This is a genomic window from Prochlorococcus marinus XMU1419, from assembly GCF_017695955.1.
In the GTDB taxonomy this organism is placed as follows: domain Bacteria; phylum Cyanobacteriota; class Cyanobacteriia; order PCC-6307; family Cyanobiaceae; genus Prochlorococcus_A; species Prochlorococcus_A marinus_AD.
Genome location: NZ_JAAORO010000002.1, coordinates 226,758 through 284,428, shown reverse-complemented (window position 1 = coordinate 284,428; position 57,671 = coordinate 226,758). Strand labels below are relative to the sequence as shown.

At 28.8% G+C, this 57,671-nt stretch carries 64 protein-coding genes and 1 tRNA gene (2 of these 65 cut by a window edge); 23 read left to right on the top strand and 42 right to left on the bottom strand.

Features of this window, described 5'->3' with window-relative positions; translation table 11 throughout:
• A protein-coding gene (locus HA151_RS05150; protein WP_209106422.1) for a magnesium chelatase subunit H crosses the window boundary here: on the bottom strand, positions 1-3,095 show its 5' portion. The gene continues 916 nt to the left of window position 1, outside the view; 3,095 of the gene's 4,011 nt are visible here — the first part of the coding sequence; its start codon is at positions 3,093-3,095; the stop codon falls past the left edge of the window.
• 102 nt (positions 3,096-3,197) lie between these two features.
• Between HA151_RS05150 and dapB the strand changes: the two genes are divergently transcribed.
• Genes dapB through HA151_RS05120 form a run of 6 tightly spaced genes read left to right on the top strand, consistent with a single transcriptional unit; the run spans position 3,198 to position 7,219 of the window.
• The gene (gene dapB, locus HA151_RS05145) at positions 3,198-4,046 is read left to right on the top strand and encodes a 4-hydroxy-tetrahydrodipicolinate reductase (protein ID WP_209106421.1); all 849 of its coding nucleotides are present in this window, start codon (positions 3,198-3,200) and stop codon (positions 4,044-4,046) included.
• 1 nt (position 4,047) lies between these two features.
• Positions 4,048-4,689 (top strand): hypothetical protein, encoded by a 642-nt coding sequence (locus HA151_RS05140; RefSeq protein WP_209106420.1) that lies wholly within the window; start codon positions 4,048-4,050, stop codon positions 4,687-4,689.
• A gap of 19 nt (positions 4,690-4,708) precedes the next feature.
• A complete protein-coding gene (locus HA151_RS05135) occupies positions 4,709-5,863 on the top strand; it encodes an FAD-dependent monooxygenase (protein ID WP_209106419.1) in 1,155 nt (384 codons plus the stop codon).
• Between the two features lie 5 nt (positions 5,864-5,868).
• Positions 5,869-6,066: a DUF2949 domain-containing protein gene (locus HA151_RS05130; RefSeq protein ID WP_209106418.1), complete on the top strand. Its 198-nt coding sequence runs from the start codon at positions 5,869-5,871 to the stop codon at positions 6,064-6,066.
• Between the two features lie 21 nt (positions 6,067-6,087).
• Positions 6,088-6,630: a DUF3038 domain-containing protein gene (locus HA151_RS05125; RefSeq protein WP_348535621.1), complete on the top strand. Its 543-nt coding sequence runs from the start codon at positions 6,088-6,090 to the stop codon at positions 6,628-6,630.
• Between the two features lie 4 nt (positions 6,631-6,634).
• The gene (locus tag HA151_RS05120; RefSeq protein ID WP_209106417.1) at positions 6,635-7,219 is read left to right on the top strand and encodes a DUF4335 domain-containing protein; all 585 of its coding nucleotides are present in this window, start codon (positions 6,635-6,637) and stop codon (positions 7,217-7,219) included.
• Positions 7,220-7,678: 459 nt separating this feature from the next.
• Here HA151_RS05120 and HA151_RS05115 read toward each other — a convergent pair whose 3' ends face one another.
• Both HA151_RS05115 and mfd read right to left on the bottom strand, forming a co-directional pair.
• The gene (locus HA151_RS05115; RefSeq protein ID WP_209106416.1) at positions 7,679-7,840 is read right to left on the bottom strand and encodes a hypothetical protein; all 162 of its coding nucleotides are present in this window, start codon (positions 7,838-7,840) and stop codon (positions 7,679-7,681) included.
• Positions 7,841-7,912: 72 nt separating this feature from the next.
• Positions 7,913-11,425, bottom strand: coding sequence for a transcription-repair coupling factor (mfd, locus tag HA151_RS05110; protein WP_209106415.1), 3,513 nt, complete (start codon positions 11,423-11,425; stop codon positions 7,913-7,915).
• Positions 11,426-11,499: 74 nt separating this feature from the next.
• Here mfd and HA151_RS05105 point away from each other — a divergent pair, with 74 nt between their 5' ends.
• A complete protein-coding gene (locus tag HA151_RS05105) occupies positions 11,500-12,210 on the top strand; it encodes a TerC family protein (protein ID WP_209106414.1) in 711 nt (236 codons plus the stop codon).
• On the opposite strand, the gene fmt is transcribed toward HA151_RS05105, so the two are convergent.
• The 10 genes from fmt to HA151_RS05055 form a co-directional block, all read right to left on the bottom strand.
• Positions 12,207-13,193 (bottom strand): methionyl-tRNA formyltransferase, encoded by a 987-nt coding sequence (gene fmt / locus HA151_RS05100; RefSeq protein WP_209106413.1) that lies wholly within the window; start codon positions 13,191-13,193, stop codon positions 12,207-12,209. The genes HA151_RS05105 and fmt overlap by 4 nt on opposite strands.
• Complete coding sequence (locus tag HA151_RS05095) at positions 13,190-14,542, bottom strand: TldD/PmbA family protein (RefSeq protein WP_209106412.1); 1,353 nt, start codon at positions 14,540-14,542, stop codon at positions 13,190-13,192. Before HA151_RS05095 ends, fmt begins: the two co-directional genes overlap by 4 nt.
• A gap of 3 nt (positions 14,543-14,545) precedes the next feature.
• Entirely contained in the window at positions 14,546-15,967 is a 1,422-nt protein-coding gene (locus tag HA151_RS05090) for a TldD/PmbA family protein (protein ID WP_209106411.1), read from the bottom strand.
• Between the two features lie 31 nt (positions 15,968-15,998).
• On the bottom strand, positions 15,999-17,171 hold the full coding sequence (gene acsF / locus HA151_RS05085; protein WP_209106410.1) for a magnesium-protoporphyrin IX monomethyl ester (oxidative) cyclase: 1,173 nt from the start codon (positions 17,169-17,171) through the stop codon (positions 15,999-16,001).
• Positions 17,172-17,251: 80 nt separating this feature from the next.
• Complete coding sequence (locus HA151_RS05080; protein WP_209106409.1) at positions 17,252-17,818, bottom strand: DUF2996 domain-containing protein; 567 nt, start codon at positions 17,816-17,818, stop codon at positions 17,252-17,254.
• Positions 17,819-17,878: 60 nt separating this feature from the next.
• Complete coding sequence (locus HA151_RS09395) at positions 17,879-18,322, bottom strand: hypothetical protein (RefSeq protein ID WP_209106408.1); 444 nt, start codon at positions 18,320-18,322, stop codon at positions 17,879-17,881.
• Between the two features lie 66 nt (positions 18,323-18,388).
• Positions 18,389-20,611, bottom strand: a complete 2,223-nt coding sequence (locus HA151_RS05070) for an RNB domain-containing ribonuclease (RefSeq protein ID WP_209106407.1) — start codon at positions 20,609-20,611, stop codon at positions 18,389-18,391.
• Positions 20,612-20,683: 72 nt separating this feature from the next.
• Positions 20,684-20,995 (bottom strand): TMEM165/GDT1 family protein, encoded by a 312-nt coding sequence (locus HA151_RS05065; protein ID WP_209106406.1) that lies wholly within the window; start codon positions 20,993-20,995, stop codon positions 20,684-20,686.
• Entirely contained in the window at positions 20,996-21,322 is a 327-nt protein-coding gene (locus HA151_RS05060) for a TMEM165/GDT1 family protein (protein WP_209106405.1), read from the bottom strand.
• Complete coding sequence (locus tag HA151_RS05055; protein WP_209106404.1) at positions 21,319-21,666, bottom strand: YkgJ family cysteine cluster protein; 348 nt, start codon at positions 21,664-21,666, stop codon at positions 21,319-21,321. Before HA151_RS05055 ends, HA151_RS05060 begins: the two co-directional genes overlap by 4 nt.
• Positions 21,667-21,748: 82 nt before the next feature.
• Between HA151_RS05055 and psb30 the strand changes: the two genes are divergently transcribed.
• Genes psb30 through HA151_RS05040 form a run of 3 tightly spaced genes read left to right on the top strand, consistent with a single transcriptional unit; the run spans position 21,749 to position 22,916 of the window.
• Positions 21,749-21,826 (top strand): photosystem II reaction center protein Ycf12/Psb30, encoded by a 78-nt coding sequence (gene psb30 / locus HA151_RS09390; RefSeq protein WP_144010216.1) that lies wholly within the window; start codon positions 21,749-21,751, stop codon positions 21,824-21,826.
• Positions 21,827-21,841: 15 nt separating this feature from the next.
• Positions 21,842-22,603: an HAD-IA family hydrolase gene (locus HA151_RS05045; RefSeq protein ID WP_209106403.1), complete on the top strand. Its 762-nt coding sequence runs from the start codon at positions 21,842-21,844 to the stop codon at positions 22,601-22,603.
• Complete coding sequence (locus tag HA151_RS05040; protein ID WP_209106402.1) at positions 22,590-22,916, top strand: DUF565 domain-containing protein; 327 nt, start codon at positions 22,590-22,592, stop codon at positions 22,914-22,916. The genes HA151_RS05045 and HA151_RS05040 overlap by 14 nt, the downstream gene beginning before the upstream one ends.
• Positions 22,917-22,919: 3 nt before the next feature.
• On the opposite strand, the gene rpmF is transcribed toward HA151_RS05040, so the two are convergent.
• On the bottom strand, positions 22,920-23,090 hold the full coding sequence (gene rpmF / locus HA151_RS05035) for a 50S ribosomal protein L32 (RefSeq protein ID WP_209106401.1): 171 nt from the start codon (positions 23,088-23,090) through the stop codon (positions 22,920-22,922).
• A gap of 131 nt (positions 23,091-23,221) precedes the next feature.
• Between rpmF and ftsH the strand changes: the two genes are divergently transcribed.
• Positions 23,222-24,976 carry an ATP-dependent zinc metalloprotease FtsH gene (gene ftsH, locus HA151_RS05030; RefSeq protein WP_209106400.1) on the top strand — a complete coding sequence of 585 codons (1,755 nt, stop codon included), beginning with the start codon at positions 23,222-23,224 and terminating at the stop codon, positions 24,974-24,976.
• 800 nt (positions 24,977-25,776) lie between these two features.
• On the opposite strand, the gene HA151_RS05025 is transcribed toward ftsH, so the two are convergent.
• Complete coding sequence (locus HA151_RS05025) at positions 25,777-26,361, bottom strand: peroxiredoxin (RefSeq protein WP_209106399.1); 585 nt, start codon at positions 26,359-26,361, stop codon at positions 25,777-25,779.
• 303 nt (positions 26,362-26,664) lie between these two features.
• Here HA151_RS05025 and HA151_RS05020 point away from each other — a divergent pair, with 303 nt between their 5' ends.
• Entirely contained in the window at positions 26,665-26,823 is a 159-nt protein-coding gene (locus tag HA151_RS05020) for a hypothetical protein (protein ID WP_179850503.1), read from the top strand.
• Between the two features lie 4 nt (positions 26,824-26,827).
• Here HA151_RS05020 and HA151_RS05015 read toward each other — a convergent pair whose 3' ends face one another.
• Complete coding sequence (locus HA151_RS05015; protein WP_032521393.1) at positions 26,828-27,049, bottom strand: hypothetical protein; 222 nt, start codon at positions 27,047-27,049, stop codon at positions 26,828-26,830.
• A gap of 59 nt (positions 27,050-27,108) precedes the next feature.
• Positions 27,109-27,279 carry a hypothetical protein gene (locus HA151_RS05010; RefSeq protein WP_179850856.1) on the bottom strand — a complete coding sequence of 57 codons (171 nt, stop codon included), beginning with the start codon at positions 27,277-27,279 and terminating at the stop codon, positions 27,109-27,111.
• A 185-nt stretch (positions 27,280-27,464) separates the two neighbouring features.
• Here HA151_RS05010 and HA151_RS05005 point away from each other — a divergent pair, with 185 nt between their 5' ends.
• On the top strand, positions 27,465-27,641 hold the full coding sequence (locus HA151_RS05005; RefSeq protein WP_209106398.1) for a hypothetical protein: 177 nt from the start codon (positions 27,465-27,467) through the stop codon (positions 27,639-27,641).
• A 110-nt stretch (positions 27,642-27,751) separates the two neighbouring features.
• Here HA151_RS05005 and HA151_RS05000 read toward each other — a convergent pair whose 3' ends face one another.
• Both HA151_RS05000 and HA151_RS04995 read right to left on the bottom strand, forming a co-directional pair.
• Entirely contained in the window at positions 27,752-27,925 is a 174-nt protein-coding gene (locus tag HA151_RS05000) for a hypothetical protein (RefSeq protein ID WP_209106397.1), read from the bottom strand.
• Between the two features lie 337 nt (positions 27,926-28,262).
• The gene (locus HA151_RS04995) at positions 28,263-28,415 is read right to left on the bottom strand and encodes a hypothetical protein (RefSeq protein WP_209106396.1); all 153 of its coding nucleotides are present in this window, start codon (positions 28,413-28,415) and stop codon (positions 28,263-28,265) included.
• A 75-nt stretch (positions 28,416-28,490) separates the two neighbouring features.
• On the opposite strand from HA151_RS04995, the gene HA151_RS04990 reads away from it, so the two are divergent.
• The 3 genes from HA151_RS04990 (at position 28,491) to HA151_RS04980 (ending at position 29,660) form a co-directional block, all read left to right on the top strand.
• Positions 28,491-28,859: a hypothetical protein gene (locus HA151_RS04990; protein WP_209106395.1), complete on the top strand. Its 369-nt coding sequence runs from the start codon at positions 28,491-28,493 to the stop codon at positions 28,857-28,859.
• 262 nt (positions 28,860-29,121) lie between these two features.
• Entirely contained in the window at positions 29,122-29,274 is a 153-nt protein-coding gene (locus tag HA151_RS04985; RefSeq protein ID WP_209106394.1) for a hypothetical protein, read from the top strand.
• Entirely contained in the window at positions 29,271-29,660 is a 390-nt protein-coding gene (locus HA151_RS04980) for a hypothetical protein (protein ID WP_209106393.1), read from the top strand. Before HA151_RS04985 ends, HA151_RS04980 begins: the two co-directional genes overlap by 4 nt.
• Positions 29,661-29,683: 23 nt before the next feature.
• On the opposite strand, the gene HA151_RS04975 is transcribed toward HA151_RS04980, so the two are convergent.
• The 6 genes from HA151_RS04975 to HA151_RS04945 all read right to left on the bottom strand — a co-directional run bounded on the left by HA151_RS04975 (position 29,684) and on the right by HA151_RS04945 (position 32,264).
• Positions 29,684-29,833 carry a hypothetical protein gene (locus HA151_RS04975; protein WP_209106392.1) on the bottom strand — a complete coding sequence of 50 codons (150 nt, stop codon included), beginning with the start codon at positions 29,831-29,833 and terminating at the stop codon, positions 29,684-29,686.
• Between the two features lie 603 nt (positions 29,834-30,436).
• Positions 30,437-30,724 (bottom strand): ATP-dependent Clp protease adapter ClpS, encoded by a 288-nt coding sequence (gene clpS / locus HA151_RS04965; protein WP_209106391.1) that lies wholly within the window; start codon positions 30,722-30,724, stop codon positions 30,437-30,439.
• A 69-nt stretch (positions 30,725-30,793) separates the two neighbouring features.
• A tRNA-Met gene (locus HA151_RS04960) sits at positions 30,794-30,867 on the bottom strand.
• 29 nt (positions 30,868-30,896) lie between these two features.
• The gene (locus HA151_RS04955) at positions 30,897-31,379 is read right to left on the bottom strand and encodes a tRNA (cytidine(34)-2'-O)-methyltransferase (RefSeq protein WP_209106390.1); all 483 of its coding nucleotides are present in this window, start codon (positions 31,377-31,379) and stop codon (positions 30,897-30,899) included.
• A gap of 2 nt (positions 31,380-31,381) precedes the next feature.
• The gene (locus HA151_RS04950; protein ID WP_209106389.1) at positions 31,382-31,942 is read right to left on the bottom strand and encodes a bifunctional adenosylcobinamide kinase/adenosylcobinamide-phosphate guanylyltransferase; all 561 of its coding nucleotides are present in this window, start codon (positions 31,940-31,942) and stop codon (positions 31,382-31,384) included.
• Positions 31,943-31,952: 10 nt separating this feature from the next.
• Positions 31,953-32,264 (bottom strand): fusion glycoprotein F0, encoded by a 312-nt coding sequence (locus HA151_RS04945; protein ID WP_209106388.1) that lies wholly within the window; start codon positions 32,262-32,264, stop codon positions 31,953-31,955.
• Positions 32,265-32,373: 109 nt separating this feature from the next.
• Between HA151_RS04945 and HA151_RS04940 the strand changes: the two genes are divergently transcribed.
• Positions 32,374-33,000 carry a cofactor assembly of complex C subunit B gene (locus tag HA151_RS04940; protein ID WP_209106387.1) on the top strand — a complete coding sequence of 209 codons (627 nt, stop codon included), beginning with the start codon at positions 32,374-32,376 and terminating at the stop codon, positions 32,998-33,000.
• On the opposite strand, the gene lptC is transcribed toward HA151_RS04940, so the two are convergent.
• The 5 genes from lptC to rpmG form a co-directional block, all read right to left on the bottom strand.
• The gene (lptC, locus tag HA151_RS04935) at positions 32,997-33,623 is read right to left on the bottom strand and encodes an LPS export ABC transporter periplasmic protein LptC (RefSeq protein WP_209106386.1); all 627 of its coding nucleotides are present in this window, start codon (positions 33,621-33,623) and stop codon (positions 32,997-32,999) included. The two genes, HA151_RS04940 and lptC, sit on opposite strands and share 4 nt — an antisense overlap.
• Positions 33,616-35,151, bottom strand: a complete 1,536-nt coding sequence (gene metG / locus HA151_RS04930; RefSeq protein WP_209106385.1) for a methionine--tRNA ligase — start codon at positions 35,149-35,151, stop codon at positions 33,616-33,618. Before metG ends, lptC begins: the two co-directional genes overlap by 8 nt.
• A gap of 69 nt (positions 35,152-35,220) precedes the next feature.
• Positions 35,221-36,405, bottom strand: coding sequence for a ribonuclease catalytic domain-containing protein (locus tag HA151_RS04925; protein WP_209106384.1), 1,185 nt, complete (start codon positions 36,403-36,405; stop codon positions 35,221-35,223).
• Positions 36,406-36,450: 45 nt separating this feature from the next.
• Entirely contained in the window at positions 36,451-36,672 is a 222-nt protein-coding gene (gene rpsR / locus HA151_RS04920; RefSeq protein ID WP_025923188.1) for a 30S ribosomal protein S18, read from the bottom strand.
• A gap of 16 nt (positions 36,673-36,688) precedes the next feature.
• Positions 36,689-36,883, bottom strand: coding sequence for a 50S ribosomal protein L33 (gene rpmG / locus HA151_RS04915; protein WP_002805540.1), 195 nt, complete (start codon positions 36,881-36,883; stop codon positions 36,689-36,691).
• A 101-nt stretch (positions 36,884-36,984) separates the two neighbouring features.
• Here rpmG and pheT point away from each other — a divergent pair, with 101 nt between their 5' ends.
• Together pheT and HA151_RS04905 are read left to right on the top strand one after the other, a co-directional pair.
• Positions 36,985-39,429 carry a phenylalanine--tRNA ligase subunit beta gene (gene pheT, locus HA151_RS04910; protein ID WP_209106383.1) on the top strand — a complete coding sequence of 815 codons (2,445 nt, stop codon included), beginning with the start codon at positions 36,985-36,987 and terminating at the stop codon, positions 39,427-39,429.
• 105 nt (positions 39,430-39,534) lie between these two features.
• Positions 39,535-39,783, top strand: a complete 249-nt coding sequence (locus tag HA151_RS04905; protein ID WP_209106382.1) for a hypothetical protein — start codon at positions 39,535-39,537, stop codon at positions 39,781-39,783.
• Between the two features lie 419 nt (positions 39,784-40,202).
• On the opposite strand, the gene HA151_RS04900 is transcribed toward HA151_RS04905, so the two are convergent.
• Positions 40,203-41,213, bottom strand: coding sequence for a molecular chaperone DnaJ (locus HA151_RS04900; protein ID WP_209106381.1), 1,011 nt, complete (start codon positions 41,211-41,213; stop codon positions 40,203-40,205).
• Between the two features lie 146 nt (positions 41,214-41,359).
• On the opposite strand from HA151_RS04900, the gene HA151_RS04895 reads away from it, so the two are divergent.
• Positions 41,360-41,539, top strand: a complete 180-nt coding sequence (locus HA151_RS04895) for a hypothetical protein (protein WP_209106380.1) — start codon at positions 41,360-41,362, stop codon at positions 41,537-41,539.
• Positions 41,540-41,542: 3 nt separating this feature from the next.
• On the opposite strand, the gene HA151_RS04890 is transcribed toward HA151_RS04895, so the two are convergent.
• Both HA151_RS04890 and HA151_RS04885 read right to left on the bottom strand, forming a co-directional pair.
• Positions 41,543-42,373: a DUF4922 domain-containing protein gene (locus HA151_RS04890; RefSeq protein ID WP_209106379.1), complete on the bottom strand. Its 831-nt coding sequence runs from the start codon at positions 42,371-42,373 to the stop codon at positions 41,543-41,545.
• A gap of 48 nt (positions 42,374-42,421) precedes the next feature.
• The gene (locus HA151_RS04885; RefSeq protein WP_011862954.1) at positions 42,422-42,805 is read right to left on the bottom strand and encodes a DUF2237 family protein; all 384 of its coding nucleotides are present in this window, start codon (positions 42,803-42,805) and stop codon (positions 42,422-42,424) included.
• A gap of 99 nt (positions 42,806-42,904) precedes the next feature.
• Between HA151_RS04885 and HA151_RS04880 the strand changes: the two genes are divergently transcribed.
• On the top strand, positions 42,905-43,123 hold the full coding sequence (locus HA151_RS04880) for a hypothetical protein (RefSeq protein WP_025888346.1): 219 nt from the start codon (positions 42,905-42,907) through the stop codon (positions 43,121-43,123).
• 9 nt (positions 43,124-43,132) lie between these two features.
• Here the strand turns inward: HA151_RS04880 and metH are convergent, their stop codons facing one another.
• Together metH and HA151_RS04870 are read right to left on the bottom strand one after the other, a co-directional pair.
• Positions 43,133-46,699: a methionine synthase gene (gene metH / locus HA151_RS04875; protein WP_209106378.1), complete on the bottom strand. Its 3,567-nt coding sequence runs from the start codon at positions 46,697-46,699 to the stop codon at positions 43,133-43,135.
• Between the two features lie 18 nt (positions 46,700-46,717).
• A complete protein-coding gene (locus tag HA151_RS04870; RefSeq protein ID WP_209106377.1) occupies positions 46,718-47,632 on the bottom strand; it encodes a branched-chain amino acid transaminase in 915 nt (304 codons plus the stop codon).
• Between the two features lie 72 nt (positions 47,633-47,704).
• Here HA151_RS04870 and cobN point away from each other — a divergent pair, with 72 nt between their 5' ends.
• Positions 47,705-51,442 carry a cobaltochelatase subunit CobN gene (gene cobN, locus HA151_RS04865; protein WP_209106376.1) on the top strand — a complete coding sequence of 1,246 codons (3,738 nt, stop codon included), beginning with the start codon at positions 47,705-47,707 and terminating at the stop codon, positions 51,440-51,442.
• A 1-nt stretch (position 51,443) separates the two neighbouring features.
• On the opposite strand, the gene HA151_RS04860 is transcribed toward cobN, so the two are convergent.
• The 4 genes from HA151_RS04860 to HA151_RS04845 form a co-directional block, all read right to left on the bottom strand.
• Positions 51,444-52,091, bottom strand: coding sequence for a PHP domain-containing protein (locus HA151_RS04860; protein WP_011862949.1), 648 nt, complete (start codon positions 52,089-52,091; stop codon positions 51,444-51,446).
• Positions 52,084-52,650, bottom strand: a complete 567-nt coding sequence (hemJ, locus tag HA151_RS04855) for a protoporphyrinogen oxidase HemJ (protein WP_209106375.1) — start codon at positions 52,648-52,650, stop codon at positions 52,084-52,086. The genes HA151_RS04860 and hemJ overlap by 8 nt, the downstream gene beginning before the upstream one ends.
• An 88-nt stretch (positions 52,651-52,738) precedes the next feature.
• Positions 52,739-54,697, bottom strand: coding sequence for an excinuclease ABC subunit UvrC (uvrC, locus tag HA151_RS04850; RefSeq protein WP_209106374.1), 1,959 nt, complete (start codon positions 54,695-54,697; stop codon positions 52,739-52,741).
• Positions 54,698-54,706: 9 nt separating this feature from the next.
• Positions 54,707-55,195 (bottom strand): flavin reductase family protein, encoded by a 489-nt coding sequence (locus tag HA151_RS04845; protein ID WP_209106373.1) that lies wholly within the window; start codon positions 55,193-55,195, stop codon positions 54,707-54,709.
• A gap of 59 nt (positions 55,196-55,254) precedes the next feature.
• On the opposite strand from HA151_RS04845, the gene coaD reads away from it, so the two are divergent.
• Positions 55,255-55,728 carry a pantetheine-phosphate adenylyltransferase gene (gene coaD, locus HA151_RS04840; protein WP_209106372.1) on the top strand — a complete coding sequence of 158 codons (474 nt, stop codon included), beginning with the start codon at positions 55,255-55,257 and terminating at the stop codon, positions 55,726-55,728.
• Positions 55,729-55,735: 7 nt separating this feature from the next.
• Here the strand turns inward: coaD and HA151_RS04835 are convergent, their stop codons facing one another.
• The 3 genes in view from HA151_RS04835 to HA151_RS04825 are tightly spaced (at most 7 nt apart) and all read right to left on the bottom strand, a layout consistent with a single transcriptional unit that may run on beyond the window.
• Positions 55,736-56,953 (bottom strand): D-alanyl-D-alanine carboxypeptidase, encoded by a 1,218-nt coding sequence (locus tag HA151_RS04835; protein ID WP_209106371.1) that lies wholly within the window; start codon positions 56,951-56,953, stop codon positions 55,736-55,738.
• Between the two features lie 7 nt (positions 56,954-56,960).
• A complete protein-coding gene (locus HA151_RS04830; protein WP_209106370.1) occupies positions 56,961-57,587 on the bottom strand; it encodes a DUF1995 family protein in 627 nt (208 codons plus the stop codon).
• Positions 57,587-57,671: the 3' portion of a cysteine desulfurase family protein gene (locus tag HA151_RS04825; protein WP_011862943.1), read on the bottom strand. The gene runs 1,088 nt beyond the window's last position; 85 of the gene's 1,173 nt are visible here — the last part of the coding sequence; its start codon lies off the right edge, out of view; it ends in the stop codon at positions 57,587-57,589. Before HA151_RS04825 ends, HA151_RS04830 begins: the two co-directional genes overlap by 1 nt.

Genomic DNA, 57,671 nt, shown 5'->3' with positions numbered 1-57,671 from the left:
CCTAATTCTTCTAAAGGAATTAATTCTAGTTTGTTGATTCTGCCAACAGAATCAGGTTTTGGTTTTACCCCAACAAACCATAAAATTTGAGCCAGTGATTCTCCATAAGTTTTGATGTTATCAGTACCCCATAAAACACAAGCTATTGTTTCAGGCCAAGTCCCTTGCTCTTCCTTTTGTCTTGCAATTAATTTGTCAACCACAGACTTTGCTGCAGCTACTGCAGCTGTAGTTGGGATTGATTGAGGATCAAGTGCATGGATATTTTTACCACTGGGCAAAACGCCTGGATTTCTTATAGGATCTCCACCTGGTCCAGGTAAAACATAATTCCCATCTAGTGCTTTAATAAGGCTATCCATTTCTTTGTCTGCGCAAACCTGTTCAAGACAGAAAAGTAAGTAATCAAATAATTTATTTAAATCCTTCTGATTAACTTCATTAAACCCATTTGATCTGCAGACTCTTAGCCAAGGGGTAGGCAAATTCAGGCCAAAAATTTTAAGTAAGTCAAAAAGTTTGGAAAGAAGTGATTTTTCTAGATAAACTCTGCCATCAACAATTTTTAAAGAGTTGACCATCGCAAAAATAGACTCTCTCGCTGTCTTTATGATTTTTTCATTTAACTCTACAAATTTAAGTTCACCTTTATTATTACCATCATAAATTTGTTCAATAGTTAGACCCATGGATTCTGCAAGTAATCCAGGAAGAGATCTTAAGTCCTCTTGTTCTCTCTCTAAAGATGCAATATTTACAAGTGTTGCAACAGCTTCTTCTGCTGTTGGAGCTTCTCCAATAGTATGAAGACCGCAAGGTAATAATCTACTTTCAATTTCCATCAACTGTTTATAAACATTGCCAACAAATAAATCTCTTTCGTCTAATGAAAGTTCTTCTACGTCTTTTGAAGGAAGCTCTACATCCTTGTCAAGGTTGCATTGTTTAGAGGTCTCAACTATTGCATTAACAATTTGAATACCCCTACTATTTTCTCTTAATTGTTGATAAGAACCAACGAGTTCACTTAGTTCTTTAAGCCCTTTGTAGAGTCCTGCATTTTCTGCAGGAGGAGTTAAATAGCTTATGGTTGAAGCGTATCCTCTTCTCTTAGCAATTGTTGCTTCAGATGGATTATTCGCAGCGTAATAATACAAATTAGGCAATGATCCAATAAGGGAATCAGGGTAGCATGTTTCACTCATGCCCATCTGTTTCCCAGGCATAAATTCCAGTGAGCCGTGAGTACCAAAATGAAGAACCGCATCAGCACCCCAGATTTTTTCTACATAAGTGTAGTAAGCAGCAAAACCATGATGAGGACTAGCACTTCTTGAATAGAGTAATCTCATCGGATCACCTTCATAGCCAAATGTAGGTTGAACCCCTATAAAAACATTTCCAAAATGTTTTCCGTATATAAGAAGATTCTGTCCGTCACTATTAAGGTTCCCAGGAGGTTTACCCCAATTCTCTTCAAGTCTTTGTGAATATGGTGTGAATTCTTCGTATTCTTTTACTGACATTTTATGAGCAATATTTAACTCCGGAGAGCCATCCATTGCTTCTGGGTTGTTAATTACTTTTTCCATTAATTCTTTTGAATTATTTGGAAGTTCGTCTATTTGATAACCTTTTGACTTCATTTCGAGTAGCACTCTGTAAATTGAGCCAAAAACGTTTAAGTATGCTGCTGTTCCAACATTTCCTTTGTCTGGAGGAAAACTAAATACTGTAATAGCTAATTTTTTGTCTTTTCTTTGTTTTACTCTTAAAGTGGACCATTTTATTGCTCTTTCAGCAATTACATCTACTCTATCTTGTAGTGTATGAGCCTTACCTGTGGCATCATCACGACCTGAGAGAATGATAGGTTCAATTGCACCATCAAGTTCTGGAATTGCAATCTGAAGTGCTACTTGAACGGGGTGTAACCCTAAATCACTATCTTCCCATTCTTGTGTGGTTTGAAATACCAAAGGAAGTGCAACCATATAAGGTCTGTTTAGCCTTTTTAGGGCTTCAATAGCTTTAGGATGATCTTGCCTTGCTGGGCCACCAACAAGTGCAAAACCAGTTAAAGATACAACTCCATCTACTATAGGTTGATCTTTATTTATTGAATCATAATAAAATTCATTGACTGGTTTAGAAAAATCCAAACCCCCACAGAAGATAGGAAGTACTCTCGCACCTCTATATTCCAATTCTTGAATTACTGCAACATAATGAGCATCATCTCCTGTAACTATATGACTTCTTTGAAGCACTAAACCTATAGTTGGAGTTTTATTATCTTTAGGATTTATATCTTTCCTGTTATTCTCCCAATTTTGATATTCTTTAAGACTTTCAAACATACACGGCGCAAGAGGATGCCAAATTCCCAAATCTGGGAATGTTTCAGGGTCTTGAATTTTGAACTCTTCAATTTGATCTTTTATGTTCTCTGAAACTGCATACTTCTCAGAAATCATTAACAAGAAGTTTTTTAAGTTCTCAGTAGTACCACCTAACCAATATTGAAAACTCAGAATAAATGTTCTAGCATCTTGAGCTTTTTCTACTGGTAGGTATTTAAGTATTGAAGGTAGTGTATTTAATAACTTCAACATTGAATCTTGGAAGCTTGCTCCATCAGATTCTTTTTTCTTTTTTATAAAATCTCCAATAATACTTTTAGATTGGCCAAGTTGGGCCATGCTAAATGAACCTAACTTGTTTAATCTCATTACCTCTGGCATAGAGGGAAAAATAATTGAGGCTTTAAGTTTATCTTTATGTGGAGATACTGCATCAACTACTTTTTGAGCAAGATCTTCAATGAAAATTAGGGAAGCAACGAATATATCTGCATTAGCTATATCTTCTTTAAAATCTTCAAAATTACTTTCATTCCTAAGTTCTTCGATAAGATAGCCACTAAGGTCTATACCTATTGGCCCATTCATCTCGTTAATTGACTTTGCAGCTTCGGTTAAGGAATTTTGGTATTGTGGCTCAAGGACAACATAAACTGCTTTTATTACAACTTTGTGTTTGTTATCCTCAACAGGAGATACTCTGCGGTTTGCTGAGCGGACCTGCGTAAACATTGATTTTCTTTAAGTATTTCTACCAGCCTACGAGTGAAAAGACGTTATTGTGTGCAATATAAATAGCGTGTAACAACCTTTAAAAAAAATTTTTTAACAAAAATGACTGAAAATTCTCAAAAACCTATACCAGTACTAGTATCCGGAGCTTTAGGCAGAATGGGTAGCGAAGTTGTGAATACAGTATTAAATTCCACAGATTGTGAACTTGTTGCAGCAATTGACATAAATGAAAAGAACAATGGTTCAAATATTTCTGAATTATTAAAGGTAAAAAATTGTGATATTTTTGTTTCTAACGATTTTGAAGGAACTTTATGTTCTGTTAGCCAAAATTATAGAAATAAAAATATAAAACCTGTTCTTGTTGATTTTACTCATCCTAATTCTGTATATGAAAATACCAGATCAGCTATCGCCTACGGTATTTCACCAGTGGTCGGAACCACAGGACTTTCTTCTTCGCAAATAAAAGACTTGTCTGTTTTTGCTCAGAAGGCATCTGTTGGTTGTGCAATAATTCCTAATTTTTCAGTAGGGATGGTTCTTCTTCAGCAGGCAGCATCTGTAGCTGCAAGATTTTATGACAATATTGAATTAATAGAGATGCATCATAATCAAAAAGCTGATTCCCCTAGTGGTACTTGTATAAAAACTGCAGAAATGATTGAAGAGTACCCAAAAAAATTTAATCAGAATTTAGTAAAAGAGTCTGAGTCATTGAAAGGTGTGCGGGGAGGTCTCAGAGATTCAGGAATTAATATACATTCTGTACGATTACCAGGGTTATTAGCACATCAATTAGTAATTATGGGATCTCCAGGTGAAACTTATACAATTAAGCATGACACTATTGATAGAAAGGCATATATGCCAGGTGTTCTACAGGCTATTAAAAAAATAGGTAGTTATGAAACTTTAATTTACGGACTTGAAAAATTGATTTTCTAAAATGCTCATTCCAATTAATTCAAATCAAGTTTCAAAACTTATTCCTGCGGTAGGTACCGGAAGTCAATTTAAATATGCTTTGGGTAATCCAAGAAAAATTCTTCAAAGAGTAATAGTTTCTTCAATTGGTGGATTTATCTCATTAATCATTAGTTCGACTGGAGATCAAACAAATAATTTCTGGTTATTGCTTTGTGTAGCTTTCTTTTTGTATATAATCTGGGGACCTATTCTTGAATCAAGTAGAAAAAATTTGCAATTAAGAAAATATAAATTTTTTTCTATATTTGATGGTTATGTATCAGATATATATAAAACAGAAAAGATTGAAAGTTCAAGAGAACAATCTAATAGGCAAGGTAGATTAGAAGTTATCGAAAACAAAAGGACTTGGTTAGTACTTGAATTAGAAGATGAAGATGGTTATTTAGAAAAGTTAAGTTTTCCTATGGAAAATAAGCATAGTCTAATTAGAGTGGGTTCGAGTATCAGATGTTTATTAACATCTAATAACCGCAATTTTGACAGAGATTTATATTTGACCGATGCTTGGCTTCCAGAAATTAATTTATGGGTAGGTGAGTATCCCTATTTATTAAGACCAGCATTTGAGGAAATTTGCTATATTTATTTGAATAGATAGTTGATATTTATATTATGTGATGAAAAAAAAATTAAATTTTAAAATTGTTGGTTCGGGTCCAACGGGTTTATTACTTTCAATTGCACTTTCAAAATTTGATTGCAATATTTTTTTAACTGATTTATTAACAAAAGATAGATTAATTGATAAAGATAGAACTTATGCAATTACTCACTCAACAAGAAAAATCTTATCAAAATTCAGACTTTGGGAAAAATTAAAACCATTCTTATTTGGCTTTGATACCCTTTCAATTTCAGATAGCATAACTTCTGCTAAAACCAACTTATCAATTTCTGATTTAGATGATGATATAAGTTCTGCTGAAAATATTGGCTGGGTAGTTAAACATTCAGATCTTATGAAAGTATTTTTTCAAGAGATTGATAATTATGAAAATATTTTTTTTATGACGCCACAGATATTGTTACGTAAAAAAATATTATTTGATTATCAATTCCTTTCAACAGGGGCAAATTCACTTGATAAAAAATTGGTTGATTTTGTAGATATAAAAAAATCTTATAATCAATCTTGTTTAACTTTTAAAGTTTCTCTAAGAGGTAATTGTGAAAAGCGTGCTTATGAAATTTTCCGAAAAGAAGGTCCACTTGCATTATTACCCTTAGGAAAAAACTTATATCAAGTAATTTGGACCTCTAGTACATTAAAGGCTGTTGAAAGGTTAAATTCTGATAAGAATTTTCTAATGGATAATTTATCAACCATCTTGCCTGATGAATTTAAGTTAGATCAAATTATTGGAGAATTTAATATTTTCCCTGTTTCGTTAACCTTAAATTTACCAGTTTTAAATTTTAAAAAATTAGTTTTTGTAGGGGATGCATTTCATACTTTTCATCCTGTGGGTGGTCAGGGTCTTAATACTTGTTGGAGAGATGTTAATACTATTTTTGATCTTTTTAATAAAAATTTTGCTACTACCAAGATGCATTTGATCTTATTTAAATTTAAGTATTTTACAAGCAGGATTTTAGATATCGTAATTACTATTTTTATAACTGATTCTTTGATTTCAATTTTTGCAAATAGGAACATTTTTTTATTTCCAATAAGAAAATTTTCATTTTTACTTTTAAATAAATTTCTATTAATAAGAAAATTAGTTCTTAATCAAATGACTAAATCACTCATTTACTCAAGAATTAAATAATATTCATGAATAATTATGTATCTAAAGAGATGATAATTTTTTTAATAAATGAAATAGGTTTAGATGAGTCATCAATTGAACTTGGTATTAAGTTATCTTCGAAAAATAACACCCCATTGCCAATCTTATTATGGAGTTATGGAATACTAACTATTGAAGAACTTGATAAGTTATATTCATTTTTATTTCAAAATATCGAATAATAATTCTGTTATAATCATTTCATATTTTCAACAAGAACTATTACTGTTTTAAATAAAGGAAATCAGATATCAAGACAATCGATAGAAAAGCTTGATTTATTATTATTGATTCTAGAAACTATTGATTTAAATGGTATTCAATCACTTTACGCCTTTTCAAATAGACTTAATCTAAATGAATTTTTTCCTAATAAAGTTTCAATTTGGAAAATAAGGAATAATAATCCATTGAGAAAATCTTATGTTAAAAACAATATTAAACTTGATGAATTTGATGCCTTAATTAAAATCACCGCTGAAATGTCTAGATATCTTTATCCTTATATCAGAGAGATTCTTAAATCTAAAGAAGATCTAAAAAAGAATTCAGTTATTTGGAATGATTTTAATAAGAGATTTATTGAGCTTATTAATGAAAGGTTTAACATAGAAAGTATGAGGGTTAAAAAGCTTATAAATCAAGCAGAAAATGATGAAATTATTATTAAATCTTTGTTTACCTTATCCCTTTGTATCTCAAATCAGGGTTATCAAAAGTTGAAGTTTTTTTTATTCGATTATTAATAATATGCAAAATAAATTATCATTTCATCAATCTTCTGTAAGTCTCGAAATTATCGGATTGCCAGATTATTCAAATAATGAAAATAAAGACCAAATATCAATAATTTCTCAATGGAAACTAAATATAATTGATAAACCACTCATCGAAGGGAAAATTGAGCATTTAAGGCCTATAATGAATGCCTTTTATATTTATTCAAATCTTTTAATCAAAAACGAAATCCCAAAATATGAGTCTAAATTAATTGATATAAAAGCTGATAATCTCCATATTCATAATATTGTTCTCAAGAGTTCTAAACCAAATGTAAAACCATTAACTTTAAAGATTGGTAATTCATTGTTGTCAGATACAATAAATTGTTTTGATCAGTTAAATGAATCATCAAAAATCAATATAAGAAATGGTTGCGTTTCTAATAATTTTTCAAAAAAAATAAAATTTAGATTAAATAAAGTGAAATTTTTTAGATTCTTTATGCCTCCATTTATTGCAATTTGTTCTTTATTTCTATTCTCTTCAACTTTAATTTATTTTTATAATCCTGCAGAAGATAAAGAAAAAAATGAATTAATAAATCAAAAATAAATACCTAATAGCATCTTAAATATAAACACGATAGTATAGGTTAATTTCTTATATGAATTATCATTATTTGTTCATTTAATTTTAGTTTATGGCAGATCTAAACATCCCAAAATTAAATATGAAATCTGATAAATATATTTTCAAAAAAAAATTAAGTTTAAGAAGAAAAACAAAAAAAAGACTTTTTATTGAATCTGCTTTTATGTTAATTACGAGTCTTTTTTTAATTTATATAAATTATTTAATACCTAAAAAGAATTTCCTTATACAAAATTTACCCTCTACATTAAAAAAATCTTTTATTTTGTTAAATAATCTTCTTGCAAATTTATCTGAAGTATTGTTGGTGATTTTTATTTTTATTTCTTATTTTGTTATATTAATTTTATTAATAGGTTCTTTATACAGAATTTTTAGGATTACCAACAAAAAGACCAGAATAATTGATTACAAATGATTTCAAATTGGTTGCATTAATCCACCACTTCCTGAATCAGAGTCATCATCATCATTTTCTGTTTCTTCTCCAAATAAAGCGAATACACCAACTAATACTGAAGACAATATAATTGACAAGGGTATAATTGAATTTTGTATTCCAACATCTATATATTCACCCATAAGTTAATTAAATTTTTACAAACCTAACCGAAATTGGACTCTTTCGCGAATTTTAAATAATTTTTTAATAATTTAATTTTTTTTGATATTGAGATCTTTGTCAAAATTTTTTATTTCTTGAACAAAAGACTCAAACCAGAACATTAATTGATCAATTTGATTCTGAATTTCAGTAACTCCTATACCCCTTATAGTTATTATCGAAAACTGTTCCCTTTCATCAAAATTAAATTTATTTTGAACACTAGTTGACAATGAGTTTTTTAGAATTTTAAAAGTAGAGTTTTTTAATTTAGTCTCTATTAAGATGTTTGGCTTTTTAAGTTTGATCTTATTAAAACCACATTTTTTAGCGAGTAATTTTAGTTTCATTAACATAATCAATGACTCAACAGGTTTGGGTAAGGAACCATATCTATTTACCCAGTCTGTAGCTAATTCAGTTAATTCATTATTATTTGAGCATTCAGTAGCAGATTTATAAGCCTCAAGTTTTTCTTCCCTGTTTACTATCCATGTTGCAGGTATAAATGCATTTATTGGAAGATCAATTTGTGTATCGGTAACTTCTGGTATTTCTTGCCCACTTATTTCTGAAATAGCCTCATGGAGCATTTCTATGTATAAATCATATCCAATAGCATTAACCTTTCCACTTTGTTCTTCTCCTAGTAAGCTTCCAACTCCTCTTATTTCCATATCTTTCATTGCGAGTTGGTATCCACTTCCTAGTTCCGAGAAATCTTTTATCGCTTTCAATCTTTGTTTTGCAGCATCATTGATTTTATTAATATTTGGATAGAATAACCATGCATGTGCTTGTATTCCGCTTCTACCCACTCTTCCTCTAAGTTGGTAAAGCTGAGAAAGTCCAAATTTGTGAGAATCTTCAATAATTATCGTATTAACATTAGGAATGTCTAATCCACTCTCAATTATTGTTGTACATACCATAAGATCAACTTCTCCATTGTTAAAAGCGATCATTGCATTTTCAAGATCTGTCTCGTTCATTTGTCCATGAGCAACAATAATTTTTAAGATTGGAAACATATTTTTTAATTTATTTACAGCTTGATCAATATCAGAAATTCTTGGAAGAACATAAAATATTTGACCACCCCTATCAAGTTCTTGGTTAATCGCAGTTCTTATTACATCCATATCTATTTCAGATAAATATGTTTTAATTGATCTTCTTGATGGAGGAGGAGTATTTAGTAAACTCATTTGTCTCAGTCCAGATAAGCTCATATAAAGAGTTCTTGGGATTGGAGTTGCCGATAGAGTTAAAACGTCTAAGTTGGTTTTTATTTTTTTAATTTTCTCCTTATGCCTTACTCCAAATCTTTGTTCTTCATCAATAACAAGTAGTCCTAAATTATCTATTTCAATTTCTTTTCCTAATATTTGGTGCGTTGCTACTACTAAATCAATTTTTTGATTTTTTAATCCTTCATAGATTTCCTTTCTCTCATTAACAGTTTTGAATCTATTAAGTAATGAAACTTTTATTGGGTAAGGTGAAAATCTATTATGTATTGTTCTCCAATGTTGCTGAGCTAGGATTGTTGTAGGTGCTAGTAAAATTACCTGCTTGCCTGATGTAATAGCCTTAAAAATAGCCCTTACAGCCACCTCTGTTTTGCCAAATCCTACATCTCCACAAACTAACCTATCCATTGGCTTATCACTTTCCATATCAGATTTTATTTCTTTTACAGCAGTAATTTGATCTGGTGTTGGTTGATAGGGGAATGATTCCTCCAATTCATCTTGCCAAGGACCATCTGCTGGATATATATGACCCTTAAGTTTCTCTCTTTTTGCATAAAGTTTTAAAATATCGAAAGCAACTTTTTTGATTTGTTTCTTATTTTTATCTTTTATCCTTTCCCATTCCGTCCCTCCTAATTTGTTAATTTTTGGCTTTATTTTTCCGCTTGCTCTATATCTGTTGATACTCCCAAGTTGATCAGCGGCAACACTTATTTTCCCATCTTGATACTGAATGACTAAATAATCTCTTGAATCTCCAGTTATATTTATTTTTTCTATTTTTAAAAATTTTCCTATTCCATGATTTTTATGAACTATGTAATCACCTGGACTAATCTTATTAACATTTATATTTGAATTAATACTTCTTTTTTTTCTTCTTATGAATACATTATTAAAGAGTGATTGTTGTGAAAATAATTCTTTATCTGTTATGAGAACAATTTTCCATATCGGTAGATAAAAACCCTCTATTTCATAATTATTCTTATTTTTTACAATTAATGGAGTCGAATTATTAATTGACTTCGATGCTTCATCAATATCATAAGGATTATTTAAAAAGTTTGTATTACATTCATGTTCAAAAAGTAAAGTTCTAGTTCGTAATGGCTGGGCTGATAATATCCAAACTTTTTCTTTGTTATTTATATTTTTGTTTATATCAATAGATAATTTCCCTATATTCTTAGAGTATGAATTAATTCTTTTATCGTTTAATAAAAACCTATTATTAATATTATTTTTAGTTTCAAATTCATGAAATTTTATTAAATTAAAATTTTTCAGTGAATTTAATATTTTGTCAAACTTTAAATGCAAATTTGGTTTAGCCTTCCGATTAATACCGTTATTTTTAAGGTTTTCATTTAATTCAAAGGCACAATTATCAAAATTACTTTCTGAATCTAGATACCAATTATTTGCGAATTTTTCACAATCTTCTGATTCATCAATTACGAGAATTGTTTCCTTATTTATAAAATCTATTATATTTGAGGGCTCTTTTTCTATTATTCCCAAATAACGATCAAGATTATTTTTATTTGTATCTTCTGAATTAAAAATTCTGTTCTTAGATAAATTATTTAACTTATCTTTTATTAGTAAATCTAATCCAGCCTGTATTATTTCAATATTGTTGATACTCTCAAGGGTTTTTTGTGTATTTGGATCATATTCTCTTATTTTCTCAATAACATTATCAAAAAATTCTAATCTTATAGGTAACTCATTATTTACAGGATAAATATCTACTATTTCTCCTCTCCTACTCCAGAACCCTTCTGTAGAGGTGACATCTTCCTTTTTATAGCCTAGTAAAGTAAGTTTATTTGCTAATTCTTGAATTTCAATTCGAATTCCTTTTTGCAAATCTAACTTGTTTTCAATTAATAAATTTTTATTTATTAGATGTGGTTGAAGTGATCTCTCTGTTGATATGACAATATTAAGTTCTTTTCTCTCTTTTTTTATTAATTTGGCTAAAACAGTGAGCTGAGTAAATTCAATCTCCTTAGATTTATTAATTGATGAGTATGGAAGATGCTCTGTGGGTGGATAATATAAAACTTCTTTATCATTTATGCTTTCAAAATAACCAATCCATTTATAGGCAATTTCTATATTTGGACAAATTAATAATATATTTTTATTTTCTTTTTTTGATATGCTATCTAAGATTATTGATTTTGCATATCTACTTGAACCAATAATATTTAATTCTCTATTTTTTGAAACTCTTTTAATTAATTCATAAGTAATTTGTGAGTTTGAAATATAATTAATTAAAGTATTTAAACTCATTTATAATTATCAATCTTGATTACGAATAACCGACATATTATATTAGATTTTATAATGTTTGTGAATAATATTTGATGGATTCAGCCGCAATAAATTCTTTTATACCCACACTAGATCAGGTGGATAGTTGGTATGAAATCTTTACACTTTTGCCAATATTAATTGCGCTAGAATTATTATTATCGGCTGATAATGCTGTCGCACTAGCTTCTCTTACTAAATCACTCAACAGTTCGGAATTAAGGTCAAGAGCCTTAAATATTGGTATAACAATATCTTTATTATTTAGAATTATTCTCATCATATTATCTAATGTTCTTCTCAAGTTTATTCTTATTAGGATTTTTGCTGGTTTTTATTTAATATACTTATTCTTATCTAATGTTTTTTTTAAATCAGATATAGAAAATCATGAAAATGGCAATGATAATTTTAAAAATAATTTTAGATTCTTAAGGGTTGTAGCACTTCTTTCAATTACTGATTTTGCATTTTCTATAGATAGTATTACTACTGCAGTGGCTATCAGCGATCAATATATATTAATTATATTTGGAGCAGTAATTGGGGTATTAGCATTAAGATTTACTTCGGGAATTTTTCTAAAACTTCTGGATATATTTTCTAGATTAGAAACAGCCGGTTATGTAGCAATTTTAATTGTTGGGATTAAGCTTTTGCTAAATACGTTAATAAAGGAGTCTATACTTCCAGACTATTATTTTTATATTTTGATTCTCTTTGCTTTTATTTGGGGATTTTCTAAAAAAGAACCTAAAACTTAATCTGAGAGATATTCACCTACTGTTGGCTTCAACTGTTGTATCAATTGATTTTTGCTAGATATGTTTTTGCCTTCAAGTTTTGCTTCTAATAAAACAATCGGATTAGTTTTAGTTGAAATTATTATTCCTTCATTTTCTATGACAGCGAGAATAATACCTGGTTTTGAATAATTGCTCGTGAAAAGGTATTTTTCTTTTTTAATATCATCATTACTTAAAACTTTGATTTTAATTATTTTTAGGTTCTTACCTCTAAAAGTTGTATATGCTCGTGGGTATAATGCTTTTATTTTTTGAGAAATTTTATATGCCTCATTAATCCAAACCACTTTATAGTCTGATTTTTCAATCATTCTTGCGTAAGTAATTTCTCTTCCAAGGGTATTTTGTTTTGTTAATTTATAATTAGTATTTTTATTAATATTTTCTTCTAGTAAAGATGCAGCATTTAAAAATAATTTTGCCGATAAAATACTAAGTTTTTCCTTTAGTGTATTTAAATTATCGTCATTATCGATTTTAATTTTTTCTTCCAATAATAAGTCCCCAGTATCTAGTCCCTCGTTCATTTTCATAATTCCTACACCAGTAAATTCATCGCCTTCTATTAGGGACCATTGGATTGGAGCAGCACCACGCCATCTCGGAAGTAATGAAGCATGTGCGTTCCAACAACCAAATTTTGGGATTTCCAATATCTCTTTGGGTAAAATTTTCCCGTAAGCTATAACAATAAATAAATCACAAGATAGTGATTTAAGTTCATTTATAAATTGTATATTGTCCCTGATTTTTGCTGGAGTATAAATTTTTAAAGATTCTTGCTCGGCAAAGCTTTTAACAGGAGAGGATATTAATTTATTTCCTCTAGATCTTTTCTTATCCGGCTGGCTAACCACTGCAATTACCTCGTGATTAGATTTAATAAAAATATCAAGGCTCGCAATTGAATATTCAGGTGTTCCCCAGAATATAATTCTCACGCGTCACCAGTTATTGATAATTGATCTACCCATATATGTGGAGAAATACCACTTGTTGTTACCTCTTGGCTTGATTCGATATTTACTATATTTTTCAAAAGATATTTGATATCCCCTGCTACAGTAGCAGATTCTATTGAGATTTTTTTACCGTTCTTATAGAGCCATCCATCAAATGGAAGAGAAAATGAACCTTGACTTGCTCTGACACCTGCATGGATTGCATTTAATTCTTCAATATAGACAAATTCTCCCTCATAAGTAGAGTGGTCTAATGATATTTTTAGATCAGAGTTTTTTTCTGATTTCTCAACTACTATCCAATCAGGAGAAACTGAGACTTTTGATCCTAGTCCAGCGTGGCCTGTAGGGATTGTTTTAAATATTCTTGCAGTTGATTCAGAATGTATAAAATTTTCAATTCTCCCTTTATTAATTAAACATAGTCTTTTGGTAGGAGTTCCCTCTCCATCAAATGGTGATGAAGAAATATTCTTTTCATGAAGACCATCATCATAAATATTAAGAGCTTCTGTAGATAGCTTCTCTCCAATAGAATTTTTATTAGATAAGCTAACTCCATCTAAAATGCTTCTAGCATTAAACATTGAACTAAAGGCATTAATGATCGTTAAAAAGGACTCTGGGGAAAAACATATTAAATATTTATCAGTTTTAATAGATGAATAATTTAAATGAGAAATTGTTTTATTGGAGGCGTCTCTAATACACGACTCTATATCTATATCTTCAACTCCATATCCCAGTTTTACAGAACCTGAGCTACGAGGCTTCTTATTTTTCTCTTCTGCTCTTGCATATAAATAAAGTGCAGCTTGACTTTTGGTATAACTCCGAAAGGCACCATCGCTATTTGCATAAACTCTCTCAAAAAAACTTTCAGATAGACCATTATATGGAACAGATTTTATAGATTCATGGCTTTCTAATAACTTTACTTCCGCTTTTCTTAAAATCGTAAGTAACTTTTTAATTCCAACAGGATTTCTTTTTTTTGCATCCTTAACTTCAATAGGATCCTTGGCTAGTGGTGAGAATTCTGTTCTTTCATTCTTGTTGCCAAAATCAGATGCTATATTTGCTTGATTTAGAGCCTTTTTAATCCCAGATTCACTGATATCACTAGTTGTTGTAATACCAACTAAATTAGACTCGTTCCAGACTCTTAAAGTTAAAATTTGCTTTTGTGATGCCTTAAGTTGTTTAGCCTCTCCTTTATCTACTTGCACAGAATAATCATTAGAAAAGCTTGCTCCATAATCCCATTTTTTAAGATTTAGGAAATTTGCTGCTTTGGAAATTTGAGTTGTAATTTCTCTTGAATTCATGTCCTATCTTCCGCCAACAGTGATTGAATCAACCTTAATATGAGGTTGGCCAACAGTTACGTTGACACTTCCACTAATGGATCCACAGAATCCAGGAGCCAATTCGAGATCATTTCCGCACATTGATATTTTTGGCATAACTTCTTTAGCCTCACCGATCAATGTTGCTCCCTTTACTGGACTAGTTAATTTTCCATTTTTAATAAGATATCCTTCTTCTACCGCAAAATTAAATTGTCCTGTAGCACCTACACTGCCACCACCCATAGATTTGCAGTAAAGACCTTCACTAATACTATTGATTAAATCCTCTTTCGAGTGCTCACCTTTAGCTATATATGTATTTCTCATTCTAGAAGCTGCAGCAAAAGAATAATTTTGTCTTCTTCCACTTCCTGTTCTTTTATGGCCAGTTCTTAATTCACCTGCCCTGTCGGATATGAATTTTTTTAAAATTCCATCTTTTATAAGAACTGATTTTTCGGGTTCCATACCTTCATCATCTACTGATAATGAACCAAAGGATCCTTCTGATATCCCTTCATCAATTGCTGTTACAGATTCATGTGCAATTTTTTCATTCAATTTATTATCAAATGGTGTTGTTCCTCTCTCTATTTGAGTGGTTTCAAGTAAATGACCGCAGGCTTCATGAAATATAACGCCACCAAATTTATTAGCTAATACAACAGGCATTTGTCCTGCATCAACATAATCTGCATATAACATGTTCATTGAACTTTCAAACACATCATTAGCTGCTTTTTCGTAATCCCATAATCTGAATTCATTAGGCATTCCTGACGATCCAAATCTTCTACTTCCACTAGATCTATATTGGGCATCACTTGCAATTACGTTGAGTCCAACTGTTTGATGCAATCTAATATCTGAGACATAAGTTCCGTCACTGGAGGCTATAATTACTTCTTGCAGATTTCTTGAGTAACTTCCTTTTCTAGTTATTATTTTATTATTTTTTTTTAAAGACTTCGTGCTGACTAGTAGTTTTTCACTTATCTCATGAATGGATGGGACTTCATTAATCCATTTTTTCTTGGATAAACTATAGTCCCTATGTTTATTTAAACCGTTAAATACTTCTCTTGTGTTGTCTGTTATGTCTAACATCTCAATAGCCTGAGATACTGATCTCATCAAGCCATGCTTTGTTAAATCATTTGTACTTACAAATCCATCCTTTTTCCCCTTGAAGATTCTGATGCCAGCACCCCTCCCAAATGATGGACTTACACTTGTAATAAAATCTTCCTCAGCTAAGACGCTTGAATTGTCGGTATTCTCTATAAATATTTCTACAAAATCAGCACCAAGTCCAATGCCGTAGAAAATAATTTCTTCTAATAAATCTTTATTGCAACTACCAAAAACGATTTCATTTGATTGAATTTGTGATGAAAGCATATGAGTCTATAAATCTTCTCTGTATTAAAGATTATCTAATCGCGGGTTGGAAATCTTTGCTATCAAGAGGTTTCAATAAGTATAGTCTTAATAACTGGTAACCGTTTGATAAATATTTAGGTAATTTTTTAAAAATTTTTGATACTTTATTTCCATCACTGTTTGCAATATCGGAAAGAACCTTATTATTTTCTACTATTTTATCTAATCTTCCATAAAAAGATTTATCATAAACGTCCATTACAACAGGGAAAACTCTAGCTGCAGTTTCATTAGTTTTATTAATAACAAATTGGTCGTAATCTCTGGCATCTAAACCTAAAGAACTGTAGAAATCTTTTTTAATTCCCAAATCCCTTGCATACATAGTTGCAAATACAGCTAATAGAAAGAACCTAGACCATAACTTGGATGTTAATGGAAGATTATTCAAAAAATATCTAAACCTATGAAAGTAGTCAAATAATGGGTGTGTAAAAGTAGAGCCGCCAATGGTAATTTTTTTGCTTAAAGATTTAACAGTACGTGGCTGTGCTTTCATTAATGCGTCAAAGAAATCCCCATGTCTATTTTCATCTTGACACCAATTTTCAAAGTAATTAAATAGCGGAAAAATTTTGCTATCAGGGTTCTTTTCGAGATGCCTATAGATTGCTATGTATCTCCAATAACCTATTTTTTCTGATAAATAAGTAGCGTAAAAAATACTTCTTGGAGGGAAATAAGTGTAATCTTTATTGGCTGTTAAGAAACCTAAATCTAACTGAAGTCCAAAGTCACTCATTGATTTATTTAAAAAACCTGCATGTCTTGCTTCATCTCTAGCCATATGAGCAAAACATTCAGCAAGTAAAGGGTTTTTGACTTTAATTCTCTTACTAAGTTCCTTATAAAGTAAAAAACCTGAAAATTCTGAAGTACAACTTCCCTCTAGAAAATCAACAAAAAGCTCTCTTGTCTCAGGATCTAATTTTTCTGCAGCGCCTTCAAATTCACTATTTCTTACAAAATGATGTCTATTGTAGTCTTTCCTAAATTCCTCACATATAGCTTCCAGTTCCTCCTCGTTTATTGATAAATCCATATTTTCCATGGCCTCAAAGTCTGTTGTATAGAATCTTGGGGACAAAATTGTTTCTTTTGCTGGTATCTTTCCATTATTAATGTCTTTTTTATTTTTTGAATCAACAGTTGATTGAGCCATTTTTTATTCGTCTTATTAATACTATTATTTACTATGATTTGTATTTTCGAGGGAAAAGTTAACTTGGTGTTATTGTTTTTTTAATTAACTCCTATTAACTTTTGCCCATTCAATCTTTGAAGTACTCTTGAAATAATTAATTTTAGGGTAATTCTTTTTTCGTCAATAAGAAAAGATTCAATAATACTTGGTTTTTGATTAGGTTTTGATAAAGAAATACTTTTTAATGAACTAATGTCATCCTTCTCAAAGGATAGCCAAAAGTTACATGTATCTTTAATTTCACAATTTATTACCCAACATTTATCTCCAGCAATAGGTCTATTTGTGTTAGTGAGGTTAATATTGTTTATTTCTAATCCTCTTTGATTAATTTCTTCAGTAAGTGAAGGAATTAGGTGTATGTTAATAAATTCTTGGAAAGGCTTTTTCTCTACTGGAAGTTCTTTTTTAGGTTTTGTTATAGGTTTTTCGGGAGTATTAATTTCATTTTTTATAACAACTTTATTAGCAGAATTACCATTATTTATATCCATATTTATAACTTTTTCTGGTTTAGATCCTTTTATTTCCTCAGAGTTTGGTTTAGTAGTGTTGTCAGATATTTCTTCATTTACTTTGTTATTTTTGTCTAAATTTTCTTCCATAAAAAAAACTATTTATTCCATTATAAATTAAAAAAAACATTTTTTAATTAATTTATTTTTCTACCAATCATTATCATCATTATCCCAGTCATCTTTGATATCTTGATTTGAATAACTTTGATCTTTTTTTAAATTATTTTCATTCATATTTTTGACTACTCTATAATTAACAGAAATTGTTGGTTGAGTTTCTCTAATATCCCTTTGTGGCGGCATCTCAACATTTGGTTCCATTTCTCCCTCATTATTATTAGATACAAAATCATCTTCCACATTTTCGAAAGTTTTTTTTCTGAAACTATTACTAGTAATTGTTGAATTCAATAAAGTGCTTACAAATAAACCAGAAAAAAACGAAATACTGATTAACTTACCTATACTTACTTCTTGGAGGGTCCATTTAAAGTATCTAAATGAAGTCTTTTGATTATTATTTGTATATAATAAAATCTGAAAAATAATTATTAAAAAAAGAGTTAAAAGTAAATATTTTTTCTTAAACATAATTATAAAAAGTTATCTTAAATTTTTTTGGTTAGTATTTCCATAATATATTTTGTGAAAATTTATTTATGTTAATTCTAAATCAATTTGATATTTAAGAATATCGACTTTTATTATTTTTACTTCTATTGGATCTCCAACTTTATATGATTTTTTAGATTTTCTTCCAATCAATAGATTTTGCCTAGATCTGTATTCATACCAATCATTATTAAGAGTGCTTACGTGTACTAAACCCTCTACATTTAGTTCTGATATTTCAACAAAGAACCCATATGTTTGCACTGATAAAATAAAACCACTATAAATATTACCTAGTAATTTTTCTGCTTTTCTTACTTTTTTTATATTTATCATATTAGATTTATATTGGTTAACTTTGTACTTGAATTCATTAAGTTTATCTATTACAAACTTGTTAAATAATATTTCTAGATTTTTTGAAATTGATGAATTAAATATATCCCAATTTACTAATTCTAATGAATTACTATCAGATATATTAATTTCATTTGTATTATTTTTCTTTGATTTCTTACCATTTATTATCATATTAAAAATACAGTACTGATTTATAATATTTGTGAAGTCAAATCCAGGAATTGTCCATGGAGAAATAAATAATTTTTCTGATTCATCATTATCAGGATCTTTAGATGTCAAACTTATTTCATTGTCCTTAAATTCATTAATTAATAGTTTATGTAAGATTCTTTTTTTATTATCGTCGTCACATAATTTAATTACTTGACTAAATGTCAAATTGCCATCTTCATTAAGCTCTACATCATTTTCAATAAATTCTGAATATTTGATAATTTCATTAGCATTAACGTAATCTATTCCATTTGAGATGTATCCTGCACTTTTTAAGCCATATTGATTTGAATGTTTGAACCATATTAAATTAGCTTCATATAGTATTGGTGAAAGGTAAGTTTGGCAATCTTCTTTATTTAGTGATTCAAAATATCCTCTTGAATACTCAGCTGGATTGTGAATAAAAAATTCTTCTAGTGCATCAATCTTATTCAGTGGTGCAGGAATTTCCACCTTACCTTTCAAAAGATGGTTTTCTCTGAATGAACATGAAATTTCTAGTATTTTATCTAAATCGTTGACATATTCCTTTATAGGTTTTAATACTCGAGAGGTTATTCTTGATTTGCTTTTTCTAGATAGAAGCGCGTCAGTATGATCACTTCCAACAATAAGAGTGCATTTTACTAAAGTAAGATGAAATGACCAATCAATTATTTCATTATCACTATTTAAATTGACACAGAGGCTTATTGCTTCGTTCTTTTCGCCAAATTTAAATTCAGATTCATTTCTTATGGCTTCACCAAGGTAGTTTTGCCAATCATTTAATAAGGGAAATGATTCAAAGCCTTTGAATAATATTTCTAGAGATTTTTTACTATTTAGATCTATTCTTTCTGCAAGATTATTTGTATGTATCCATAATTTAGTATTTTTATTTTTTCCCTGCTCTATTTGAATCATTGGGAGTATTGGAGAATTATTAGAATTCCAACTTTTGAATAAATAAGAGTTTTTATCTGTAAGGTCTATCCTCTCCCTTTGTTCTATTTTTTTTGATTCAATATTATTTAAATCGTATGATTTAACGATATTGCTTTTAGATAAAACAAAGTCTGTATCGTAGTCTTCATTATTGTTTAGTTTTAGTTCTTGTATCACATGACCTAGTCCTTCTTCTTGACCTATGGGGAATCTATCAATCTCAACTTTTACTATATTCTTATTGTCAGGATTGAAAGTGTATTTTTTATTCCCTTTTGGAAGTTTAATTTTAGAAAGGATCCTATCGTCTATTGGGATTGCATATACATCATTGTTTATTATTTCTACTTTAGAAAGAAGTATTTGATTTGATCTTTCAAGAATACAATCAACTATTCCTTCAGGTGATCTTCTTCTATATCCCTCTTTTATTATCCTTACTAAAACTTTATCTCCATTCCATGCATAGTTAAGTAGATTTTCTTTAATGTAGATATCTTCTTTGTCTTTTCCTCTTACAGCAAAGCAATAGCCTTTGCTACTACACCTTATTTTTGCGACAAGATGATCATTATCCTTTATGCAGGTATATTCATCATTTTCATTTTTATTAATTATTTCAAGTTTTTCTAGCGCTGTTAAAGCAATATCTAATTTATCCTTATCAGATTTCTTTGTTATTTTTAATAATCTGCATAATTTTTTATATTCTAACCCTTCTGACTGATTAAGATTATCAATTATTGAAGATGATGTGAACATGATCTAAATGAAATTATAAATTAATTTATGGTTATACCCTTCATTATGACACCTTATTATCAAAGCTTAAAACTAATTATTTTCTTTCTCTTCTTTTTCTTCTTTTTCGATGTTGAAAGAGTTGATAAAAAGCTTTAAACCAATGATGAAAAATGTTATGGACGCTATTGACTTAAGAACTACTTCGGGTAAAACACTTGAAATAGAACCACCTGTTAAAGCTCCTAGTAAACTTGCAAAAACAAGTGCTGAAGAAGATCCTAGAAAAACTGCTAATGGTTTATTTGAAGTACCACTTATAGTTAAAGTAGCTAATTGAGTTTTGTCACCCAATTCAGCTATGAAAACGGTAAGAAATGTTGATAGTAATAAACTTAAAACCATTTATAAATAATTTTTGAATGTTTCATAAGCTAAAAATATACTTATAAATATCATTAAAGTACCAGTAGATAAAGCAAATTTGCGAGGAGATATTTTTTTTGATACCCATTTACCAATAAGAACTCCAACTATGCTAGAGCTTATTAATGCTATAGAACTTCCAAGAAAAACAATTATTGGCCTGCCCGATTCGGCAGAAAGCATTAATGTGGCTATCTGAGTTTTATCGCCAAGTTCAGCAATAAAAATTGTTGTAAAAGTAGTTATAAATATTGAAAAAAAACTTTTTTCTAGATTTTTTTCTTTTTTTTCTAATTTACTATTCATTTTCCTGAAACAGCAATTCTAAAAGTTTTCATCTCTTTACTTTGGTATCCATAATTTGATGAAATATGTTGTTTACAGCAATCTATTAAAAATTTATCACCAGATTTCAAATATCCTTTAAATGAAGTTGAAAATTCACTTACACGGCAAAAATGTGGTCTGGTGTCATAAATTAAGCATTTTTTATTTTCTCTGTCCAGGTTTTTACACCAACCGTCTTTAGCTGTCATCGAATTTATCAAAGCTATATCTTCTTTATTAAGTTTGTTAGCCAAATCGCTTCTTTCGTTCAAGTCGAATTTACAACAAGCTCCACAATTTTCTATACATGTCCATGATTTCATAATTTAATTCAATCTTGTAACGTATCAGTACAGTTTCGTAATTTATTTGTAAAAATAGTATCACAAAACATATTAATTAATCATGGCAACACTTATTCCTTTAGCTGTAGTTGCGTTGGCAGGACCAGCAATAATTGCTCTTGTATTTTACCGTAAATAAAAGAAATTCTTTTTGGTGGCTTATCTGGAGGGTGTTTATTGGGATTTAGATGGTACCATCGCAAATACTGAATTAGAGGCCCATTTACCTGCTTTTAATAATGCATTTAATGACCTTGGTATTGATTGGAATTGGGATGCTAATACATATATAAAACTTCTGAAGATAAATGGGGGTAAAAATAGGATTGCTTATTACGCTAAATCTAATAATGATAATTTCTCAGAAGATTTAATACTCAAAATTCATGAAACAAAGCAGTTTCATTATTTAGAAATTATAAAAACAAATTGCGTTAGTTTGAAAACTGGTGTTTTTAGATTAATAAATGAATTACATAGAAAAAAAGTAAGACAATTTATTGTTACTTCAAGTTCAAGAATTCAAGTCAATCTACTTGTTGATTATCTTTTTAATGGCTTCAAACCTTTTGAGTTTATTATTTCAAGCGAAGACGTTGAATTAAAGAAACCAAATCCATTACCATATTTAAAGGCAATTCAATTAAGTGGCATAAACAAAAAAAACTCAATTGTTTTTGAAGATTCTAATCCAGGATTGAAATCTTCCTTAGCAGCTAACTTGCCAACAATTTTTGTTCCTTCAAATATCCCAATTGTTCTTGAGGAAAATATTAAATTAGATTGTATTTTAGACAGTCTTGGTGATCAGAATAATGTGGCAAATGTAATTAAAGGACCTAAACTAAAAAAATCATATATTGACTATAACTTTCTAAGTGATTATTTAGTGTCTTTTAGTAATGCAAAAAACTAATTTTTCAAGAATTACCTACCAGCTAAATAATTTATTTTTTGGTTTTCTAAGTGATACTTGGAGAACAAAATCTATTAGTCTAATTTCTGTTTTGACAGGTTATTTTTTGTTCGCAAATTTTATTACAAAATTTATATCTGAAGGTAAAAATGAATTGATAATGGTCCCAATAATTATTTTTTTTATTGAAATCATTATAAGAATTAAACCTGCCGCAAGTTCAAAATTTTTTTATCTATGGACCGTAATTGATAAATTAAGAATTGGTGCGATTTATGCCGTTATACTTGAAGCATTTAAATTAGGATCTTAAAAGCTACTCTTCTTCTTCTTCATCAATAGGGTAAACAAATCCTTGAGCTTTGCCAGTTAAAACTGATTTACCTAAAGATATAGCTTTTTGAGCTGCTATTGCTGCTTTTCCTTTCCAAACAGCATGCCTTTGGTTCCTTTTGCTTTTTGATTTTTTCTTCTTTGGTACAGCCATTCTGTTTCTTTATTTCCATATAATAATATAACCCTTAACTGGTTATCTCCAAAACTTTTGAGTATATTTTGTTTATATACGTCAATTTTTTAAATAAGCATATATGCTTTATTAATCACTTATAAAGATTAGTGTTTAGATCAAAATTCTCATATTCAGATTCTAAATCGAGTTATTCGGATCTTCTAGAAGATATAGAGACGGGAAAAATAGAATCAATATTTTTCTATCCAAGGCAGAGAGAAATTGATGTTCTGTATAAAAATGGCGAAAAATTTAAAATACCTATCCTTTATAACGATCAATTAATCCTTGAAAAGGCTACTGAAAATAAGGTAGATCTAACTATTAACAATAGTAGAAAAGAAGCCTCAGCTGCTAATTCATTTGCTTCAATAAGTCTTTTCCTGATTTTTATATTAGCTATAGTCTTAATCTTGAGGAGTACATCAAAATTGGCTTCCAGAGCTTTTGGTTTTACCAAAAATCAAGCTAAATTTGTAACTATTGATGATGTAGAAACGAGATTCGATGATGTAGCTGGCGTCCCTGAAGCCGCTGAGGAATTAAAAGAGGTAATAACATTTTTGAAAGAACCAAAGAAATTAGAAAATCTTGGAGCAAAAGTCCCTAAGGGAGTTCTTCTAATAGGCCCACCAGGAACAGGTAAAACATTATTAGCTAAAGCAATCGCTGGTGAATCAGGAGTGCCTTTTCTCTCAATATCGGCATCAGAGTTTGTAGAACTTTTTGTTGGGGTTGGAGCAAGCCGAGTTCGTGATCTGTTCTCTAAGGCTAAGGAAAAATCTCCTTGTATCATTTTCATTGATGAAATTGATTCCATTGGTAGGCAAAGAGGGTCTGGGATCGGAGGTGGAAATGATGAAAGAGAACAAACCCTTAATCAGCTTCTAACTGAATTAGATGGTTTTGCTGATAATTCTGGGATTATTGTTTTAGCAGCAACAAATAGACCAGATATTTTGGATGCAGCATTATTAAGACCAGGTAGATTTGATAGGAAAATTGAAGTAATGCTTCCAGATTTAGATGGAAGAAAAAAAATTCTTTCAGTTCACTCACTTTCCAAACCACTTTCAAGCGAAGTTAACTTAGGATATTGGGCTTCTAGAACAGTTGGATTTTCGGGAGCAGATCTTGCAAACTTGATGAACGAGAGTGCCATTCACTGTGCAAGAGACGAATCTAAATTAATCAGTGATCTTCATATAGAAAATGCTCTTGATAAAATCACTATTGGCCTGAGAAGCTCATTAATAACTTCTCCTAATATGAAAAAAATTATTGCTTATAACGAAGTAGGTAGAGCAATTGTTTCTGCTGTGAGAAATGGAATTGATTCAGTTGATAAAATTACGATTTTACCTAGATCTGGATCTATAGGAGGTTATACAAAAATATGCCCTGACGAAGATGTAATTTCTAGTGGATTGATTTCTAAAAAATTATTATTTTCAAAAATTGAAATTGCTTTAGCTGGAAGAGCAGCAGAAACGATAGTTTTTGGTGAAGGTGAAATCACACAATGCTCAATAAATGATATCTCCTATGCGACAAATATCGTAAGGGAAATGGTTACAAAATATGGATTTTCAATTATTGGTCCAATTTCGATGGATTCTAATAATAATGAAATGTATTTAGGAGATGGGTTATTTAGAAGAAAGCCTCTCATAGCAGAAAATACCAGTTCTAGAATAGATAATGAAATCATAAATATTTCTAAAATTTCGTTAAATAATTCAATAAAAATATTGAAAAAAAATAGAGTCTTACTAGATAAATTAGTTGATATACTTTTAAATCAAGAAACTATAGATAAAAAAGTTTTTAAATTAACAACTTCTAAATTGTTGAAAGTTTGATTTAATTGCTTTAAATTAAAAAAAATATTTTCTTGATAATTAAAAACAATACAACGAATTTATTAGTTACACTTTCATTTTTACTTATTCTTCCATTTGTACAAAAACAATGGTTTAATTTGTATTCACTCAATATTAATGATATTTCCTTTTATTCAATCCTTTACTATTTGAGCGGTGCAATATGTCCATCTTTGGTGTATATAAACTCTTTAAAAAATTATACATACTATAGTTTTACTAAGAATAAAATCCATAGTGTAAAAATAATTAAAGGAAAAAGATTGTTATTCTTAGTAGCAATAAATTTAATATTTCTCTCTTTCTTAATAGCTGATTATTTATATATAAATTTTGATCTTATATTAAATTTATTTCTTGAAGGAATTAATGTACCAAAACCGGATATTCCACAGTTAAGTTTTTTAATATTTTTAATTTCTATCCTATTAATTTTTAAGAAATCTAGGTTTCTATTAAAAAAAATAATATTGGTAAATTTTATTTTGATTTCTCTCTATCTTTGGCATCTTCAAATTAATAATATTAGTGTTGACGATCAGTTTCATATTTATAGATATTTTGGTTTAAATGACTTAAATTTAATTAATGTTTTTATCCTAGTCGCCATAGAAATTTCTTTTTATACGTGGGCCTTCTTATCATATAAAACTAATTTGAGCGATTGGATTGTGCCCAAACCACAAAAAGGAGATGTTATCCCCTTTTTGAATATATTTGTTTTTTATTTTTTTATAATTATTTACTACTCAATACTTACTTAAATGTTTCTAATTCTTCTATAGCGCAGAAAAATATTCCTTACTACCTTTGGGGTCCTCTAACATTGTTTTCTCCCCGGGGGTCCAGTTTGCTGGACATACTTCATCGGGGTTTGCCGCAACGTATTGATAGCCTTGAAGAATCCTTAGCGTTTCATCAACATTTCTACCTACAGGAGCCTTGTTAACAGTCGTATGCATTACTACTCCTTCGGGATTGATAAGAAATAAACCTCTATCAGCCTCTCCATCATCATTGAGAACATTGTACGCCTGGCAAATTTCTCTTTTTAAGTCAGAAACTAACGGATAGTTAATATCACCTATACCACCTTCATTTCTTGGGGTTTGTATCCAAGCCAAATGACAGTGTTTGCTATCTACTGATACCCCAAGTATTTCCGTATTAAGTTCCGAGAAATCTTGGTATCTATCACTAAATGCAGTGATTTCAGTTGGACATACAAATGTAAAATCTAGTGGGTAAAAGAATAGAACAACCCATTTACCTCTTAGACCTGAAAGTGTAATCTCCTTAAACTCTTGATCATATACTGCTGTAGCACTAAAGTCTGGTGCTTCTTGGCCAACTCTTAAGCTCATGAAAAAATTTGTCCTTATTTAAATTATGTATGGTCTGAATGACCGTAATGAGTATTATAATTTTATTAATAATGAATTAGCAAGTTTTTTTTAAATTCAATGAAATGGAACTATTCCTTTACTAGGAAATTTACAATTTTTAATCACAATAAACTTTTAAAAAATCTCAAAAAGGAGTTAATTAAATATCCCATTAACAGGCTTGACAATAAAAATTCGAATTAAAAGAAATTTTATTTTATTTAAGATTCCTTAAAATTTGATTCTCTATAATTAGATATACTCTTTTTAATATTTTTAAATATGGCTAAATATATTGAAAGACTAAAGGAAAAAGTTAAAATAAAAAAAATTGATTCTAATCAGCCAATTGGAGCTTGGATTTTCGTAGTAATTTTGAATATAGTTGGATTTGCGGGTTATTTTTACTTAAAGGTAAATCATATACAACTAGGTAGTTAAAAACTTATCTTATTTCCTTTTTAATTGAACGACAAAAATTTTTTAGTCTTTCATTTCTCGTTAAGTCAGGTAAAGTCCAAATTGATTCTGTCTCAGGTAATGGATCTTTGCTCCATTCTTTAAATTCTTCCATTATCGAAGCATTATTTAATTTTGATGTATACTTTTTTCGTTTTTTTAAATATTTTCTTATAACTGTGAGATTTGCCTCAATATATTCCCTCATAATAAATACCTAGTCTTATATTAATTTATCATCTTGCAAGTATTACTTTAAAAAATTAATTAGACATTTTGAACTGCTTGAAAAAGTCCAAAAGAATAACCTCCTATTAGAATCCAGCCAAGTACGCTTGATATTATTGTAGATCTTCTATTATGTCTCCTTAAAGCTGATTCAATCATTTCATTAACTTCATCTCTGTTAAGGTATTCTTTATTGGAGTTTTTTTTCATTTTTTTCTTTTTACGATAAACGAATTTATAAGAAAGTGAGCTTTAGATATTTTCTTATAAGTAAAAGTTTTATTTTTGATCATTTTATAAATATTTTTTATATTTAACATAAAATACAATATGAAATTTTTAGGATTATAAAATAAAATATTTAAATTGAAGGATCATAGTTTTTTGTACAAACAATGAATATTAATGATAAATCTGTTTTAGAAATGCTTAATAAACTTATTATTATTAATAGGCTAAATAAAAGTCAAATTCTTCAAATGGTGAATTTAGTTTCAATATCAAATGATATCAATGATTTAAAGGATAACTTGAAATGGGAAAGTTCTAAATCATTTCATCAAAATATTTAAAATACATAAACTCATTGCTTGATAATTATGTATTCTTGAAATTTACATAAGAGATACCTAATAGTTAATTGAATTAATTAAGAGTTTTATAAATAATTTATATAAGCTATTCAAATAAATTTTTGATAGTAATTATTCTTATAAGAAACTTGCTCTTGATTACTATAATTAAGTGTTGTTTTCTTATCCTTGCTAAATGATTTAATTAATATTGTAGAAGTGATTATTATTATTAGTATTATTAGTAAATCTCCAACAGTAATCCCTCTCTCCTTTAAATTCATGATAAAACATATATTTTGTTTAAATATAGCTTTTATTATTTAATAAACTAATATTTTTTACAAACCTGCTAAAACACATATGAAGGAAATATAAAAAGAATATAAAAATATTGAGCTTATAACCTTTTTAGTCATATAAAAAAAATAGATGAATTCATAATATGGAAGTCAAAAAAAATATTAGTAGTTCAAAATCTCCTAATTTTTTCTCTAACGAGATGATTATCACAAGAAAATCACTTAACGAAAATCAACTCAAATTTACTTATCAAAAACAGTTAATCTCAGATCTAGATAATAAGCACAAGGAATGGTCAAAATCGATTAACAGTAAATTTTAAAAGCTTTCGTTTATTATATTTAAAAGTTTATTTCTTTTAATTGTATTTTTTTCTTCCCAATTAAGTGTTGCTTCATCATTAATGATAGGTTTTGCTTCATAAGCTAGATACCAAAGAATAAATCCGACAGGAAATAATAAAATATGCATGGCAAAATTAGTTGACTTAAATAAAATATAGTGCAACACTTATAATGTGCAAGTGTGACACTAATTTTTTTAATTATGCCCTCTCCGAGGAAAAGGATTGGTTTTTTGCCAAGTGAAGAAGTACATGAAATTATTGAAAAATTGTGCACAGCTAATGAAATTAGTCAGTCAAAAGTCACAGGTTTATTGGTAGAGGAAGCGTTGAGGTCTCGAGGTGTGTTAAAAGAATCATATGGTAAAAAACTCAATGAAAAAGATGATTTTATAAACTTTTCTTTTGATCATGAAACAATTTCTGAAAATAAAAAATCTCCACTTAATGTGGACGAATATGCAGTTAATAAAAAAATATTATCTGACGATATCAAAATGATGCATGAATTTATTGAGTTTAAGTATTTTAAGAAAGTTATGAAGCGAAATAACAACATTATTGATAAATAGTGTCACACTATTAATTTTTATATGAGAATTCTTTTCAATGGAATTTAGAAATTAAGCAGATAAATATTTCTGAATATTTCTAATCAACTTTTTAAAGAAGGATCCAAAATAAATTGAATCTTTAAAAATTCAGCGGACTAAATCCTCGTGGAGATATGAACCTTAGCCCGCTTTAAAAAAATAGCAATAAAAAAATATAAATACAATAAGTATTTAAATTTACTTTTGATTTAAAATTGGAAAATAAAAACTTTAAATATAAATGGCAGTAAGTGAATTTAATGAAGATACACAGGATCAAATATGTGATCTTCTTGAAAATCTTCAGCAAATAGATAAACTTAAAAATAAAGATATACGAATCTTGCTTGATAAGATAGTTAGAAAATATGGAGGAAAAGTAGTAAATAAATGAAACGCCTATTAATCCCACTATTAGTTTTGCTTACTTTACCAAGTGTTGTAAAGAGCTCCCATTTAAATAATCAGAGAGAACTTATAGTCACCTCAGAAAGCACTAGGGAATCAATCGAGTTGGCAAAATACCTAAAAGATAATGGTGTAGTTAAATATTCAGCATATTGGTGTCCCAATTGCCTTAATCAAAGTGAATTATTTGGTAAGCAAGCTTATAGAGAACTTAATGTAGTTGAATGTGCAAGAGATGGCATAAACAGTCAAACTCAATTATGCATTGATAAAAAAATTAAAGGGTTTCCCACATGGGAAATAGATGGAAAACTAATTTTAGGTGTACTTTCACTAAAAGAGTTATCAAAGTTGACTGGATTTAAGAATTAAGGAAAATTTAAGATGATTAATGGCTAGATATTCAAGGTTATTTCTTGAGTACCTTTCATACATCCTCCAGCTGGATAGTTAATTACTTTTTTTGATATTAATCCAATACTTAAAGCAACTATTCCAATACCAAATAAAGCTCTTGATCTTTTGCTTGAGATGAGATACTTCATTGGGTATTTATAAGTATTAGATAGTAGGTAAAATTAAATTATAACTATGTTTTTTTAATAACATAACAAGAAACCCTGAATCTATAATTTTTTAAATAAGTTTTAGATATTAGATATCTTGATAATCCTTAATCAATAAATGCTTATATATCTTTTTTTCAGAATTTTTAGTTTGTATTTGACAATCTTTTTAAAATTAAAATTAGCTTATATTTTTTTTGAAAAATAAAGAATTTAATGTGACTCAAGGAATGGCTTTGTTATTTTTGAAGCCATTAAATTTACCCGCCAACTACGTCCTAAATAAAATAATTTATATAACTAATCCTGTATACACTTTTGGATACTAATAGTCTTCCCTAACTGGTTTAGTTCTCCTCCTAACTTGAGCGATTAACTTTCTCCATTCATCTCTAGCTTTATCAACTTTAAGTTCTTCTATGTTTGTCATAAGAGATGTTTCTTTTCATAAAACCCAGAATTCTTAAAGAGTCAATAAACATATATTAAAAAATATATCTTTATTTTGATTCTTCTTTGAAAACCTTTACCTTTGAACGATTCGAATTTATAAGCCAAAAATTTCTGTTAATCTTAATTATTTTAAGTTTTCTCAATTGGAGCCATTGTTAATCCTTCGCTGAATAGTTGCTCATGATATAGCTCTGCCTGTTCAAAATTACCTCGCCAAACTTCCGCCGAACCTGTCTTGTCAACTTTGATGGTTAGATCCCATGCCTTTTTTTCACTCATGCCTGGGATTATCATAAGAAGACAATTTGCGACATGTTGAAAAGTATTAAAACTATCATCAAGAACTATTACCCTTGCTTCTGGATATTTTGCTTTAGATTTCTTTGGATCTAAGACTGTACTAAGTGAATTAAACATTATTTGTCTGTAATTGTTTATGTCAGTTAAGAATTTCTTCTAAGTTCTTCAATCTAAAAATATTTAAAATGTCTCGAGCGTGACTTGAACACGCGACCTGCGGGCTATGAATCCGCCGCTCTAACCAGCTGAGCTACCGAGACATGGGAATATTGTAAGCCATTGGTTGTACTTAATTACCATTTTGAAAATTTATTTGTTTGTAAGCCTCATATATGGCAATTCCACATGCGACAGAAAGGTTTAGACTCCTAACACCTTTTTGTTCATTGTTTCCAGTTTGTAAATTCGGCATAAATATTGATATTAAAAAGTCGCTTTTATCAATAATGCAATCTGGTAATCCTGAATCTTCTCTCCCAAAGAGCAAAATATCATCCTGCTTAAATTTAAAATCTTTCAAATAAATCCCATTTTTTTTACTGAAAGAAATAATTCTTTTTGATAATTTTGAAGTTAAAAATTTATCAAAATTTTGGTACTTATTAACAGTTACAAGGGGCCAGTAGTCTAACCCTGCTCTTTTTAAATATTTATCTTCTAGTTTAAAACCTAAGGGTTCTATAAGATTTAAAGATACGTTAAATGCAGCGCATGATCTGGCAATATTACCAGTATTCTGCGGAATTCTTGGTTCAAAAAGAGCGACTTCCAATTTTAAGTAGGTATTTCAATACTTATTTCATCTATTTTGATTGCTCTACCGTTTATTGCAAGCCAATTATCTTTTGATATTTTGGTTATTCTTTTTTGAAGCTCGCCGATTCTTTCAATATAAGTATTACCAATTTTATATTCTGAGACCAAACTCCAACCTACTTGTTCTCCAACAATAAAAGTTATACTTTTTCTTTTCATTAAGTTACTAATAAGTAAATTCATTTTTGTTAACCATTCATTTTGTTCCTTTTCAATACTTTCCATAACGAATCCTCCAATCGAATCTATCAATAATGGACCTTCGTCTTGCCTCAATGTATTTAAAAGATCTGTTGTTTCTATTAATTTCCAATCTTTTGGCCTTCTTTTTTGATGTAAATAAATTTTATCTCGCCAATCTCTATCATCCACATTTTTTTCAGATAAGGCTACGTATGATAATTTTTTTACCTCCTTTGCCAGATACTCTGCTAATTCACTTTTGCCACTCTTTGTACCACCTGTAATAAAAATTACATGAGGTGAATAATCACTAAAACTTAAATCCTCAGCATTCATAAATTCTCTATTATTTAGAGAAATACCACCATGTAGCTAAAGGAATAATTGTGGCAGCAATTAACAAACCAATAACAATATAAGTAGCAGTTGAACTCTCAGTATCTTTTGATCTCATAGTGTTAAAATTTGGATCCACTACAGGATTGTCAATAGAGGAAGGCTGACTTTTCTCGTAATTTATAATAGTTTTTTGTTGTGTGACAACAAATAGTTTATTTATATTGGTCATTCCTTCTGCATATGAAGTTGTAGGAAGAAGGAAGAATATTAGACCTGCAATGATTGTAGAAAATAGATATCTATTAATTTTTAATTTCATATTGGAAGGTTTTGGTCAATTATATATTAAAAACTATATGTTTGAGTATGATTAAAGTATCTAACTAATATAATGTTTGCATAGATTAATTAGAGTTAATATTTTATAAATGGGATTTAATGGAAAATCTTTGATATTAGTCGGTACAATTCTCTTTTTTTTTCAGTTAGCAAATTTCTTTTCAATAGAAATAATTACACCTGAACTCGAAAGGGCACAAGTGCTAGCTGCAATAGCATCACTGATTATCATCTTGATAGGTTTCTTATTTAAACAATTTGAACCTTTAGCTGGTATAAAAGCTAATCTTAAAGGAGAAAATAACTTCTACTACGACAAAAATATGTCGGATGAAGTTATTAACGAACTTGCATGGGGTTCTGAAGCTATACTTACTTCTACTGCCGCAGCATCAATATTAATACATAAAGAAGGAGAAAACATATTAAAAAGAGGAATAACTTCAAGTAATGAGTTTACTCCTGGAGAAACTTGTCTTAGATCAATAAAAGATATGAAATTAATATCCTTAGCGAACACGAAGTTTTATCCTGGGAGAGATGAATTTGTTAACTTTTGTCCAAATATCCCATCTATTTTGATTGTACCTATAAATAAGAAATCTTTTATATTGATTGGAGGTTGGAGTCCAAAATGTTTTACTAAGTCGGACGAAAAATGGATAAATAATTGGTCAAGAAAAATTAATAATATTTTTTCAAAAAATAATATTTAAAAATATATTTTTGAGCGAACTCTTTTATCTTTTGCCTTAAAAGTTACAAAGTCTTTATTTATATTATAGTAAGCATTTTCTGAGTTTATTTCATATCTTTTTTCATCATAATTATCCTTAATAATATATTTAACAGGATTAAAAAATTCAATAATATTATTTTTACCCAAAATTGCTTTATTCGAAGACAGTTTAATATTTTTATTTTCAAATCTAACATTACCAATTAATTTATACTTCGATTCATTAATATTCCAAATTAAATAATCTCCGTACAAATAATCATTATCTTCATTAATACTTCTTAATTCTACGTTTCCATTCAGTTCTACAATCTTATTATTATCTGACAATGTTGACGAATCAGAATTAATAATATATTTGATATTTTGACCTTCAAATATACTGATAGTAGTTTTTTTTAAATTGAATTCTAGTTTAACTTTATCGTAAGTAGAATTAGGACTAGTAATTGAGTATATTTTATTTCCTTTATTAGAGAAAATATTCATATTTAAACTATCTATTTTTTTTAAAAATGTTTTATTGTCTTCAATTACATTTGGAGAACATCCAAGAATAAAAATTGGAAAAAAAAATATTAATTTATATATGTTATTCATACTCAAGTTTATTTATTATTGGAGTTGGTTTAGGGAGGCTTGAATCACTAATTAATAATCCCCATTTTAATTGTTGTTCCCAAGAAATTTCATTTAAGTATATAGAACCAAGTTGTTCATTTATTTTTGATGATAATTCAGGCAGTAAAGGTAATAATAATAATCCTATTATCCTTGTACTTTCTAAAACGTTGTATATTATTTCCTTAACTAATGGCAAATTATGTTTTTCTTTAACTAACAACCATGGTTGATTATCATTTAGATATAAATTTGTATTAATTGCTAGGCTGAGGACTTCATTAGCTGCAAGATCTAATTTGTAAATATCAAAATTATTCATATATTTTTCTATTGCAATTTTTGAAAAATCTTTTAATTTATTGTCATCTGAGATCTTTTCAATATTTGGCACTTTATTATCAAACCATTTTCTGGACATAGATGAAGTTCTATTTAGTAAATTACCAATTGTATTAGCTAAGTCGTTATTGATAATGTCAACGAATCTTTTGCTTTGAAAATCCCCATCATTACCAAGTGATATATCTTTAATTAGATACCACCTAACAGGATCTTTTCCGTATTTGGAGAGCAATATGTTAGGGTCGAGTACATTTCCTAAACTTTTACCCATTTTTTGACCCTCTCTGGTTAGAAAACCATGTCCTAAAACTTTTTTTGGTAATTTCAATCCCGCTGAAATGAGCATTGCAGGCCAATAAACAGCATGAAATCTTAGTATATCCTTACCAATTAAATGTACATCAGCTGGCCAACCTCCATTAATTGATTTTTCTAATAGATAATCTTTTTCTTTAGAACTAATAGCACTTACATACCCAAGTAAAGCATCAAACCAAACGTAAAAGGTGTGATTTTCGTGGCCTGGGACAGGAATACCCCATGAGACGTTTGTTCTAGAAATTGAAAAATCTTTTAAACCTCTAGAAACAAAATTAATAATTTCATTCCTCCTTTCAATTGGCTCAATGAATGAAGGTTCGTTTATTATTTTTTCGACTTGCTTTTGGTATTTAGAAAGCCTAAAAAATAGATTCTCCTCATTTTTCCATTCTAGTTTTTTTTGATGTATTGGACATTTATATGTTGCTGAGTTTTCTGGATTATCTTTAAATTCTTCACAACCAACGCAATACCAACCTTTTTGAACTCCCATGTAAATATCATCTGATTCTTTCACTCTTTCATAGAATTCATTAACAACTAACTCGTGATTTCTGGAGCTTGTCCTTATAAATTTATCAAAGGATATATCCCAATTTATCCAATTTAATTTAAAGATTTCTGAAATCTCATCACAATGAGTTTTTGGTTCAATTCCCTTTTGATTAGCTGTTCTCTGGATTTTTAATCCATGTTCATCAACACCTGTAATGAAAATAACATCTTCACCTTTAAGCCTTTTATATCTGGATATTGTGTCACAGATTATTGTTGTATATACACTTCCTAAGTGAGGCTTATCATTCACATAATATAAAGGTGTTGTAATGACAAAACTCATAAAACGTTTTTATTAATACTAACAGATATTTTTTTCAAACAATTATTGAGTTATTTAATAAATTTTTGATTAATAAATAAACTCTAAAAGATTATTATCATTAATACTATATTTGACTTTATAAACTTTATTGCTATACAACTCTATTGATACAAAAAGTGTTATTAATATTTCTAGTGAATACTCTTCAAAATAAACTAGTGCAATATTTCTTTTATAATTTATCCACTTAACAAAAATAATTTTATAAAAAGGTTTATTTTCATTCATAAAAAATAATGATAGATGTTTTAATTTATCATTTTTTAATATATTATTATTTTCTACTTGTCTATTTTTAGAATAATCTATTATTTCTGAAATTGAATTAAAACTCAGAAATTCGTAGTTGTTAATTTTGTTATATACCTGTCTTTGTATTATTAAATCTAAATATCTTCTTAGCGGTGAAGTACATTGTACGTACATTTTAAGACCAAGTGACTCATGCTTATCTGGCACAGTTGTAATATAACTTCTTCCCATATATTGTTTTAATATTAAATACTTTATTTTACTATCTTTATATCTACCTAGTATTTCGTTTGGATTGCAATTTATTTTTTGAATTCTAAATGCGGCCGCTAAATTATATTTATTTATAAATAAACTTGTTACGTATCCCATTAATATCATTGATTCAGCAACAATAATTTGTGATATTGTTTTCTCTAATTTATTTATTATAATTTTATCCTTATACAATTTAATTTTACTATTAGGATTATCAAAAATAATTGCACCTTGTTGTTTTCTAAATTCAATACTTTTTTCTAATAAATTTTTAATTTCTACTAATTCACTTTCTTCTTTAGGTTCTAGTTCCAATATTTCATTGGCATCTTCATATGTTAATTGGTATTTCGGTTTTATAATTGCTTCCAATATTTCATAATTTTGTATTGAACCATCGTCATTGAATTCTATTGATGCACTAATAGTTTCTGAAACTTTATTTTGAGCTAGATTTGCCTTTTCAAGAATATCATTAGGTAGCATTGGGACATATTGATCAATTAAATATAAACTGCTATTTCTCTTTCTTGCATTTAAATCAACATTAGAGCCATGTAAAAAGAGTTTGCATGGATTACTAATATGTATCCATAAATTTTTTTTATTTCCTTCTCTTATTTCTAGTGAAATAGCGTCATCAACTTCATGAGGATCATCAGAGTCAATAATATATGTTTTTAAATTAGTTAAATCTTTCAAATATTTGAGATATTAATTATAGTGCCAACTATATTCAATATGGAATTATCCTTCAGGATTTACGAAGGGTAAAAGAGCTACAATTCTGGCTCTCTTTACAGCTAATGTAAGATCTCTTTGTTGCTTAGAGGTTAAACCTGTCATCCTTCTTGGTAGGATTTTGCCCCTCTCAGTTATGAATTTTTTTAGTAGTTCTACATCCTTATAGTCAATAGGATCTCCAGGTTTGATAGGTGATAATTGTTTTTTAAAAATTGAATTAGCCATGGTTTAACTTGATTTTTTACTTAATTTCTTTGTGAATTGTCATTCTGTTTAAATGAGGATTAAACTTTTTTAGTTCTAATCTTTCAGTTGTATTCCTACGATTCTTTTCAGTAGTATATCTTGAGACACCATTTGATCTCTTAGGATCTGTGCTTGTCCTAGCTTCAGTACATTCCAGGGTCACTACAACTCTTGTCCCTTTTTTGGCCATTTTAATTAATACTTTAATGTATAATTTTCTATTGTACATCTTCAACAAACTTTTTTGAAGATATACTCATTTCTTTTATCATCATTGATTAAAAAATATATATGAAAGTTTCTCAAAATTGGTTGAATAATTTAGTAGAAATTACTTCTACTCCTGAAGATCTCTCTGAGAAATTGTCTATTGGTGGATTTGAGGTTGAATCATTAGAAGATTGTTCAAAAAATGTGAATGGTGTTGTTTTAGGGAAGGTATTATCTGTTTTAAAGCACGAAGGATCTGACAAACTTTCAATTTGCCAAGTCGATATTGGTAATTCAAAGAATTTACAAATTATCTGTGGTGCACGCAATATTAAACCAAATATTTATGTTTATGTTGCTACTGTCGGCGCGAAATTAAATGCTGTTGATTTAACTATTAAAAGAAGTGAAATTAGAGGTGTTATGAGTGAAGGAATGATATGTTCATTGCAGGAACTGGGTTTAGAGGATTCTAGCGAAGGGATAGAGATCATTGATGAAGATTTAGCCTTAAAACATGAATTGGGTGCTCCTGGGGCTGATTTGCTTCAATTAAATGATTTTATATATGATTTAGCCATTACAGCTAATAGACCTGACGGAATGTCTGTTATGGGTATAGCCCGTGAAATTTCTGCCCTTCTAGAATCCACCTTAAATTTTCCAGAATTAAACCATAAATACAATATTCATTTACTTAAGGGAATTAAACTTTGTCCAGAGGCTATAGAATCTAATTGTATTTACACAATAAGCTGCATTGATGGAGTAAATGGAGAGAAATTATCGCCAAATTGGCTTAAAGACCGTATAGAAAAGTCAGGTATAAAATCTATTAATCTTCTCGTTGATTTGACAAATTATATTCTTTTAGAACAAGGTCAACCTTTGCATGCGTTTGATAAAGATAAACTGTCAAACTTAATTGGTAAGAAAGTTTCTCCAGATGATTTCTCTGTAAGAAAAGGCAAGGATAACGAAAGCATTATTTGCTTAGATGGCAAGGAATATGACTTAAATGACAATATTACAGTTATTACTTGTTGTGATAAACCTGTAGCTATTGCAGGAGTGATAGGAGGTTTAGAGACTTCTGTAACTAATACTACCTCATCTATTTACCTTGAAGGCGCTGTTTTTAATCCAGTTACTATAAGAAAATCCTCAAAGGCGGTTGGCATAAGAACAGAATCTAGCAGCAGGTTTGAAAAGGGGATTTCATCAAAAAATACAATAAGTGCAGTAACAAGGGCAATTAATCTTTTAGAAGAATATTTTTCTATTAATTCACCAATCATCAATACTTCCAATTTAATAAGTAATGAGGATATATTTATTAAACTACGAAGAAATCGAATACATAAAATTCTTGGTCCATTAATAATTAACGATCAATTGGAAAAAAGAAATTTATCTGATAATGAAATAGTTGATAAATTAAAACTTATAGGCTGTACTTTAAAGAATAAAGAATATGGCTGGGATGTAGCAGTAATTCCTAATAGATCACACGATTTAATAAGAGAAATAGATTTAATTGAAGAAATAGCGAGATTAATAGGGTATGACAGATTCGACTTAAAACTTCCTAATCCAATTAAGCCTGGAAAATTGTCATCAGAACAGTTGGCATTGAGAAAAGTAAAAAACTGTTTTGTAGAAAACGGTTTTAACGAAGTACTAAGCTATTCTCTTGTTCCTGAAGATGACGAAAAACTTATAAAGATTTCTAATCCTTTGTTATTAGAAACAAGCTGTCTTAGAGATAATATCTGGAAAGAGCATTTGGAGATAGTGAACCGTAATATAAAAGCTGGACAAGCAAGTTGTTATATATTTGAAATTGGAAATATTTTTCATGAGAAAACTAAGTTTATTCAAGAAGAAGTTCTGAATGGTGTAATTTATGGAAATAAAAAATTTGGAAACTGGTTACATTCGGGTAAGGATAACGATCTTAATTATTATCAGGCCAGAGGAAAGTTAAAGGAGGCTTTATCATCATTGAACGTAAAAATTGAGGACAAACCTACTGAATCAATTGATTTTCTTCATCCAGGAAGAACAGCAAAATTAGTTATTGAAGGGAAAGATGCAGGTTATTTTGGTGAAATACATCCCAAATTAATATTAGAAAAGAAGTCATTAAAAAAAGTTTATCTATTTAACATAAATGTTTCTAACCTCTTGGCAGCTAGTACAAGAAAAAATAAATGGATTCCAATATATAAGCAATACCCAATTGTCCCGAAAATGGAAAGGGATATAAATTTTGTTTTCAGTAAGAAATTTTTAATTAGCGAAATAACATCACAGATAAGAAAAACAGGAAAAAATCTCTTAGAGGATGTAAATTTACTTGATGTTTTTGAAGATACTAAATTTGGAGATGATCATATTAGTTATACGTTTAGATTATCTTATAGAGATAAGGATAAAACTTTACTGGACTCGGACATTACATCAATACATTCAAATATCATTTCTAATGTTGAAAAATCTTTTAATACTAAATTGAGGGATTAATTGTATTGTTCATCTTATTTGAGACTATAAATTAGTCTAAATGTAATTCTTATATAAGATAAATAATAATCCTATAAAACTAATTAGTGTTGTAAGATTATTATCATGATTAACTTTCTATCTTTTCTTCTGTCTTCAGTGCTGTGGGTACAAGTCCCTCAGTGGTCAGATGATTGGTCAAAATGTGCTGTCGACATACCAGATGCTTCATGTCATTGGTATATAACTGCGCCAGATAATACTTTTGGGGATGGATTTGATTGGGCTAGCGCTCCTTGGTTTGATGCTAACGGATTAAGTGATGTCCCTAGTATTGATAAACAAACTGCCATTGAAAAGCTCCAATCTAGATAGTACTGTCTTTAAGGCAGTACAGGAGATCATAAAAGCCTTTTATAGCTTAACTTTTTAGTCCTTATTAATTTCTTGGACATTTAAAGGACATGATTTATTGATTTTTTATTCATTTTTTATTTTTTCCGAGCATTAAGCTGTTTGGGCATGATTCGTTCAAGTTGATTTATTACTTTATCTTATTTATCTATTTTGAGACTATATAATAGACCCATAATAAGTCTCGTATAAGAAATACTATACAAGAATTTTTAAAAAGTGAATTTTAATTTAATTTTCATTTATACATTATTATTCTATTTCATTAATTTGAATAATAATAATAAATTACTTATGAAGATCAGATATGATACTTCTTGACTATCTTATCTAAGACCATTAATTAGACTCAATATTAGTCTAATTTGAGAATAGTTATACTAATTTCTATATAGATTTTTTAGCAATTGATACGCTTCATTTAATTTTCTCATTTGATCTGTTGATCCACCAGCATCTGGATGCGTCTCTAAAGCTATTGATTTATAGGCCTCCCTAATTTTACGCAACGTATGAGCTGATCCTGCGGATGTTGATAAATTCAATAATTTAAGTGCTCCATATACTGTCATTGTTGAGTCCAAAGTTTCAAATGAATTTGATCTGTTATTTCGCTTAAATCTACTTACAAACCTTCTCACAAGAGTTGGTATCCTATTAATTAAATCTGATGTAGCAAAAGGGTCTTCTAAAACGCCAATCATTAATAACACAATTTCAAGGGATGGATTTTTCTTTAACCAAAATGGGCATAATTCTGACATTAATTTATTGGCTGCACTCCACGTAAAGGGTAGATTTTCAGTTCCATCAAGATTTGGCCATATATCCCTTTCAAACCAATCCATTGATGCTTCTACTACATGGTCATTAGGAACTGATCCATATAGTGTTTTCCAATGACTAATTAACTCAATTCGACATTTCATTAATTCAGTTTCTTTGATTGTATTAATTTGAATATCATTAATATTCTCCTTTAATTTTTCACTATTAATACTTCTTCTTAGATTCTTTACTTTTTTTTCAACGAAATTTGGAAGGCTTATATTTGAGTTGGCTGTTTCTTTATATTGATTGTTATTTGTAGATCTTTTATTTAAAGATATCTCATTAACTTCTTTTTTTACGTCTGATTTAATTAATACCAATGCAGTATCTTCATCAATATTTAAATTTTTATTAGTATTCTTATCGTTAAAGTCTATTTCTTGCTGTTGGTTTTTAGGTAGTAAATCATCTTCTTGAAGAAGTTCTTTAAGTATCTTTTCTATTACAGGTCCTCTTGCTCGAAATCCCCACTCTTTTCGTAATTGATCAAACCTGGAAATTAGTTCCTCAGGTAAATCAATTGAAATTCTTTTTGTATTTGAATTTTCAGGACTATTCAATAATATTTTCTTGAAGAGTATGGAATTTATTTAATTTTATTCAAAAAATATTGAAAGTCCATAAGGAATATTGTTTTTAAATTAAAACCAATTTATTTTTTCTGTCACAAGTCAATTAAGTATCTTTTTATAATAATAATAAAAAAATGTTTAATTGTTATTCCAAGTCATCTAAAGAAAAAAAGAGTTTTTATCAACACAAGAAATTAGAAATGCTCAACTATATTAAGGATTCACTTGAACGTAAAATTGCATCAGTAACAGCATCTATAGAAGTTCTAGAAAGCCAAATAAGCAGGGATAAGGAAGTTGAGGTAACTAATTAGTATTCAAACAAAACTTTCTAGAAGTTTTTCAGGGCCAAATTTCTTTAAATAATTAATATTTGAATTTTCAGTTACTAGTAGATATCCTGCAAATCCTAAACCGTTAATACTGAAACCATGAATATGATCATTTTTTCTTTTTATGATAGCGATCCATTTATTAGTTATTAAAATATTGTAGGGACATATCGGTTTCTTATCACTAATAGGATCCCCAAGTCCCAATTTCTTGCATAATTCTAAGTAAAACTCAAAAAGACATGATGGATTTTCTAAAAAATCAAATTTGGATACAATAATATTTTTTTTAAGCTTACTATCTAGATCTTGATATGAGTTCATCTCTAAAAACCACTTTTCTCTAGGGCATGATATCTCACCTTTAGATCTACGCAGAAGTTGAAAATGCCTGTGAGGTTGACTTGCTCCCGCAATTGGAGAACTATTGAAAAACCATAATCCACTAGTATCATTATTAACTTGTTGGATCGCTCTCCAATCTTTAATATCCAACCATCCATTTTGAGGTTTCCATTTATTTGTAATAAGTAAAATATGACCTTTTTGTACAGGGTACTTATTTAATATTAGTTGATGATTATCACCAATTTTATCAATTTCTAGTATCTTTTCCCAAGGACAAAACGGATTTTGCTTAGGACCATAAATTTTTTTTTTAATAAATTTTGAAGTATCGAGTTTCCTAATTATGAAGTCGTCTTTTTCATATAAATCTCTTGTAATAATATCAGTTTTGAGAGGATATAAAGATTCATCATCAATTGATAATCGAGTTTGTTCTAATGCTTTTTTCCAATATCTTTCTAAACTCATTAAAAAAAATTTATCATAACCATTTTAAAAAAAAAAATAAACTTGTAATTACTTTTTATTAAATTGATATTCTTTCAATTTTTCAAGAGGTACTGATTCTAAGACTACAATATTAGTTGATTCTAATATGACTTTTGGTGCAAGACCGTCTAATAATGCTTGCTTCCACCTATCAAGACAAATACACCAATGATCACCATCCTTTAGTCCTGGGAAGGAATAAATAGGCATAGGAGTAATTAAATCATTACCTTGTGATTTACTATATTTCAGGAAATTATCATCCATCACACAACATATGGAATGATTCCCTCCATCATTCTTGTCATAGTTGCAAAATCCATCCCTGAACCACCCTGTCATAGGTGCGCAACTACAAATCTCAATTTTTTCTCCAAGGACATTTAACTGATTTTGATTATTTATGTTCATAGATTTTTTTAATAATAATAAAACACCAACATTTCTTTAAAAAAGGTTGACGAGTATGGGGGGTAAGGAGGTAATAATTCTAATAAGGTTTTTTTCATTATGGATTGGGACTTTACTGAAAACATAGCATTTAAAGCTCTTTATGAAGCTTTTAAAGATAGTGATGAAACTTCCGCATTAGAATTTTTATCTAGTGATGGCGCTTCATATTATCTTGAGTTAACACAGGACGCGGCGGGTGAGGGACTTGATTTAGGTGATAATGAAACGATGGAAGAACTTCAAGAAGAAATTATTGAATATTTAGAAAATAACTAAAGATTTAGATTAAGCGCTGAAATATTTAGCTTTTGAGTGTAGTGAAATGATAGCTGTAGTACTTTGTTCTGGATGAAGTTGTTCAGATTCATCCATGGTCAAGCTTATTCTTTTTGCATCCAACAATGATAATTGTATGTTTGAATCAGATACTTTTGGACATGCAGGATAACCAAATGAATATCTAGCTCCTCTATATTTTTGAGCTAGTATTTCTCTATTTTTGTCTGGTTCTTCAGTCCTAAAACCACATTCAATACGAATTAATGCATGGACATACTCAGCTAGAGCTTCTGCTAATTGCACTGTAAGTCCATGGAATAATAAATAATCGCTATACTTATCTTCTTTAAATAATTTTTGAGAATATTCACTGGCAATATCGCCCATCGTTACTGCCTGCATAGGAAATATATCTATCGGTTTATCCTTTTTCAAATCACAATAAAAATCAGCTATGCATAAATTATTCCCAGATTTTTGTCTTGGGAAATTAAATTCGGAAATTTTATTTAAAGATTTATCATCAAATAAGAAAATACTATTATTTTTTCTACCGCATCTGAAATATCCATAAACTGCTTTGGGTGAAATAAGTTTTTTTTCTACAATTGTCTCTAACCATCTATCTAGCAATGGTTTAGCATATGAATCCAAATAGTTATTGTATTCATCTACGCTTTGGTTTTTTCCTTTTTTTATTTGCCATTGTCCGCTAAATAGAGCTTTTGTATCTAAATAAAAAATTAACTTATTTAAATCTATATCAATCTCGTTCAAGACTTTCGTTCCCAAGAAAGGAGCTTGAATTGGTTCTTCTTCATTTATAAATTTAGATCTTATAAAATTTTCTTTTAAATTTAATTTAGAAGTCTCTATATCTATAGATATTGATTTTTTAACAGCTTGAGAGTTGGACTTTGATGAGGCTAAATTAATATCTATTCCCTCATTGTTGATGAATCCCTCTGTATTTGACCAATTACCCTTTTTTTTATTGTCCATATATTCATTCATGAATTTAAGATCAGTGAACGCATCTTTTCCGTATAAAATTTTCCCTTTATATATTTTGCTGCAGTCCTCATTTACAAATTTTGGGGTTAAGGCTGCACCTCCTAATATTACTGGTACACTAATATCTTGATTGTTAAAAGCTTCTAAATTATCTTTCATAAAAGCAGTTGATTTAACAAGTAATCCGCTCATAGCGATGCAATCTGCATTGTGCTTTTTTTGTGCATCTATAATTGCTGAAACATCTTGCTTTATTCCAAGATTTATTACTTCATAACCATTATTCGTAAGTATTATGTCAACCAAATTTTTTCCTATATCATGAACATCGCCTTTGACTGTTGCAATTAAGAGTTTTCCATTTGATATGTTTTCTTCCACAGTTTCCATATGTGGTTCTAAAATTGAAACGGCAAATTTCATTGTTTCTGCGGATTGGAGTACAAATGGCAATTGCATTTGACCTGAGCCAAATAAATCACCTACAACTTTCATCCCATCTAGTAGAAAGGTATTAATTATTTCTAGAGGTTTATATTTTTTTAAAGCTTTATTTAGTTGATCCTCTAAACCTATTTTTTCTCCATCAATAATATGATTTTTTAGGCTTTCTTCCAGAGTTAGGTTTTTATTTTCTGAAGATGCTTTTTTGAAATCTTGAATAGATAAATCTTGAAAAGCTTTTGTTAATTCTACTAATGGATCATAAATACAAATATCATCTTCAAATTTTCTTTTGTCATATATCAAATCTAAACAAAGCTTTTTGGTTTCTTCAGAAATTTTTGATAATGGCAAAATTTTATTTGGTGCGATGATAGCAGAATCCAATCCTGCTTTAATGCATTCATCTAAAAATATTGAATTTAGATTAATTCTGGATAATGGTGAAAGACCAAAACTAATGTTTGATATCCCAAGTATGATGTGAACCTCAGGAAAATTTTCACGAATTTTTGATATAGCAGTAATTGTTTCTTTAGCATTTAATCTATCTTCTTCTATCCCAGTAGATATTGGAAGAGCTAATGGATCAAAAAAGAGCTCATAATCAGACAAACCGCATTCCCTGGTTCTATTAATTGCTCGTTTAGCAATGTCATATTTTTTATCTGCATTCCTTGCCATTCCATCTTCATCAATAGTTCCTACAACAAGACCTGAACCATACCCCAAGGCTAAATTTAGAACTTGATCAAACCTTTCATTACCGTCTTCGTAATTGGTTGAATTTATAATACATTTACCACCAGCTGACTTTAATCCACTTTCCATTTTGTCAGCATCTGTAGAGTCAATCATTAATGGCAAATTTATATTGGTAACAAGTCTTGATGTTATTTCTTTCATATCTTTCACTCCGTCTCTCCCTACATAATCAACATTCACATCAAGAACGTGTGCATTTTCTTTTTGTTGTTGCTTGGCAATTGATACTAGTCCATCCCAATCATCGTTATTTAACAACTCCCTTACCTTTTTAGATCCACTTGCATTTAATCTTTCGCCTACAATCAAAATAGAATTGTCTTGTTTGTACGGTACAGAATTATATATTGATGCTGCAGAAGGAATATAGCCACTTAAATTGTTCTTACCATTTTTATTTGGCATTTCTTTATCAATAATTTCATCGATTATTGAAGAAAGATATTTAATATGTTCGGGTGTTGTCCCACAACATCCACCTATTAATTGAACATTAAAGTCATATATAAAATTCATTAACTGCATCTTTAATTCTATTGGCTTTAATCTGTAATGAGCAACACCGCCAATATTTTCAGGAAGTCCTGCGTTGGGAATACAGCTTATAGCGAAGGGAGAATTTTCAGACAAATATTTAATATGTTCTTTCATTTGTTCTGGACCAGTAGCACAATTTAGTCCAAGGATATCTATATTAAACGGCTCTAATATTGTTAATGCAGAGGCAATGTCAGATCCAACAAGCATAGTACCTGTTGTTTCCATTGTTATAGATACCATTATAGGTATATCTATATTTTTACTATCAAGTACTTCTTTAGATGCTAATAAGGCAGATTTTATTTGCAATACATCTTGACAAGTTTCAATTAAAAGAAGATCAACTCCTCCATCTATAAGACCATATATTTGTTCTTTGTATGATTCCTTTAATTCATCAAAATTTATATGTCCTAATGTGGGTAATTTAGTGGTTGGTCCAATTGAACCAGCAACAAACCTTGGCTTATCAACTGATGAATATTTGCCAGCTGCGTTTTTTGCTATTAGTGCAGCATTTTTATTTATCTCATATGCCTTATCTGGAATATCATATTCATCAAGAACTATTGATGAGGCTCCAAAAGTATTAGTTTCTATAACATGACAACCTGCTTCTAGGAATGAATTATGAACCTTTTCAACTACCTTTGGTGAGGATAAAACAAGGTTTTCATTACAACCCTCTAATTCTTTTCCTCCAAAATCGTCTGCCGAAAGATTTAAGTTCTGAAATGATGTTCCAGTCCCACCGTCAAAAATTATTAATGGCTTTTCATCTCTATTTAGATAGGTTCTAAAAGATTCCATTTTTAGGTAAAAAACAATTTATTGTAGAGAAATTCTTGTTACCCAATTATCATAGTCTTGAGAACGACCTTCTGTTATTTCTATAAGCTTACTTTTTAATTTATTCATTATTGGTCTTTCCACATTTAACTCGGTTGATTCAATCTTTTTAACTGGTGTAATTTTTGCAGCTGTACCACTTAGAAAAACTTCATCGGCTATTAATAATTCTGTTTTATCAACAGGCCTTTCAATTACATTTATTCCAAATGATTTTGCTAATTCAATTACACTAGCTCTAGTAATCCCCTCAAGGATATCTTGATCAACACCTGGAGTGATTAAGTCTCCATTTCTTACAATAAATAAATTCATACCACTAGCTTCGCTTACCTTGCCACTTGAATTTAATAGCAAGGCTTCATCAAAACCCGATAAACTAGCTTCTGTTTTAGCTAATGAACTAGTAATATAAGCTCCACTTATTTTCCCTCTCAATGGGAGAGATCTATCTTCTTGTCTAGTCCAACTACTCATTCTACAAGAAACACCATCTGGGGATAGATAATCTCCTAGTTCAATACAATAAATGAAGAAATCTGTTTCAATATTGTGTAACCTTGGAGCTATACCTAAATCGCTTGTATATACAAATGGTCTTATATAAATAGGTTTTTTTGGCTTGTTTCTTTTTATAACTTCCTCTAAGGCTTTAAAAATATATTCTTCAGAAATATCAGTTAAGAGTAATTTAGCACTTTGAGATAATCTTTTTATGTGTTTATCAGTTCTAAATAAAAGAAATTCTTTTTTATTTGTAGGATTGGGTATCGCTCGCATTCCTCCAAATGCAGCAGTGCCGTAATGTAGTGCATGAGTAGCTATTGATATTTTTGCTTCTTTAAATGGAATACATTTACCTTCGAACCAGGCGTATGGAAGAAATTCATGCATATTAAATTTATTTAATTAAGGTAAACTTGTTTTATCCTACTTACTTATTCTAAACCTTATTTATATATAAAAATGCACAGGATATTAAATATAGCAGGAAATGATAAGAATAAGGATGATTTAATAGAGCAACCAGTTGCAGATTTTATTTTTATAACAAGTGTCAAAGCTGATTTAAAACTCTTATCAAATTTATTGTTAGAAAAAGAATTTGCTTCATTAAAAAATAATATTAGAGCTTTAGAAATTTCTAATTTAAATTCCCCAGCTCAAGTAGATAATTATCTATTAAAAACAATCAATTATGCCAAAGTTGTAGTACTGAGATTATTCGGAGATAAAGGTACATGGAACTATGGAATTGAGCAACTTTTAAAATGGCAAGCAGTTAATAAAAAAAGGAAGTTAGTAATCCTATCAGGTACCTTTGATCAGGAAGTTTCCTTATGTGAACTAAGTAGTATAGATAAAGAAGTAGCATTAAATATTTCTAAATTACTAAGATCTGGAGGACTGGATAATTATAGAAAATTTCTAAATTGTTTAAATTATCTAAAGATAGATGAAACATTAATTCCTGATAAGTTTTTGAAGATTTCTTTTTATGCAGATCCTTATTTGTATGATTGGAAAGTTGAAAAAGGGGAAAAGATAGGAATAATATCCTATAAAGCCCTTTTTTTGGCAAATGAAATTGAAGTAAATGAAAAACTTAACTTGCAGTTAAGAAAATGCGGACTATCCCCTAAAACAATTTTTATTTCAACACTAAAAGATCATATTATTCAAAAGAAATTAATAGAAATTTTTAAAAAGGAAGATATTAAATTAATAATTACCACAACTTCATTTTCTTCATCTCAAATCAAAAATAACGAATTAATTGAAAATTCTACAAATATTTTTACTTCTCTTAAAATTCCAATTTTACAGCTTCTCTCTTCAAATAGATCAAGAAAAAATTGGTTAAATTCATCCATTGGAATGAATTCATCTGATTTATTGATGCAAATAATTATTCCTGAATTTGATGGAAGGATTACTACCTGTCCTTCAGCATTTAAAGAAATAATTTCTAAAAAAAATACACTCTACAGTGAAATAACCAGTTACAAAGCTGATCAAGTAGGTATTAAATGGATTTCAAAATTCGCAACAAATTATGTGAAACTTCAACAACTTAATAATTTTGAAAAAAAAATTTGTTTAATAATAAGTAATTATCCAGTAAAGAATGGAAGAATCGGTAATGGTGTTGGTCTTAATACACCATCTTCGATAATAAATATTCTTAACTGGTTAAAAGAAGAAGGTTATGATCTTGGATCTTGTAATTATCCACAAGATTCTTCGGAATTAATGTCAATACTTATAAAAACTAGAACTAATGATATTGAATCTCAAAATAATAAACCATTAGATTACTTACCACTTAGTGAATATTTAAAATATTGGAATTATTTAGAACTTGAACCAAAAAATATTATTGTTAACCGTTGGGGCAAACCATCAGAAGCGATCGATCTTGATAATGAAGGCTTCTCAATAAATGGTATTAGATTTGGAAAAATAACATTATTGATTCAACCTCAACGAGGTTATGACTCTTTCACTGATAGAGATATTCATTCTCCCGATCTTCCACCTCCCCATAGATATTTAGCACAATATTTTTGGATTGAAAAAGTTTTTAACGCAAATGCTATTTGCCATATTGGTAAACATGGGACTGTTGAATGGTTACCTGGCAAATCTATTGGTCTCAGTAATAAATGTTTTCCAAATATTATTTGTCCAGCAATACCAAACATATATCCTTTTATCGTAAATGATCCTGGGGAAGGATCCCAAGCTAAAAGAAGAACTGCTGCAACAATTATTGATCATTTAACCCCTCCTTTGGATAGGTCAGAATTATATGGAAAATATTCAATATTAGAAAATTATTTAGAAGAATATTTTGAAGCAAAATTATTAAATTCTAATCGGATTGAAATTATAGAAAAAGCCATTTTTGAATTAATTAAAAAAGATTTTAATGAAATCACTTTAAATAATAAAAATAATCAAATTGAAGAGATTGATTCTTTTCTTTGCAAAATTAAAGAATCTCAAATTAGGACAGGTTTGCATATTTTTGGTAATAGGCAGAATGACATTAATGAAATAAATTTATTCTTGTGTGTCGCTAGAGTGCCAAATGCTAATAGAATTGGGATTGTTCAATATATAGCAAAACATTTAAAACTAGATTTGGATCCTTGGACAAATATATATGATCAAAAGTTAAGTGAAAAAGATAAAAAAATATTATTGACTTTTTCCAACAAAAACATTTTAAACTTTAGAATGGCTATTGATTTTTTGGAACAACAAGCAAAGTATTTAATATATTTGTTTTTTTATAAAAAGAATACCAATATAAAAAATCTTGAGAAATATAAAAATCAGAAAATAATAGACTATTTCTTTAATGAAAAAAAACATAATAAGTATTTTTTATTATTAAAAAAAGAGATTTTATATCCAATCATTAATTCTTCATATAATGAGAAATTATCATTTATTAATTCGTTAAATGGACAATATGTAAAAAGTGGTCCATCTGGAGCCCCTACGAGAGGTAAAACTGAAGCTTTACCCACTGGTAAAAATTTCTTTTCAGTTGATTCGAGAGGTCTGCCAACTGAATCAGCATGGAGTGTTGGTTGCCAATCCGCCTCACAAATACTTGATTTATACAAACAAGATAATGGAGAAGATTTAAAAAATATAGCAATATCTGTATGGGCAACATCCACAATGAGAAATGGTGGTGAAGACATTTGTCAAATACTATATTTATTAGGAGTACAGCCTATTTGGGATGGGCCCTCAAGAAGAGTAGTAGATCTAGAAATCATTCCTTTATCTGTTCTCGAAAGACCAAGGGTTGATGTTACTTTAAGGATTTCAGGAATGTTTAGAGATGCATTTCCACAGTTAGTTAAATTAACTTCTAAAGCAATAAATCTTGTTTCTAATCTTAATGAGGATGATAAATTTAACCCTCTTGCTGGGGCATCAAGGGATGGTGATTCAATTAATCGTATATTTGGTTCAGCGCCAGGTTCATATGGAGCTGGACTACAAGAACTAATTTCTAATTCTAATTGGGAAAATATTGATGATTTTGGAGAATCTTTTCTTAATTGGAGTAAGTGGATTTACAGTGATAATCTTGAACCTATAGAGGATAAAAAATCATTAGAAAATGCTCTTAAAAATGTTCAGTTAGTTGTTCATAACCAAGATAATAAGGAACATGATATTTTAGATTCTGATGATTATTATCAGTTTCAGGGTGGCTTATCTTCAGCAGTAAAAAAATTGAGCGGTAAATTTCCTGAAATGTATCATGGTGATTTATCAAAATTTGGATTATCCAAAATTTCAAAATTACAAGATGAAATTAATAAAGTTGTTATATCAAGAATACTTAACCCTAAATGGATAAATGGAATGAAGGATAATGGTTATAAAGGAGCGTTTGAATTTTCAGCTACACTAGATTACTTATATGCTTTTGATGCTTCTACTGAAGTAGTCTCAGATTGGTGTTATGAGGAAGTTTATAAATCATGGTTATGTGATCTGGATCTTAGGAATTTCTTTCTAGAGAATAATCCATGGGCTTTAAGAGATATTGCACAAAGATTTCTTGAAATTGTAAATAGAAAAATGTGGAATAATTGTTCATCAGATGTCATTGAAAATTTAAAGAACATAATTATTAATACTGATTCAATAATTGAAAAAAATGAATTCTAAATTATCTACCTAATAGCGAAAGTCCATGACTATCTGTTCCGCATGTTTTTAGCATTGAATATTTATCTGCTAATTTATCTATTTCTGAACATACAAATAAACTAGGATTCCATACTTCATTAAGTTCATAATCGTACCAAACCTCTATTCCATCAATACCTTGTATTTTGGCCTCTGGAATTAATTTATAAAAGGGAATCCTGTATCTCGCTGGATGTGCAAGAAATGATAAACCACCAGCTAAATTTATTGCTTTTATAACTGATTTAATATTTAAATCATTACCTATTGGAGACTCTCCAAGGATGTAGGGATTTAGGTATTTACTTTTTATATCTATTCCCAATCCAATTACATGTACTAAACATCCTAAAATCAAACAATTAATTTCTATTCCCGAAATTAATGTAAAGGAATCTTTAGGATAATTTTTGAGTATATTATTTTTTTTTATATATTCATGAGCTTTAATTGTATGATGATCGGTTATTGATAAAAATTTCAAGTTATTTTTATAAGCTTGATCTAAAAGTTCATATGGTTCTAAACTTCCATCACTAAATTTTGTATGACAGTGAAAATTAATATTATTAGGACAACTATTTTTATTAATATTGGAAGTTAATTTTACTAAGTCTTCCCTATTCATTACTTAATGAATTCTCATTTTTCTTTCTAATCTTTGCATATAATTGAATTGAAGCCAACATGAAAATAATTAGTCCAACTACGCTCCATGTAGCAATACTAGTTGGAAAATTATTTTTAAAAATAACTAAAAGTACAATTATAAATAATAATAAAGTAGGCAATTCATTTAATAATCTAAGGCTTTTTGCTGAAATGGTTGAAGTACCATTTTGTAATGAATACATTATTTTATAACAATAAGAATGATAAATTACTAATCCCAAAACAAAAGAAATTTTAATTTGCAACCACTTCTCACTTAACCAACTTGGTTGCATAATAACCATGCAAATAGCCATACTTAAAGCTAATATCATCCCGGGTGTTGTGATTATATTCGCCAGCCTTTTTTCCATCAAGGTGTATTGTTTATTAAAGGCAATTTTTAATTCATTATCCATATTTTTAGATTCTTCATGATATATAAAAAGTCTTACTAAATAAAAAAGTCCCGCAAACCAAACGATTACACCAATAATGTGAAGTGATTTAAACCAGAGATATGCTTCAGCTGCCAAATTACTAGATTAATTTAAAAATATATGTTTTTAATATAGTTATATTTAACAATATCAAGAAATCTATTTTTCAAAATTTAATTAATATTTATAACTCGTTAAAATATTCATATATATCATTAACTGAATTTTTTCCAAGTCCTTTAACTTTTGATAAATCCTCCTTACTAGCTATTCTTATCGCGTCTATTGATTTGAAATGCTCAAGCAATTCTCTTATTCTTGATGGTCCTAATCCACTGATTTGGGACAATTGAGATCTATTCATTCTTTTAGATCTTTTTTCTCTATGAAAAGATAATGCAAATCTATGTGCTTCATCTCTTACCCTTCTTAATAGAAGAACTCCTTTTTGATTTTCATCAGTATCAAGAGACTTAGTAAATCCTGGAATAAATATTTCTTCATTTTTTTTTGCCAATGAACATATAGTTACTTCTTCCTCAAGATTTAATTCTTTTAATGCTTTAATAGCTGCATTTAACTGTCCTTTTCCTCCATCAATCATTATTAAATCAGGCCAATCTGATAGAAGTTCATTGTCTAATTTACTGTTCGTTTTATCATTTAATATTGAAAAATCCCCTCCGCTTTCTTTAAATCTTGACCATTTTTTAAACCTTCTTTGTATTACTTCATATATCGAAGCAAAATCATCACTATGTCCTATAAAAACGTTTGGATCTTTAATTTTATATTTCCTATAATGCTGTTTAGAAGGAACCCCATCAATAAAAACGACTTGTGATGCTACAGGGTCACTACCTTGAATATGGCTTATATCATAGCCTTCAATTCTTTTAGGTTGTTCGCTTAATTCAAGTATTTGGGCAAGATCCTCAATTGATGATTCATTATCTTGTATCCCATTTAATATTCTATCTAATTCTAATTTCGCATTTTTTAAAACCATCTCTACAGTTTCATGTTTTTTATTTCTTTTTGGGATTAGGATTTTTACTTTCTTTTTTCTTAGCTCCGTTAACCAATCCTCTATGGTTGCTTGTTTTGGAAGATTATATTGAATAAGAATTTCTGATGGTATTTCTACAGGTTCAACATTCATATAATGCTCTTCTAATATCTTTTGTAAAATAAGATTTTCATCTTCATTATTTAATTTTTGACTATAGCCAATTCTCCCAATGAGCTTACCTGATCTCATTTGGAAAATTTGTATACTAGCTACATTTTTTTCTGAAACTATTCCAAAGATATCTCTATTAATTGAAGAATCTGGTATTGATATTTTTTGTGATTCAGTTAATAATTTTAAACCTGAAATTTGGTCTCTTATTTTTGCTGCATTCTCATAATCTAAATCATTTGAAAATTGCAGCATTTTTTTTTGTAAAAATATTTCTAAGTCATCATTTCTTCCCTGAAATATCATAGATACTTGTTTCATTATTTTTTTATAATCGTCAGATGATATAACTTCTTGGCAAACACCTGGACATCTTCCTATTGAATAATTCAAACAAGTTCTATCTTTATAGACTGGCCTTGGTCTTTGTCTAAGTGGAAATATTTTTTTTATCGTAAATAATGTTCTCCTTAATAATCCGACATCAACATAAGGTCCATAATATCTATCTAAATTATTTCTATTTCTTCTTCTTCTTGTAATAAATATTCGAGGATATTTTTCACTCCAAGTTATACAAAGATATGGATATTTCTTATCATCCTTTAAAAGAATATTAAAATATGGTTTGTTTGTTTTAATTAAATTTGACTCTAAATTTAATGCTTCATATTCGCTATCTGTGACTATTATTTCTATTTCAGTTATTTGACGGACCATCAAACTTAATCGGGGAGTTAAATCTGAATAATTATTGAAATAACTACTTACTCTACTGCGTAGTTTTTTAGATTTACCGATATAAAGTAGGTTATTATCAATATCTTTAAAAAGATAACAACCAGATGACTTTGGAATTTCGGATAATCTTGTTTTTAATAACTCCTTATTATTAATTAATTTATATTCAATTTTAAAATTATATTTGTTATTTATTTTTTCGATAGAGGAATTACTCATTTATAGTGTTTAACCTCCATAATTCCAGCCAGTTGAAGATAAATTTAGTGAGTCAACATCATTATTCAGATAAGCAGATTGCACCTCTCCTACAAAAACGGTATGGTCTCCATGCATAACACTTCCAACAACATTACATTCAACACCACCAACACTATCAACTAAAATAGGCAATCCAAGCTCACCTAAATTAAATTCAACAGATTCAAATCTACCTCCTAATGCTTTTTGTGGTTTAAAGAAAACAGCCGCTAGATCCTTTTGATCACTTTTGAGCACATTTAATGAGAACTTATTGGTTGCCTTTATTATTTCATGACTAGAACCCTCTGCTCTAACAGCCATTACAACTAATGGCGGGGTGAAAGAACCTTGAGTCACCCAACTTGCAGTAAATCCATTCACTTCATTTTTATCCTCGTCTCTAACGCCACAAATAAATAATCCGTGAGGTATTTTTCTTAATAAGATTTTTTTTGCTTCTAGATTTAATGTCATAATTGATTTAACTAATAATATTATTTTAACTAAATTTCTTATTCGATCATAATAAATTCATGAAAATTCTTTATCCAGGTACATTTGATCCTTTAACAAATGGGCATCTTGATTTAATAGAAAGGGCTGAAAAAATATTTGGCAATCTAGTAGTTGCTGTTTTAGAAAATACCTCTAAAACACCAACATTTAATCTTGAAAGAAGAATAATACAAATAAAAAATTCTCTTTCTCATTTACCTAATATAGAAGTTATTTCTTATTCTGGTCTAACTGTTGATTGTGCAAATGATCTAAAAGCTAATCTTATTCTTAGAGGCTTAAGAGCAATGAGTGATTTTGAGTATGAACTACAGATTGCTCATACAAATAAATCACTTAATAATGATATTGAAACTATATTTTTATCGACAAATACAAATTATAGTTTTCTTAGTAGTTCTTTAGTAAAAGAAGTTGCAAAATTTGGTGGTGAAATTAATCACATGGTACCCCCCTTTGTTGAGAAGGATTTAAAAGATTATTTTAAATAATATTTTTTTAACAGGATCTCAAGTAATAAAGATCACGTAATAAATTAAAAGCTTTTTCTTTATCAATTTTATTAGAATTTTGGATAATGCTTATAATTATTGGCTTATCATTTTTATATAAAAAGCCAGATAATGCAAAGACATTCGAAAGAGTCCCAGTTTTGCCAAAAAACTTTCCAGACAATTCACTATTTACAAATCTTTTAGCTAACGTTCCTCTCACTCCCATAATTGAAAGTGTAGATTGATAAGCATTAAAATCATTAGAATATCTCATTTTATCTAAAAACAATACAACTAACTTTGTTGTAATTCTATTTTTTCGAGACAATCCACTAGCATCTGCAAAGTATGCATTAGTTGCTGGGAGGCCTTTATTTTCAAGCCATCTTTTCAATTTTATATAGTTATTATCGTTCCATGTATTTGAGGCATTTTTAAAAAGAGATTCAGCCGTATAATTATGGCTTTCAGAATTTGTTAGAGTTAATAATGAAAGAATAGGAGTTGAATATACTTTATTTATCTCTTTAAAATTTTTTAAATAAAAAGTTTTTTCTGAATCAAAAAAATTTATATATATTTTTGAATTTGGAAATTTATTTTTTAAATAATTTTTAATAAAATTTTTTAATGCATAAATATCATCATATTTATTGTGATTACTTTCTATTGCAAGAGATGTAATTGGAGATCCATATTCGTAAAGTTTATCAGTATTTGTCCAACCATTAGGCCAATATAATTTTGAATCAATTTCTATAATATTAAAGTTAATAATTTTATTTTCTTTAACATTTGAAATTAGTTCGATTATATGTTCATAATTAAGATCTGGATCACCTTGACCGTGTAAATAATAATCGTTTTTATTTTTAAATAAGGAAGTTTTTAAATTATTATTTAGTTTATATTTACTTAAAACATAAGCTGATGAGAATAATTTTTGGTTAGATGCTGGCAACCTTGGAACATCCTCATTGTAGGAACTTATTATTTCCCCTTTATTATTAATAATTGATACACTAAAAGAATTATCAAGCGTTTGATTCAATAAAGCATCATAAGTAGGACATATTTTGTTTTTAGTAATTATTCCCGGGAAATTAAAATAAATACTATTTAAAATAGTTATTTTCTGATTTGCTATTAAATATCTTATTAAGAAAGGAGATGTTACTAATACAAGAACAATAAAGAAAAATGAATATATTTTTTTTATCACGTTCAACCTATAAATTTACAAAAATAGATTCATTGTCGGGTTTAATTTCAAATTCTTTTTTAAAAAAATATCTATTATTTTCTTCTTTGAAAAGCAACCAGTTATTTGGATAAATATGCATAAGAGCAGCTTTATTTAAAGGCTGCAGAAAATAAATATTATTCCATGTTTTGACAAAGTTTTTACGTCGCTCTCTAATAACACTTCCTATACCAATATTGGCATCTTCAAATTTTGGATTTAATGAATAATGCGTACCTTGATAATTATCAGACATTGGTTCAAATGAATCGAAATCATATGGCTGAGGTAGGATGGATATCATTGCACTATCATTATTATTTATATTATTTGATTCATTAAATGATTTAAAAGTAAAGATTTTATCTTTGATATCTGGATAGTCTCTTTGAGCCAAAGCAACAGCACCTTGATCAGCAAATGTTATGAATACATTATTATTTTTAGACAATATCTTGTAGATAGTTATTCCAATTCTGTTAAACTTCAATCCTTCAAAATTAAATTCAATAGTAAATCTTTTATTTGAATCTAATAAACTTGGAATAATTGCATCCTCCATATTCTTAAGAGATTCATTTAAATCTTTTGGTAGTCTGTAATTGGTTTCCATTAAAATTTGTCAATACATATTTGAATAAGTTCTAAAAATTTATCTATTTCTGACTTATTGTTTATTGAACCTAAAGTAACACGA

What these genes read in the sequence shown, in the direction of transcription:
- dapB (WP_209106421.1), top strand. Translation starts at nt 3,198, where the DNA reads ATGACTGAAAATTCTCAAAAACCTATACCAGTACTAGTATCCGGAGCT.
- HA151_RS05140 (WP_209106420.1), top strand. Translation starts at nt 4,048, where the DNA reads ATGCTCATTCCAATTAATTCAAATCAAGTTTCAAAACTTATTCCTGCG.
- HA151_RS05135 (WP_209106419.1), top strand. Translation starts at nt 4,709, where the DNA reads ATGAAAAAAAAATTAAATTTTAAAATTGTTGGTTCGGGTCCAACGGGT.
- HA151_RS05130 (WP_209106418.1), top strand. Translation starts at nt 5,869, where the DNA reads ATGAATAATTATGTATCTAAAGAGATGATAATTTTTTTAATAAATGAA.
- HA151_RS05120 (WP_209106417.1), top strand. Translation starts at nt 6,635, where the DNA reads ATGCAAAATAAATTATCATTTCATCAATCTTCTGTAAGTCTCGAAATT.
- HA151_RS05115 (WP_209106416.1), bottom strand. Translation starts at nt 7,840, where the DNA reads ATGGGTGAATATATAGATGTTGGAATACAAAATTCAATTATACCCTTG.
- mfd (WP_209106415.1), bottom strand. Translation starts at nt 11,425, where the DNA reads ATGAGTTTAAATACTTTAATTAATTATATTTCAAACTCACAAATTACT.
- HA151_RS05105 (WP_209106414.1), top strand. Translation starts at nt 11,500, where the DNA reads ATGGATTCAGCCGCAATAAATTCTTTTATACCCACACTAGATCAGGTG.
- HA151_RS05095 (WP_209106412.1), bottom strand. Translation starts at nt 14,542, where the DNA reads ATGAATTCAAGAGAAATTACAACTCAAATTTCCAAAGCAGCAAATTTC.
- HA151_RS05090 (WP_209106411.1), bottom strand. Translation starts at nt 15,967, where the DNA reads ATGCTTTCATCACAAATTCAATCAAATGAAATCGTTTTTGGTAGTTGC.
- acsF (WP_209106410.1), bottom strand. Translation starts at nt 17,171, where the DNA reads ATGGCTCAATCAACTGTTGATTCAAAAAATAAAAAAGACATTAATAAT.
- HA151_RS05080 (WP_209106409.1), bottom strand. Translation starts at nt 17,818, where the DNA reads ATGGAAGAAAATTTAGACAAAAATAACAAAGTAAATGAAGAAATATCT.
- HA151_RS09395 (WP_209106408.1), bottom strand. Translation starts at nt 18,322, where the DNA reads ATGTTTAAGAAAAAATATTTACTTTTAACTCTTTTTTTAATAATTATT.
- HA151_RS05070 (WP_209106407.1), bottom strand. Translation starts at nt 20,611, where the DNA reads ATGTTCACATCATCTTCAATAATTGATAATCTTAATCAGTCAGAAGGG.
- HA151_RS05065 (WP_209106406.1), bottom strand. Translation starts at nt 20,995, where the DNA reads ATGGTTTTAAGTTTATTACTATCAACATTTCTTACCGTTTTCATAGCT.
- HA151_RS05060 (WP_209106405.1), bottom strand. Translation starts at nt 21,322, where the DNA reads ATGAATAGTAAATTAGAAAAAAAAGAAAAAAATCTAGAAAAAAGTTTT.
- HA151_RS05055 (WP_209106404.1), bottom strand. Translation starts at nt 21,666, where the DNA reads ATGAAATCATGGACATGTATAGAAAATTGTGGAGCTTGTTGTAAATTC.
- psb30 (WP_144010216.1), top strand. Translation starts at nt 21,749, where the DNA reads ATGGCAACACTTATTCCTTTAGCTGTAGTTGCGTTGGCAGGACCAGCA.
- HA151_RS05040 (WP_209106402.1), top strand. Translation starts at nt 22,590, where the DNA reads ATGCAAAAAACTAATTTTTCAAGAATTACCTACCAGCTAAATAATTTA.
- rpmF (WP_209106401.1), bottom strand. Translation starts at nt 23,090, where the DNA reads ATGGCTGTACCAAAGAAGAAAAAATCAAAAAGCAAAAGGAACCAAAGG.
- HA151_RS05025 (WP_209106399.1), bottom strand. Translation starts at nt 26,361, where the DNA reads ATGAGCTTAAGAGTTGGCCAAGAAGCACCAGACTTTAGTGCTACAGCA.
- HA151_RS05020 (WP_179850503.1), top strand. Translation starts at nt 26,665, where the DNA reads ATGGCTAAATATATTGAAAGACTAAAGGAAAAAGTTAAAATAAAAAAA.
- HA151_RS05015 (WP_032521393.1), bottom strand. Translation starts at nt 27,049, where the DNA reads ATGAGGGAATATATTGAGGCAAATCTCACAGTTATAAGAAAATATTTA.
- HA151_RS05010 (WP_179850856.1), bottom strand. Translation starts at nt 27,279, where the DNA reads ATGAAAAAAAACTCCAATAAAGAATACCTTAACAGAGATGAAGTTAAT.
- HA151_RS05005 (WP_209106398.1), top strand. Translation starts at nt 27,465, where the DNA reads ATGAATATTAATGATAAATCTGTTTTAGAAATGCTTAATAAACTTATT.
- HA151_RS05000 (WP_209106397.1), bottom strand. Translation starts at nt 27,925, where the DNA reads ATGAATTTAAAGGAGAGAGGGATTACTGTTGGAGATTTACTAATAATA.
- HA151_RS04995 (WP_209106396.1), bottom strand. Translation starts at nt 28,415, where the DNA reads ATGCATATTTTATTATTTCCTGTCGGATTTATTCTTTGGTATCTAGCT.
- HA151_RS04990 (WP_209106395.1), top strand. Translation starts at nt 28,491, where the DNA reads ATGCCCTCTCCGAGGAAAAGGATTGGTTTTTTGCCAAGTGAAGAAGTA.
- HA151_RS04985 (WP_209106394.1), top strand. Translation starts at nt 29,122, where the DNA reads ATGGCAGTAAGTGAATTTAATGAAGATACACAGGATCAAATATGTGAT.
- HA151_RS04980 (WP_209106393.1), top strand. Translation starts at nt 29,271, where the DNA reads ATGAAACGCCTATTAATCCCACTATTAGTTTTGCTTACTTTACCAAGT.
- HA151_RS04975 (WP_209106392.1), bottom strand. Translation starts at nt 29,833, where the DNA reads ATGAAGTATCTCATCTCAAGCAAAAGATCAAGAGCTTTATTTGGTATT.
- clpS (WP_209106391.1), bottom strand. Translation starts at nt 30,724, where the DNA reads ATGTTTAATTCACTTAGTACAGTCTTAGATCCAAAGAAATCTAAAGCA.
- HA151_RS04950 (WP_209106389.1), bottom strand. Translation starts at nt 31,942, where the DNA reads ATGAATGCTGAGGATTTAAGTTTTAGTGATTATTCACCTCATGTAATT.
- HA151_RS04945 (WP_209106388.1), bottom strand. Translation starts at nt 32,264, where the DNA reads ATGAAATTAAAAATTAATAGATATCTATTTTCTACAATCATTGCAGGT.
- HA151_RS04940 (WP_209106387.1), top strand. Translation starts at nt 32,374, where the DNA reads ATGGGATTTAATGGAAAATCTTTGATATTAGTCGGTACAATTCTCTTT.
- lptC (WP_209106386.1), bottom strand. Translation starts at nt 33,623, where the DNA reads ATGAATAACATATATAAATTAATATTTTTTTTTCCAATTTTTATTCTT.
- metG (WP_209106385.1), bottom strand. Translation starts at nt 35,151, where the DNA reads ATGAGTTTTGTCATTACAACACCTTTATATTATGTGAATGATAAGCCT.
- rpsR (WP_025923188.1), bottom strand. Translation starts at nt 36,672, where the DNA reads ATGGCTAATTCAATTTTTAAAAAACAATTATCACCTATCAAACCTGGA.
- rpmG (WP_002805540.1), bottom strand. Translation starts at nt 36,883, where the DNA reads ATGGCCAAAAAAGGGACAAGAGTTGTAGTGACCCTGGAATGTACTGAA.
- pheT (WP_209106383.1), top strand. Translation starts at nt 36,985, where the DNA reads ATGAAAGTTTCTCAAAATTGGTTGAATAATTTAGTAGAAATTACTTCT.
- HA151_RS04905 (WP_209106382.1), top strand. Translation starts at nt 39,535, where the DNA reads ATGATTAACTTTCTATCTTTTCTTCTGTCTTCAGTGCTGTGGGTACAA.
- HA151_RS04895 (WP_209106380.1), top strand. Translation starts at nt 41,360, where the DNA reads ATGTTTAATTGTTATTCCAAGTCATCTAAAGAAAAAAAGAGTTTTTAT.
- HA151_RS04890 (WP_209106379.1), bottom strand. Translation starts at nt 42,373, where the DNA reads ATGAGTTTAGAAAGATATTGGAAAAAAGCATTAGAACAAACTCGATTA.
- HA151_RS04885 (WP_011862954.1), bottom strand. Translation starts at nt 42,805, where the DNA reads ATGAACATAAATAATCAAAATCAGTTAAATGTCCTTGGAGAAAAAATT.
- HA151_RS04880 (WP_025888346.1), top strand. Translation starts at nt 42,905, where the DNA reads ATGGATTGGGACTTTACTGAAAACATAGCATTTAAAGCTCTTTATGAA.
- metH (WP_209106378.1), bottom strand. Translation starts at nt 46,699, where the DNA reads ATGGAATCTTTTAGAACCTATCTAAATAGAGATGAAAAGCCATTAATA.
- HA151_RS04870 (WP_209106377.1), bottom strand. Translation starts at nt 47,632, where the DNA reads ATGCATGAATTTCTTCCATACGCCTGGTTCGAAGGTAAATGTATTCCA.
- cobN (WP_209106376.1), top strand. Translation starts at nt 47,705, where the DNA reads ATGCACAGGATATTAAATATAGCAGGAAATGATAAGAATAAGGATGAT.
- HA151_RS04860 (WP_011862949.1), bottom strand. Translation starts at nt 52,091, where the DNA reads ATGAATAGGGAAGACTTAGTAAAATTAACTTCCAATATTAATAAAAAT.
- uvrC (WP_209106374.1), bottom strand. Translation starts at nt 54,697, where the DNA reads ATGAGTAATTCCTCTATCGAAAAAATAAATAACAAATATAATTTTAAA.
- HA151_RS04845 (WP_209106373.1), bottom strand. Translation starts at nt 55,195, where the DNA reads ATGACATTAAATCTAGAAGCAAAAAAAATCTTATTAAGAAAAATACCT.
- coaD (WP_209106372.1), top strand. Translation starts at nt 55,255, where the DNA reads ATGAAAATTCTTTATCCAGGTACATTTGATCCTTTAACAAATGGGCAT.
- HA151_RS04830 (WP_209106370.1), bottom strand. Translation starts at nt 57,587, where the DNA reads ATGGAAACCAATTACAGACTACCAAAAGATTTAAATGAATCTCTTAAG.